The sequence below is a fragment of the Winogradskyella sp. PC-19 genome (genome assembly GCF_002163855.1).
Taxonomy (GTDB): Bacteria; Bacteroidota; Bacteroidia; order Flavobacteriales; family Flavobacteriaceae; genus Winogradskyella.
Window position 1 is genome coordinate 1,357,532 of record NZ_CP019332.1, and the last position, 57,671, is coordinate 1,415,202.

Here is a 57,671-nt window from a genome sequence, read left to right on the forward strand (position 1 = left end):
GTCCTTGACCAAAGTTACCTTGTCTTGTCTTAATTACAATTACACCGTTCGCACCTCTGTTACCATAAATAGCAGTTGCACCAGCATCCTTAAGAACATCAATAGACTGAATGTCTTGAGGGTTTAATGAACGAAAGTTATCTTCATCCACTGGAGCACCATCAATAATAAATAATGGCTCTGTATTACCACCAATAGAAGAAACACCACGCAACTGAACTAAAGAGTTACCACCTGGTTGACCACTACTTGTTGTAATATTCAAACCTGGAACCTGTCCAGATAATGTTTGAACAAAACTCGCGTTTGGTCTGTTTTCGATTGTTTCGCTAGAAACTCTTACAGAAGACACACTTGACTTTGCCTTAGTTGTAGTTGAGTAACCAGTAATAACAACCTCATCTAGTGATGCAACATCATCTGCCATACTTACATTAATGACATTACCTGCACCTACAGTTTTTTCGGTAGTTTTCATACTAACGAAAGAGAAGATAAGAACATCTCCTGTATTAGCCTTAACAGAATAATTTCCGTCAAAGTCTGTTTGAGCACCTCTTGCGGTACCCTTTACAATTACATTTACTCCTGGTAATGGTATACCATTAGAATCTGTAACTGTTCCCGTAATGGCTTTCTCTTGTCCAAAAGAAAGCTGCATTACAAACGCCATAAAGAGCGTTAATAACCATGTTAACTTTAATTTCATAAAACAATTATTTGAGTTAGTCTTCCGCAAACATCATAATAAAATATTAAAAATCCAAGGGAATAGCATAAAAAAATGTTAAAGGAAGACGCATAAAACTTAATAATACAGCAATATCCTTTTTATTATTTTGTGTATTCAAAATATACTGGCGGTTTATATTGATATTTTAATAATTGAATGTATTTTTCAATCGCTATAATTATGAATTTAATAAATACGTTTTCAAATCAAGATTTAGAGTGCGGAACTGACGAAGCTGGAAGAGGTTGTTTAGCTGGTCCGGTCACTGCGGCTGCTGTTATTTTAGATTCAAAATTCAAAAACACAATTCTAAATGACTCTAAGCAGTTGTCCGAAAAAAAACGCTTATTACTCAGACCTATTATAGAAACAGAAGCAATATCGTTTGGAGTATCGCATATTTTTCAAGAAGAAATTGACACTATTAATATATTGAATGCTTCAATAAAAGCTATGCAAGTCTCAATTGAAAAATTAAATCCGCAACCCAAATTTATAATTGTTGATGGCAATCGTTTTAAACCATATAAAAGTATTCCGTACAAAACCATCGTTAAAGGAGACAGCAAATACCTAAGTATTGCTGCAGCATCTGTTTTGGCAAAAACCTACAGAGATTTATATATGGAAGAAATACACAAACAATTTCCAATGTATAATTGGAAACAAAACAAAGGTTATCCAACTAAAGAGCATCGTGCAGCTATCAAAAAGTATGGCATTACAAAATACCATCGCAAATCTTTTCGTTTACTTCCCGAACAATATCAATTAGATTTTTGAGTCTTAATATATTTGTAGAAAATTAATCTCTTGATGAAAAAACATCTTCTTTATATATTAATCCTTTTTTTATGTGCTTGTTCTGAGCGCTACAAAATTAAAACCGATGTTTCAGATTTAATTCCTAGTTCACACCATACTATTATAAAGGTCAATGCATTTAATGAGTTAAAAGCCTTATCTCAAAAAAATATTCCTTTTGACGAGCTTAAAATTGATGCCTTATTATCAAAGGCTGAATTTTTAAATACATCCAAACCCATATATTTATCTATATCTGACAATAGTAGCTTTACACTTATTACCGAATATTCAGAATCCCTTTTTCAAGTGGATCCAACTTCAGACATCTTATCTGAAAAAATACTAGATAGCGATATTATAAAAACTATCAATAATAGGGACACACTTTATCATCGAAATATTAATGGCTTTTTCTTTGGTAGTGATGATTTTAAACTTGTTGACTCAACTAAAACAAATTCGAATCCTGAATTAAAAAAACTAATCGCTACGACAGACTCAAAAGCTGAAGCCTCATTAGTTTTTAAAAATAAAAGTGATAATGACATCATTCTAAAAAGAAATGCCTTAAAAAATAATTCAGAATACGAAGTTTTAGACCTAAATATAGAAGGAGACAATATCAACTATAGTGGCTTCACAAAGAATGATGATTCTTTATCTCTGCAGAATATTTTTAAAAACACTATTCCTCAAGAGTTTCGCTTAGCAAATATTATTCCTAAAGATATAGAAAGTTTTACAAGAATTTCATTTGATGATTATTCAATTTTTTCTGAGAACATTTCAAAACTAAATACTATCGGGAAAGACTCTACTTCTGATATATTAAATTTATCCAATGAAATCGCTTTAATAAATACCAAATTCGGTGAAGCCATAACGCTAAACACTTTAGACGATAATTTACTTGAGGAAGCTTTTTTTGAAGAATTAAACTCAGATTCAGAAACCTTTAAAGATGTTTCAATTTTTAAATTTGAAAATGATTCTGTTTTTAGTAATAGATTTTCGCCTTTCTTTTCGTTTAAAAAAGCTTCATTAGTTTTTGTTTATGAAAACTTCGCAGTGTTTTCGAACAATATTAAAACACTTCAGCATATCATATCTCAAAAAGTAAATAATCAAACACTAGCGGCTTCTGAAAAATTTGAAGATATAAGTCTACAACTCGCAGACGAATCCTCATACTTAATATACAAAAATGGCGAAGGTTTGTATGATTTTTTAAACCGTCCAGTAAGAGGCTATAATGCAAATGCTGTACAATATGTATATGAAACAAATTTTGCTCATATTAATGGAGTTCTTTCAAAATACCGTAAAAGAGCAAGTAGCAACTCTGTAACTGATGATTTCTCCGTAACACTTTCATCAGAAATTTTAATGCAGCCGCAAACTGTAAAAAACCATCGAAATAATACTCATGAAATTATAGTTCAAGATGTGATGAACAATCTATATTTAATTTCTAACAGTGGACAAATCCTATGGAAAAAACAACTTGACGGAAATATACTAGGAAAGGTTGAGCAAATAGATATATATAAAAACGGTAGGCTTCAGTTAGCTTTTGCGACACCAAATCGTATTTATGTTATAGACCGAAACGGAAAAGATGTTGGTGCTTTCCCTAAAAAATTCAATGACAAAATCACACAACCTCTATCCGTTTTTGATTATGAAAATCGCAAAAATTATCGCCTTTTGGTAACACAAGACAAGTCATTAATTATGTATGATACAAACGCAAAGCGTGTTAATGGGTTTAAGTACCAAAAATCTGCAAATACGATTAGTAGTCAGCCAAAACATTTTAGAGTTGGCCGTAAAGACTACATTGTATTTTCTCAAGGGAAAAAGTTAGAAATCTTAAACCGTCAAGGACAAGAGCGTGTTAATGTCAAAGACAATATAGAGTTTTCGGATAATCCAATTTTTTTGTACAAAAACAGATTCACCACACTATCTAAAACCGGGCAACTAGCGCAGGTTAATACAAATGGAAATATCGACTATAAATCGTTTGAGTTACCAGTAAATTCTGAGATTGTTACCACAAGTAAAACTCTTGTTGGTATGAGCGATAATAAACTAAAAATAAAAAGCAACATTTTAGATTTAGACTTTGGGAATTATACAACTCCAAAAATCTTTTATTTAAATGACAAAATCTATGTTAGCGCAACAGATTTGGACGCAAAAAAAGTCTATTTATTTGATAGCCAAGCAAAACTCTTACCAAACTTTCCTGTTTTTGGAACTGCCTCTGCAGAGCTTCAAAATCTGGATAAGGAAAGAGGTCTAGAACTCATTACGCAAAGTGATAACAAAACTATTATTGTTTATAAAATCAACTAACATTCTTCCTAGTATTGAAAGCTATTTTTGTACTATTGTAATTCTCAAAATTTTAGCCCATTAGCACTCATGATTAAACGCCAAAAAGCTTCAATAAAAGACTTAATTATACATAAAGTTGGCAACAAATTTAACGGTACAAAAAATGCATTTTCAGATGCTACTGTTCATTTCGATGAAGCCACTTATCAACTGATATTACCTTACCTTTTAAAACCCTTTGTGAGCGTTGCTGAGACCTACCGTTTTAATCACCATTCAGACGTTAGCCTTAATGAAATTAATACTTACAGCGAACAAATATTTTCTGATGATGGTGGTTTTGTGGAGGTTTCTAAACATATTGTCACACATTTATTTGAACAAAGTAATTCTGCTCAAATAAAAACAGGAGATGTCTTTATTTGTCATTTCGAAAACATACAATACCAAGACTATTTTACAGATGCTGTTGGTGTTTTTAAAATTGAAAATAAATCAGAATTTTTTCAAACCTATTTAGAGCAAAACAACTACGACATTTTAGTACAAAAAGGTATACAAGCCAAAAAGGTGGATAAAGGCTGTTTGATACTCAACACATCAGACATGGAAGGAAAAATTGTACTTAGTGTTGACAACAATAATTACGATGCCCAATATTGGATTAAAAGCTTTTTGAACATCAAATATCCAGACGATAGTAACCAACACACCAAGAATTGTATTGAGATGTGTCGTGAGTTTTCAAAAGAAGTTTTACAACCTAATTTTGGTGGACAAGAACAAAGCAATTTCTTGGCAAAAACTGTTGATTTTTTTAAAGAAAATGAAATCATAAATATTGAGAATTTTAAAGAAGAAGTCTTTGATTCTGAAGACCAAATTCGTCAGTTTGAAGATTATAAAAAAATCTACGAAACTGATAATAGTGTTTTAATCAGAAATCAATTTGACGTCTCTGAAATTGCACTTAAAAAGCAAAAACAAAAGATTAAAACCGAAATAAAACTAGACACAAATATTCAAATAAAGTTAGATGTAGACGCTCCTGACGCCTCTGCAGAATATCTAGAAAGAGGTTATGATAACGAAAAGAAAATGCATTTTTATAAAGTGTTTTTTAATGAGGAGAATAATTAAACAAACTCAGCCTCAAAAAGAGTAGTAAAATGCTTCAATATTTTAGTCTTTACTTCAGCTTCATCGACTTTATCAACTCCTAATTCTACATTAAGCGAAGTCACTGCTTTGCCGCGAATTCCGCATGGAATTATATTATCAAAATACCCCAAATCCGCATTAACGTTTAGCGCAAAACCATGCATTGTCACCCATCGACTAGCACGAACGCCTAAGGCACAAATTTTTCGAGCAAATGGTGTACCTACATCTAACCAAACACCAGTTTCACCCGGACTTCTTTCAGTTTTTAAACCGTATTCAGCTAGTGTTAAAATAATACATTCTTCAAGAAAGCGAAGGTATTTGTGAATGTCAGTAAAAAAATTGTCTAAGTCCAAAATAGGGTAACCTACAATTTGTCCTGGTCCATGATAGGTGATATCTCCTCCGCGATTTATTTTATAGAATGTTGCCCCTTTTTGTTTAAGCTGTGCCTCAGAAAGTAAAAGATTAGATAAGTCACCGCTCTTACCCAAAGTATACACATGCGGGTGTTCTACAAACAGAAAATGATTGTCAGTTTGCAATCCAGCATCCTCACGCCTATTCTTAATTTTGGTATCTAATATGGCTTTAAAAAGTTGTTCTTGATAATCCCAAGTATCTTTAAAATTTTTAGAGCCTAAATCTTCGAATTTTACCTTTTTATTCATAAAATGTAACGTTGACATCTAACGATTTAGGGTTTTTAATATAATCTATCCAACTGGCTTTATAAGTCACCGTTTTACCATCTTCAGAAATTACAGCTCCTTCAATATCAACAGATTTTACGCGTTTAGGAAAAACTAATTCCACATTATAATACGAGGCTTCAAAATATTGCATAAACTCTTTATCAGTTTCATCATTGTCATCAAACATAGACTCCATCTCTTCATATTCTGCTTCGCTTAGTTCTGGTATAGTAGTTAACCTCGAAAAACCAGAATTACTATAATTATAAGCAACTTTAGCATCGTCATTACCAGCAAATTTACCTAATGGCGAACCATTTTTCATAGCATCTGCTTGACCGCTTTGAGCATTAAGGCTTTGCGCTTTTTTTATTTTGTCTTGTATATCTTTTAAATCATTGATGGAATTAAATTTCATACCAATGCCCATATTCATTTTGCCAGCATCTTCATCCATATTCATAGTCATATACATATCTTTTACATATTCCATAGCTAATCGTTGCTCTTCTGGCAAAGCTGCTACACTATCTTTATAAACTTCCATAATATCTGCAAAAATCATCGTTGTGTCAAAAACCTCACCGGCTTCTTTCTTTTCAGCACTATCTGTACTTCCACCCATTGTCTCTTTCATCTGAGTCATCATCTCACCCATATCGTAACTAACTAAGAACTCGCCAGAGCCATCTTCAGTAAAAACAATAGTTTCGGTGACATTACAACTTGTTAATAGACTTAAAAAAGCTAGGCATGCAATAAGTTTTTTCATTTTTAGGTAGATTAAATTAGTAAGACAAAGGTACAATATTATCGCTCAGGATTATTTAAAATAACCAATGCTGCAATGACACCTGGCACCCAACCACATAGCCATAAAAGAAAGACAATTAAAATAGACCCACAACCCTTACCTATTACAGATAATGGCGGACAAATAATAGCGAGAAGAACTCTCCAGAAACTCATAATTTTATTTTTTGATTTGATGTAATTATATGACGCAGCATTGCAATAAATGTTACAACAAGATTAGTAGCGTCTTTATTTTCAAAAAAATCCTTAGATTCGTTACATGAGATTAAAACTCGTCATCTTATTTCTATTTGTTTTCACGCTTTGCAAAGCGCAATATTCATTTTCCGGATACATAGAACCTAACGAATGGCAGAATACCGTTTACTTATCCGTTGTCGAAGATTACAGAAAAATCTCTGGTGTATATACAGAACAAATCATTGCTAAAACTACTGCAGACGCTACTGGATATTTTGAGTTTAAAGGAAATATGCTAGAGACAGAAAACCGCATTTACCGCATTCACATAGACAAATGCTCTGAAGCCACACAAGATGCAAATCACTTTAACGGACATTGTAGCGACAGTAAAGAAATCATTTTTATTGCTAATAATACAGACACATTAAAACTTCCTTTTTCATTTGAAAATCAAGTGTTTTGTGACATAGACTCAACAAACGATAAAGCAACTGCTTTTGTAAAAATAGATTCTCTAAAAGCAGATATGCGTTTTGCATATGGCGAATTTAGAAGTGAAGCCAATCGCAAATTAAACAACAAAAAATGGTTTAAAACACTACAAGATTTTGGAAAATCCCTAAACGAACCCTTAGCTGAACTTTATATATATTCTTATTTATCAGACAGAACAAGTGATTTGCATAGCTATTATGTCGAAGATTTAAAGACTAATAATTATTACGAGAATTTAAGCCTTAGACTGGCATCTAATTATCCTGAAGCTACATATACCAAACAATACAAAAATGAATTGAATTCAGATTTGTACATGCTAAACACGCAATCTGAAACAAAAACAGAATTTAATTGGTTATATATCGCATTGTGCCTACTAATTGTATCTGTTATACTGAATATATATCTCATTTCTAAGAAGAAGAAAAGCAAAAAGCAATCGTTCGAAAACTTAAAGCAAAGATTATCTAAACAAGAACGTGTGGTTTTGGACCTAATTCTTCAGAATAAAACAAACAAAGACATTGCCGAAACTCTTTTTATTAGTGTTAGCACCATCAAAACACATACAAATAGTATTTATAAAAAGTTAGAAGTACAATCTCGAGACGAAGCAAAATCATTGTTTTTCAATTAGTTACAAAATTCAACCTAGGTACTAGTACCAATTTCAAACCTTTGTATTTAAAAAATTCTATTCCGTTTTTTGATTTTTGAGACCTAATCATTTCAAACAATCAAATTATGAAACAGTTATTTTATATATTCCTTTTTGCATTAGTTTTTACTACATGTAAAGCACAAGAACTAAATACAGAGTTTAAACCCGAGGGAAAACAAGCCTATCTCATTGGCAAAATTGACAAAAGTGGTTTTGAAGACGAAAAATATAGCTCATGGTTTAACAACAACTACGAAAAATACAAACCAGATGCTGAAGTTATCAAAACATTGAAACTAAATCTTAAAGACTACGACATAAAATTATTTATGGGAACATGGTGCGGAGATAGCAAACGCGAAGTACCTAAATTTTATAAAATCTTAGAAGGTGCAGATTATCCAATGAATCAGTTAATGGCAGTTGCTGTAAGCAGAGAAAAGGGCATGTACAAAGAAAGTCCACAACATGAGGAAGAAGGTTTAAATATTGTCCGTGTACCGACATTTATAATCTATAAAGACGGAAAAGAAGTTAATAGAGTGATTGAACGTCCTGTTGAAACTTTAGAAAAGGACATCCTAAACATCATTACTCAAAACAACTATAAACCCAACTATTTTGGAGTAAAAAAGAAAGAGAAAAAAGTAAAATAAACACACGCGTTAAATTGATACTAAAACTAGTTCTCTAATTTTTTGAAATAGCTTAATTTTGCAGCTTTAAAACACAGAGAATGCAGCTTTCAGAACAAGAATTAGTCCGCCGTGACAAACTTAGCAAATTACGCGCTATGGATATCAATCCATATCCTGCAGATTTATATCCAGTAAATAATACTTCGGGCAAGATTAAACAGGATTTTAAAGAAGGCAAACAGGTCATTATTGCTGGTCGTTTGATGTCCCGACGCATTCAAGGTAAAGCTTCTTTCGCAGAACTACAAGATAGCGAAGGTCGCATACAAGTATATTTTAACCGCGACGAAATTTGTACTGGCGAAGACAAAAAATTATACAACGATGTTTACAAAAAACTTCTAGACATAGGAGATTTTATTGGTATTGAAGGCGAATTATTTACCACGCAAGTTGGTGAAAAAACGGTTATGGTAAAGAATTTTACATTATTAAGTAAAGCATTAAAACCATTACCATTACCAAAACAAGATGCAGAAGGTAACAGTTATGACGAATTTAACGACCCAGAAATGCGTTATCGTCAGCGTTATGCAGACCTTGCAGTAAACCCGCACGTGAAAGAGGTTTTTGTAAAACGCACAAAGTTATTCAATGCGATGCGTGAATTCTTTAACGACGCTGGTTATTTTGAAGTAGAAACACCAATTCTACAACCAATTCCTGGTGGTGCTGCAGCACGTCCATTTATAACACATCATAACAGTTTAGATATACCATTGTACATGCGTATTGCCAACGAGCTGTACTTAAAACGATTAATCGTTGGTGGTTTTGATGGTGTGTATGAGTTTTCAAAAAACTTCCGTAACGAAGGTATGGATAGAACACACAATCCAGAATTTACAGCTATGGAAATCTATGTAGCTTACAAAGATTACAACTGGATGATGGATTTTTGTGAAAAGCTTCTAGAACATTGTGCTATCGCTGTAAACGGAACTACAGAAACTACTTTTGGAGAGCATAAGGTAAACTTTAAAGCACCATATAAACGCATCACAATGCGTGATTCTATATTAGAATTCACAGGCTTTGATATTAACAATAAATCTGAAGATGAAATTCGCCAAGCGTGTAAAGACATGCACATTGAAGTTGACGAGACTATGGGTAAAGGAAAACTCATAGATGAAATTTTTGGTGAAAAATGTGAAGGCAATTATATACAACCAACCTTTATTACCGATTACCCAAAAGAAATGAGCCCGCTTTGTAAAGAACATCGCGAAAACCCAGAACTAACTGAGCGTTTTGAACTTATGGTTTGTGGTAAAGAAATCGCAAATGCCTACTCTGAATTAAATGACCCAATTGATCAACGTGAACGTTTTGAACATCAATTAAAACTAGCTCAAAAAGGAGACGATGAAGCTACAGAGTTTATAGACCATGATTTTTTACGTGCTTTAGAATACGGAATGCCACCAACATCTGGTATGGGAATTGGTATGGATAGATTAATCATGTTTTTAACCAATAATCAGTCTATACAAGAAGTGTTATTTTTTCCTCAAATGAAACCTGAGAAAAAAGCCGTTGAGATGAATGACAATGAGAAAGCAATATTTGAAATTTTAAAATCTGAAAGCAGAATGGATTTAAATCAATTAAAATCAAAAGCAGGCTTAAGTAATAAGGCTTGGGACAAAGGATTAAAAGGTTTAAGCAAGTTAGGTGTAACCAAAGTCGAAAAAACAGACGAAGGTTTGTTTGTTGAGTTAAAATAGTTATCCCCAATAGATAATTAAAGCACGTCTAGTAAGACGTGCTTTTTTGTTTTAATTCGCGTTAAATAAATACTAAATAACAGTTTCAACCTAACTAAAAACGTTCTGTTTATGTATTTTCATGCGAAATTTTAAAATCCAACTAACTGTGAAACATTTACGCATTAAACTACTATTTGTAGCATGCGCATTTTTAGTTTTCTCATGTGATACTGCAAAAAAAGCAAGTAAATCAAAGAAAGCTGGTGCAACTGCTATGAAAAAACCACCTGCAAAAAAACCAGGAAAAAACGCTATCAAACCTTATGCTAAGGTAATTACCAAGGATGCAAAAACTGACAAAGGCCTATTTGACGTTCATAAAATTGATGACAAATTCTTTTACGAAATTCCAGATTCTCTTTTTGAAAGAGAAATGTTAATGGTGACTCGTATCGCTAAAACTGCCAATGGTATTGGTTTTGGTGGTGGTAAACAAAACACACAAGTTTTACGCTGGCAAAAGAAAGACAAAAAAGTATTAGTTAGAGTAGTATCTCATTCAGTTGTTGCTGCAGACTCTTTACCTGTACACGAAGCTGTTGTGAATTCTAATTTTGAGCCAATTCTATATGCTTTTCCTATAAAAGCATTTAGTAAAGATTCTACAAAAACAGTTATTGATGTAACACCAATGTTTAGCAAAGATGTAAAAGCATTAGGTTTCCCTCAAGGAAGACGTCAAGGTTATAGAATATCTAGATTAGACTCTGAAAAATCTTTTATCGAGTCTCTTAAAAGTTATCCTGAAAATATTGAAGCAAGACACGTGAAGACATATATTGCTGGTCGTCCACCTTCTAACTCAAGCACAGGAACAATTTCTTTAGAGATTAACAACTCAATGATACTTTTACCTAAAGTACCAATGCAGCGTCGTAATTTTGACCAACGTGTTGGATGGTTTGGAAGAGGTCAAACCGATTATGGTTTAGATGCTCAAGAAAGTAAAACAGTTCGTTATTTAGATCGTTGGAGACTAGAAGTTAAAGATGAAGATATCGAAAAATTTAAGCGTGGCGAATTAGTTGAGCCTAAGAAACAAATTGTTTATTATATAGACAGAGCAACTCCAGACCAATGGAAAAAATACATCAAACAAGGTATTGAAGATTGGCAAGTTGCTTTCGAAGCAGCAGGTTTCAAAAACGCTATCATAGCAAAAGACCCACCAACAGTTGAGGAAGACCCAGAATGGTCACCAGAAGATGTAAGATATTCTGTAGTACGCTATTTAGCTTCTCCAATTCCTAACGCAAATGGACCACACGTAAGTGACCCACGTTCTGGAGAGATTTTAGAAAGTGATATTAACTGGTACCACAACGTAATGACATTATTACGTAACTGGTTCTTTGTACAAACTGCAGCTATAAACCCTGACGCTCGTGGCGTTGCTTTTAAAGATGAAGTTATGGGACGTTTAATACGTTTTGTATCTGCTCACGAAGTAGGACACACTTTAGGACTTCCTCATAATATGGGAAGTAGTGTTGCTTATAAAGTTGAGGATTTAAGAGATCCTGAGTTCACTAAAAAATATGGTACTGCACCATCGATTATGGATTACGCACGTTTTAATTACGTAGCTCAACCAGGTGACGAAGGTGTTGCGTTAATGCCAAATATCGGACCTTACGACAAGTATGCTATTAACTGGGGTTATAGACCTATTTTAGAGGCAAAAACCGCTGAAGACGAAAAGAAAACTTTAGACAGTTGGATTCTTGAAAAAGCAGGTGACCCAATGTACCGCTTTGGAAGACAACAATTTGGTGTTATTGACCCAAGTTCTCAAACTGAAGATTTAGGTGATGATGCTGTTTTAGCAAGTGAGTACGGAATTAAAAACTTAAAGCGCATTGTACCTAACTTAATCGAATGGACTGCTGAAGATGGTAAGAACTATGATGATTTAGGAACAATGTATGGACAAGTTTTAGGACAGTTTAACCGTTATATGGGGCATGTTGCTTCAAATATTGGCGGTGTTTACGAATATTATAAAACATACGACCAAGAAGGTGCTGTATATACTCACGTAGCTGATGGTCACCAGAAAAAAGCAATGCAGTTTTTACAAGACCAATTATTTACAACTCCAGATTGGATGTTAGATAACAATATCTTTAATAAAATTGAAAGTGCTGGTCACATAGAACGAGTTAGAGGAATCCAAACTCGTACATTGAACAATATGATGGATTTTGGAAGAATGCAACGTCTTCTTGAAAACGAATCTATAAATGGTGACAAAGCATATGGGCTTTACGATATGATGAAAGATTTACGTCGTGGTTTATTTAGTGAATTACGTAACGGAAGAAAAATTGATATCTACAGACGTAATCTTCAACGCGCTTACATTGAGCGTATGGAGTTCATCATGAAGAATGAACAACCTGCAATTCCTGCACAGTTTAGACGTTTCTTTGGTGGCACTTCTGTAAATGTTAGTCAATCAGATATTAGAGCTGTTGTTAGAGCAGAATTAAAATCACTACGTTCTCAATTGAGAAATGCACGCGGCGGAGATTCTATGAGTAGAATTCATATCGCGGATGCTTTAGAGCGCGTAAATAATATTTTAGACCCTAATAAGTAGTCTAAAAGATTTATAAATTTTTAAAAAAGGCTTCAAATTAATTTTGAAGCCTTTTTGATTTATAGAACATTCTTAATTGCTTTGTGATACGCTTCAAATTCGATAAGGTCATTATGACTTCCGCCTTCGATAGTAATAAAATTAATATTTTTCAACCCTAATCCGTCTAACTTCTTACCGGATGAATATGGCACCAAATTATCTTCAGTTCCATGAAGTATCGTAATAGAACAATTAGTTTTTGGTAAATATTGAAAAGATGGAAACTTATACTTTAGTAAATGCTTTACAGGAAAAATAGGAAATCTACTTTTTGCAACATCTAAAATACTGTAGTACGGTGTTTCTAATACAAGCTGTCTAGGATTATTCTTTGAGGTTATATAAGATGCTATTCCTGTACCAAGAGAGCGTCCATAAATTGTAATTTCATCTTCAGCATATTGCTTCAGTAAAAAATCATAGCAAAACTGTGCATCCTTATAAAACCCTTGCTCACTTAAATTTCCTTTACTCTTCCCATAAGTTCTATAATCCATAATTAGGACATCATAATTCATAGCCACGAAGTATTCAGCTATTTTTCCCCAACGACTTAAATCTCCTGCATTACCATGAAAATACAAAATAACACCTTTGGGTTTTTCAACTTTAAAATGAATCGCATTGATAACAGCGTTTTTATCGGTTTTTAGAAATAATTCTTCAAAAGGATAATTAAATTGAAAGGTATAATCTTGTTCAAGTTTAGTTGGTAGAAACAATATCTTTTCTTGAAAAAAATGTAATGAAGCTCCAATCATAAGGTATACAGCTACAAGAACGAATAACGTTCTTTTAAGCCTTCTTTTTAGTCTTTTTTGCACTATGAATAACGTTAATACTTGTGGTTTTTAAATCTATAGTTTTAGGTTCGGAATTAAGAATATCATCTAACATTTTATGATACGATTCAAAATTATTTAAATCCTTATGACCTCCTCCAATTACGGTATGTAACTTAGTTAACTTAGGGTTAATCTTAGATAATTTCACACTAGATTTATAAGGAATCAATTTATCATTTGTCCCATGTATGATATGAATTGGGCACTGTACATATTTTAACCACTTGTATGTCGGCAAAGGATATTTTAATAAAATAGATAAAGGCATAAAAGGCATATATCGCCCAGTAACTTTTGTCAAACTGTAATATGGTGCATCTAAGATGAGTTTTTTTGGATTGTTCATCGATGCTAACTTGGTAGCAAAACCAGAACCTAAGGAGCGTCCGTAGAGTATAATTCTGTCTTCTGTTGTGAGCTCTTTGACTTTATTATAAACCAATTGCAAATCTCGTTTAATGGCTTTTTGAGAACGTTTTCCTGTGCTTTTACCAAAGCCTCGATAATCTACCATAAGCACATTATAACCATGCCTTGTAAAATCTACAGCGAATTTCCCCCAACCTTTTATACTCTTTGAATTACCCTTTAGATAAATAACTACGCCTTTACTTTCTCCTTTAGGAAAAAAACGTAGGCCATTGATTGTGGCTCCATCTCTTGTCTCTAAGTTATACTCTTTAGTTTCTTGATTTTCATAATCAAATTGAAAATCCTTAGATAGTTTTTCGGGTTTGAATAGCACATAATCTTGTATGTAATACAATGCAATACTTATAGCTACATAAATAATTAAAACTGTAATTAATGTTGAAACCCAATATTGCATATATACTTTAACCGATTATTTAACAATATAGTAAATATCAAATCAAACACTAATCCGTTTTTGAAAATATCGCAAAAGTAAATAAACGCCTAGAGCAGAAATAATGTGCTTTAAAGCATGACCACTAAAGCCGATATATTCAAAAAGAATATAGTCATAATGCTCTGAAATTTTAGCAAATATGTATGCTACTAAAAGTAACCAATAACCAGATATAGAATTATACTTAGTTTTAAATGATAGAATCACAATCAGCATTACTATTACTGGATAAAACTGAACAAATACGTATAGTCGTAAATCATCAAAAAACAACCACCAGATGATAGAAAAAACACCAGAAATTAATAATGGTAATAAAAGGGTTTTTCCAATCTTTTCATTAAAGAAATCAGTAATCAATATTGACAATAAAGCCATAAATACCATTGTCATAGGTAACCTATCCAAAACTAGTGTTTGGTCACTTGGAAACATATGATAGTAACCCGAACCAAAAGACACTAGTAAAATACCAATAAAAAAAAGAAGATATTGAAAATGTCTTTTGAAAAATTTTTTGAAATATACTATACCTATTAAACCCACTATTAAAAAAGGTAAATTAGATATAACATTCCAAAAGTTTGGAACACCTAAAATCATACTTTTATCTACAAATTCATGATAGCCTTGCTCCTGATTAATAGCACCAATTTTTAATAAAGCCACACAAAAAACAGCTCCACTTAAAAAGATTAGAAAATAACCTATTTTACTTTTTAAACTCATATCAGCACAAAACTTAAAACAATCAAAGTAAGGCTTGTGATTAATAGAAATGACGTAAAAAAAGAATAGCTTATTATCTTAAAGCCACCTTTGACAAATCGAAATGTCGCAAATAACAAAAGAGCAAATTGCAACAATATTGTAGGTAAAGTTGTCAGCTGTTGTATTACACCTAGAACTATATTTTCAATTTTTAAATATGTCCCATTCAAAAATATTAAACCAATATATATCACTGTAAAAAGGGCTACAAAAAATATTAGCTTATCAGGGTTTTTAATTTTCATAGGATTAAGTTTTTAAACCTCGCAATACTCAATCAAAATATTGCGAGGTTTCAGGTTGCTAACTACCAATCATTAAAACTAACTATAGTTCGTTATTAGTTTCAATTTCTTTATCTATATAAACTACATCTCTAGTATTCTTCTGTACTGCAATTGCCGAAAAGAGACTCAAAGTAAAAGACATACCGTAAAAACCCTTTTCACTCAATTCTAAATCTGCATTCCATAAGCCAATTACAAGAAGAACAATTGATGCAACTGATGTAAACCAACTTATACCATAATACATATCTGTAACTTGTATGTCTTCTAACTTATCTCGAACAGCTTTCTGGACAGATATAACTGAGAACAATCCAAAGAGTAAAATTGTAAAATAATAACCTTTTTCATTGAGCATCATATCTGCATTCCATAAACCGATACAATATGATACCACTCCAATAACAAGTACTGTCCAAGATGCTCCAATAAAAGACGGTGTTGGCTTTTGGTTGTACACCTTTTTTTCTTTCTTTTTTGAAGTTGATTTATCGTCTTCTTTTAAAGAAACTGTAGTCTGATAATTCATAATTTTTTGTTTTAATGATTACAGGGCAAATATTGAATCTTAAAAACAAAAATTAAAATCTTATTTTAATTAAAACTTATGATATATTGCCATATTTATTATAAATAATAATTATATTTATTGGTAATTTTAATTTTTTACTTACGATTAAATGATAGATATAGAATCTATAATAAGAACTTTAGACACAAAAGAACATAAAGCTTTTATCGATTATCTATCGAAAAAAAATAAACGAAACGACACCAAAAATATTCAGTTATTTAAGCTTTTAGCTGATGATGATTATGATAAAAAAAATATAGTCACTAAACTTTACGGTTCAGACAATAAAAACGCTTATCATGGATTACGCAATCGCCTTTTTGATAGTTTAATAGACTTCACAGCAAACAAAAATCTTGAAGATGAAAATTCAATTGATATCCAAATCATTAAATACATTTTAGCTTCTCGTACTTTTTTGCTTCAAAAAAACTTCCCAACTGCTTATAAGTTATTGGACAAAGCTGAAAAGTTAGCGGATGAAAACTCACTATTCCCTATCCTAAATGAAATTTACCATACCAAAATTCAGTATGCGGCAGATTACCCAAAAGCAGACTTAAAAACATTAATAAAAAAACAAGAAGACAATCATAAAAAACATAAGCTTGAGGATCAATTAAATATTATTTATTCAAAATTAAAATCGGCAATAAAAGCCGTCGGTTACGAAAAGACTACTGTAAATTTTGAAGCTTTATTAAAAGAAACTTTAGAAGGTTCTGATATAAAAATAGACGAATCGCTTTCTTTTAAATCATTATATCAAATTTTAGCTGTTGCAAATATATCTGCCATTGCTACTTCAAAATATTATGAAATTGAGGATTTTGTTTTAAAAAGCTATAAGATTCTAAAAAACAAAAAAGAGACAGACAAACAATTGTATTATCAAATACAGATTGTCTACATCATTGCAAATACGCTATTTAGAAATAAAAAATTTGAATACTCTATAAAATACATTGAGGAAATGGAGCAACTAATGCTTCAAAAAAAACGTAAATACTACAAAGATTTTATTCTAAAATCTACTCTAATAAAGGCACTAAACCTTAATTACAATAATGGCTTCAAGGAGGCTATTTCTATTACAAATCAGGCTTTACAAAAAAAACATAATGATATTGAAGCACTTCTGGACCTTCGTTTAAGTCTAGTCATGTTTTACTTTCAGCATAATGATTTAAAACTAGCTAAAACAGTACTTTCAAAATTTTATCACACCGATAATTGGTATATTAAAAAAGCAGGGATTGATTGGGTTATAAAAAAGAATATTGCCGAAATTCTATTATTTATAGAATTGCAGGAAGACGACTTATTCGAATCGCGATTAAATAGCTTTAGACGGCAATACAGTAAATACCTAAAAAGTATTGACCAATCCCGCATTCTTATTTTTTTAGACTTTGCTGAATCTTATTATAAAAATCCAACTATATCCACCTCAAAAAAATTTATTGATAAGGTCGAAGCTTCATTTGAATGGAAAACTAAAAGGGAAGAAGACATTTTCGTAATGAGTTTTTATGCCTGGTTAAAAAGCAAAACTAAAAATAAACCCTTATACGAAAGCACTCTAGAACTTATCAAAAAATAATCTATTTTCGTTTCATGAAAAAAGTGATATTTAAAGCTTTAGTATTTCTATTTACACTACAAGTCTTTGCACAACAAAATGATAGCCTTTCCATAAAAAACGGAATTGACAATCCCAATATGCAAACCACTCATCATTTTGGAATATTTAGCTCAAGGATTCAACAAAATTTCAAAAAAAGGCCTATAGACAAAACAACACTCTCATTTAATTATGCCAGCGGAAATAACTTTCAGCCTTTTGTGGAAACACATTTACCATCTGACCCACAAGTAAGAGAAGCTTTGAGTCAGGTAATATGGTTTCAAAGACGCTTTGATTTTATAGATCAAGAAACAACTCCAGCAGAATACTACAATATTGTAATTGATGCAGTAATTAAAGAGTTTAGAGCCAGCATAACATTGCCAATTGCGAAAAAACACGAACTAAACGTAAATTTAAGATCATACTTAATTACAGACGGTAGTTATCCATTTTCATTTTTTACAAGCGACGAAACTATCGAATGGTTTCATAGTAATATCGCTGGTGGCGAAGACCCATTTGGCAGACGTTTTTATGGCCTTAACCAGGTAAATTTTAGCTATACTGACAGAAACGGAAATACGCTGCAATTAGATAATAATGATTTTATTATTGGTGGATTAGAAATAAACCACCACTACTACTACCCGACTTTTGAATTCAATAAAACAAAAAACTTACACTTTAACTTTGGAAGTCATTTAGGTATCAATACATCAAAATTTAATCCTTCACTAGATATTGGAATCTCAGCAAACGCACTGAAACAATTTAAATTTGCAAATAAAAATGAATTAGATATTGCTACAGGAGCAAGCTTGCTAAGAAAAAATCTTATTGATTTTGATGAAGTTATTGATTTAGGTAATAATAAGTTTTTGGCAACTCTGGAAGCCGATGTGGAATTTACTAAGTACACTCAAAAAGGTAACTACCACGCATTTGGATTGAATTATCAAATTCAATCTAGATACAACAAACAAGAAGAAACAGAGTATTACAGATTATTAGGAGATTTTGCTGCTATAAATGCTGGCTGGCACAATGGTGTTAGTCGCTTATATGTTCCTTTATCTAATTGGTCAATTATTTATACCTATGGACGCAGAAACTATAAATTAGCACTTTATATAAAACAAGATTTTTCCGTAAACAATTCGCCAGACATACAAGCAGGCATGAATTTTAGCGTCCCTATTCATAAATAACCTAGGAGTTAAAATTGTTAAGTGTTAAATCTTGTGTTAAAAAAAATAGTAATTTTAAACGCTTTAGATTTTTTAAAGTCTTAATAGTGAACTTAAATATTTAAAAAGAGATTTCTCGAGAAGTTTCGATACAAAATCGATTAAAAAACAATAAAATTTAAAACATGAAAAAATTAGTAGTTATTGCATTATCCCTTTTCACTTTTACTGGGTTTGCGCAGAAAATCAACAAAGAAAAGATGAGCAACGCTGTCGAGAAGCGTATGTATAAAAAAGGCAAAGCATCACCTAAAGCACAAGCAGAAATCGAAAGCAAACAAATGACATTGCAATTAGATTTGACTAAACAACAACAAACTAAAGTAGAAAATGCTTTATTGGGTCATTACGAAATAATGAAAGAACGTAAAGATGCTGTAAGAAAGTCTGATAAGAAATTGACTCCTGAGCAACGTACAAAAATGAAATCAGAACATTTAGATGCACAAATTACATTAAAAGCTGAAATGAAAACCATTTTAAATGCTGAGCAGTATGCTAAATATTCTCAGATGATGGAGCGCAAAATGAAAAACAGAAGAGGAAAAGGAAAAAGAAGAAAATAAACATTGGATCTCCTAATAAAAAGAGCGCGATTAGGGCTCTTTTTTATTTTATCGCTTTTGCAAAATTTCTGACTGCAGTTATGGTCTCATCTAAATCTTTGTACGACAAAGCATCTGTAATAAACCAAGTCTCAAATGAGCTAGGCGCAATGTATATACCTTGATTTAGCATGCTATGAAAAAAAGATTTAAATCTATCATTATTTCCTTTAGCTGCTGTTACAAAATCATAAACAGAATCTTTATCAAAATGAACAGATATCATTGAGCCTACACGATTGATTGTATGGTCAATATTATTTTCGGTTAAAACTTTAGCCATACCTTTGTGTAAATATTCGGTTTTTTCAGCCAAACGTATAAATAAGTTTTCGTCTTCATTTATTGATTTTAGCATAGCTAAACCCGCAGCCATAGCTAATGGGTTTCCACTTAAAGTTCCGGCTTGATAAACTGGTCCAACTGGAGCTAAAAAGTCCATAATTTCGTTCCTAGCGGCAAATGCACCTACTGGTAAACCGCCACCAATTACTTTTCCATAACAAACAATATCTGCATCAACATTATACAACTCCTGAGCAGCACCTTTTGCAAGCCTAAAACCAGTCATAACTTCATCAAAGACTAGTAGGATATTATTCGCATTACATAAATCTCGCAAACCTTCCAAGAACCCTTCTTTTGGTGGGATACAACCCATATTACCAGCAACAGGTTCTAAGATAATAGCTGCAATCTCGTTTGGATTAGCTTCGATTAACTCTTCTACATTAAGAAGATTATTATAATCTGCAAGTAAAGTGTCTTTTGCTGTTCCTTGAGTAACTCCTGGACTGTTTGGTGTTCCAAAAGTAGCACCGCCGCTTCCTGCTGCAATCAAAAACGCATCACTATGACCATGATAACAACCTGAAAATTTTATAATCTTATCCTTTCCTGTAAATCCTCTCGCCAAACGAATAGCAGACATACATGCTTCAGTACCTGAATTAACAAAACGAATTTTGTCAATATTTGGCACCATAGAAACTGCTAATTCTGCAATTTCAGTCTCAATTGCCGTTGGCATCCCAAATGATGTTCCAGATTCTGCTTTAGATTTTACAGCTTCAACGACAGGTTCAAAAGCGTGGCCCAGTAACATTGGGCCCCAAGAATTAATATAATCGATATATCGATTTCCATCTTCGTCATACACATAAGCACCTTTTGCAGATTTTGCAAAAATTGGTGTTCCACCAACACCTTTAAAAGCACGAACTGGTGAATTTACACCACCTGGAATTACTTCCTGTGCATCTTTAAAAAGAGCACTACTTCTTTGATATAACATAATATTATTGAATTTTCAAAACTTGTCCAATAGACAAATTATTAGATGTTAGTTTATTTTTTTGTTTAATCGTGTCAACAGATATGCCGTAAGTTCGGCTTAAAGAATATAATGTATCGCCTTTGACGACTGTGTGTAATTTTTGAGTTACAACTTCTTTATTTTTTTTCTTTTTTGAACGCTTTTTCCCTAGAACTTGCTCATCATATTTATAAAGCTCATAGCGCTCAATAAGGCTAATTAATTTTTGTGGATATTTTCTATCTGTTGCATAACCTGCAGCTCTTAAGCCTCTTGCCCAACCTTTATAATCATCAGGCTTTAGTTGAAATAATTTTGCATAACGTCCACGACCAGTTAAAAACTCAGAGTGGTCTTTATAAGATGTTTCAGCAGCTTTATATTTTCTGAAACACTCTTGATCTTCGTCATCATCGTGATAAATTTTCGCACCTTTCCAACCGTGACATTTTATACCAAAATGATTATTAGCTTCTTTTGCCAAACGTCCATTTCCTGAACCAGACTCTAATATACCTTGCGCTAAAGTGATGCTCGATGGAATTTTAGATATACGCATTTCTGCCATCGCAATATTTGCATATGTATCTATGTAAGTATCAACAGATGTTCTTTTTCGTGGTATTACCACAACAGGGTTTGAAGGTGTTTTAGTTGACTGTGTTTCAGAAACTTCTTTCTTAACAACTTTTTCAGTTTTTGTTGTAGACTTTTTCTTTTTTGTGACCACTCCTTTTCTTGGGCCACAAGCCATTAAAGATAACACCACTAATATTATGAAAAATCTTAAGTTCATTTATACATTTATTAAGGGCATAGATTTAGCTTTCAACCTTTCGTTAATGCCCAATATACCTTGAAGCCCTCCAGAATGGATAGCTAAAATTTTTGAATCAGGTTCAAACTTTCCTGCCAAAATCATATCAAATAAGCCAAACATCATTTTTCCGGTGTAAATAGGATCTAATGGAATGTTATATCTAGACTTGAAATCATTTATAAACGTTACTAATTCGGAGTTTATTTTGGCATAACCACCAAAATGATAATCCGCAATTAGTTGCCAATTTTTATTATTTGCAAATTTACTAATTTCTTCACTTAAAAAATCACCTTTTAACGCTGGAAAACCCAATATTTTTTGATTTTCTGAAGATGAATTTATCAGTCCAGAAATTGTACCACCAGTTCCAACGCACGAACATATATAATCATACTCTGAATCATCGGTCGTTAGTATTTCTTCACATCCTTTTACTGCAAGTTTATTGGTTCCGCCTTCTGGAATTAAATAAAAATCACCAAAACGTTTTCTTAAATTATTTTGAAATGATTCAGAATTCTTTTCTCGATAAACCTCTCTAGAAACAAAATAGAATTGCATTCCATTGTCTTTAGCAAAACTCAATGTTGGGTTCAAATCTATCTTTGACTCTAACTCATCTCCCCTGATAACCCCTATAGTTTTTAAATCTTTTATTTTGCCAGCATAAGCTGTAGCCGCTATATGGTTAGAAAAAGCACCTCCAAATGTTAGAATTGTAGTTTTATTAAGCTGATTAGACTCAAGGAGATTATATTTTAATTTTCGGTATTTATTGCCAGAAATAAATGGATGTAGTAAATCTTCACGCTTTATGAAAAGCTGAATATTCTTGTGATTTTCGATATGAATTTGTTGTGTATCTGACTGCATTACAACTTCAAAAATAATGTATAAAATTCCAAAATGGGCGCTTTTTTAGAAACTTCAAATCAGATTCATTTAAGTAAGCTTCCCTTTCAAAAGAAATTGACCTATAAGCCATTTTCCAATCTTTCAATCTCATATATCTTATTAAAAATTCAGCAACATACAATACATAAAATGGAAGAACCAATAATTCTAACTGTTGTCTTAAGTGAATTTTCTCATGATTTATTAAAGCCTCATTTAATCTCATATCTTTTTCTTTTAAAAAAACAAAAGGAAATATTGTCAAGCCTAAATAATCTTTCGGTACTAAATATTTTGAAACTATTATCACGGTTATTAATATTCAAAAATCAATCCAAAATAAGTTATCTTTGTTATCTATGAAAAAATATGTTCCAATCGAAGATGGCGACTACTATTTAACTTCTGAGGGTTATCGCTGTTTCACTGAACAATATCATTTAAAACGGGGTTATTGTTGTGAAAGCGGATGTAGACACTGCCCATATGGATTCAATAAAGAAACGCTAAAAAAAAAGTAATGCAAACAACGCTTACAGCATTCAAAGAACAAATATTAGAAGGTATACCAAAGCAGTTACCAGCTGCTAAACTTTATGACGCATCTATAAATCATGCACCTTTTAGAAAAGATATTTTATCTATTGAAGAAAAGAAACTTGCTCTACAAAATGCATTACGATATTTTGACAAAAAGCATCACAATATTTTAATAAAAGAGTTTAAAACCGAGCTTGAAATTTATGGTCGTATATATATGTATCGCTACAGACCAGATTACAAAATGTATGCACGACCTATTGATGAATACCCTGCAAAATCCAAACAGGCTGCTGCTATTATGTTGATGATTCAAAACAACCTAGATTATGCTGTAGCTCAACATCCTCATGAATTGATTACCTATGGCGGAAATGGTGGTGTTTTTAGTAACTGGGCGCAATACCGTTTAACAATGAAATATTTGGCCGAAATGAATGATGAGCAAACACTTGTTATATATTCTGGCCATCCAATGGGATTATTTCCTAGTCATAAAGAAGCACCAAGAGTTGTAGTAACTAACGGTATGATGATTCCTAATTACTCAAAACCTGACGATTGGGAAAAATTTAATGCGCTTGGCGTTACTCAATACGGACAAATGACTGCTGGAAGCTATATGTACATTGGTCCACAAGGTATCGTACATGGAACAACAATTACAGTGTTAAATGGTTTTAGAAAAATAGGAAAATCACCAAAAGGTAATCTATTTGTAACTTCAGGATTAGGAGGTATGTCTGGCGCACAACCCAAAGCAGGAAACATAGCTGGCTGTATTACAGTTTGCGCAGAAGTAAATCCAAAAATCACGCAAGTAAGACTCGACCAAGGTTGGATTGATGAAAAAATAACAGATTTAGACAAATTAGTTTCTCGCGTTGAAAAAGCAAAGGCTGATAAAGAAACTATATCAATAGCCTATCTAGGTAACATAGTCGATGTTTGGGAAAAATTTGATGAAGCTAATATTCATATAGATTTAGGTAGTGACCAGACTTCACTTCATAATCCTTGGGCTGGTGGTTATTATCCAGCAGATTTATCTTTTGATGAGTCTAATGAGATGATGGCAAACAATCCTGAATTATTCAAAACAAAAGTTCAAGAAACTTTGTGTCGTCATGCTGATGCTATAAATAAGCACACCAAAAAAGGCACCTATTTCTTTGATTACGGAAATGCATTTCTACTTGAAGCTTCTCGTGCGGGAGCAGATATTATGAATGATAACCCTACTTTAGGACGAGAATTTAAATACCCTAGTTATGTACAAGACATTATGGGTCCAATGTGTTTTGATTATGGTTTTGGACCTTTCCGCTGGGTTTGCGCATCTGGAAAACCAGAAGATTTAAAAAAGACAGACGAGATTGCTTGTCAGGTTCTTGAAAATATGATGAAGGATGCTCCTGAGGAAATTCAACAGCAAATGGCTGATAATATTCAATGGATTAAAGGCGCTCAAGAAAACAAATTAGTGGTTGGTTCTCAAGCAAGAATTCTTTATGCTGACGCTGAAGGCCGAATGAAAATTGCCGAAGCTTTCAACAAAGCTATTGAGAATGGCGACATTGGTTATGTAATTTTAGGTCGCGACCATCATGATGTTTCTGGTACAGATTCTCCTTATCGAGAGACAAGTAATATCTACGATGGCTCAAGGTTTACTGCTGACATGGCTATACATAATGTAATTGGCGATAGTTTTAGAGGCGCGACTTGGGTTAGTATACACAATGGTGGTGGTGTTGGCTGGGGAGAAGTTATTAATGGAGGTTTTGGTATGGTTCTTGATGGTAGTATAGAAGCATCTAAACGTCTGAAACAGATGTTGTTTTGGGATGTAAACAACGGTATATCAAGAAGGAGTTGGGCGAGAAATGAAGGCGCAATATTTACAATAAAGCGAGCTATGGAAATTGAACCAAACTTGAAAGTAACTATACCTAACAAAGTTGACAACGAACTTTTAAACAGACTCGAACTTAAATAAACTACTCAGATTATGAAAAAGACAATTAAATTTTTACCGGTATTACTTTTAGCTATTATTATGAGCTCATGTAGCTCTGTCCGTGTTGCCTCAGACTACGACAAAGAAACCGAATTTAAAGAATATAAAACTTTTGCATTTTTTAAACCAGGTATAGATAAAGCTGAGATTAGTGACCTAGACAAACGTAGAATTTTAAAAGCTATTGAAGCCGAACTTATGGCTAAAGGAATGACAAAATCCAGTAATCCAGATATGCTTGTAAGTATTTTTACAAAATCGAACCAACGTGTGGACATTTACAATAACGCATGGGGACTTAACGGATGGGGCTGGGGTGGCTTTAACAGATGGGGCTGGGGTCCTGGTTGGGGAGCTGGTTTTAACAACCAACAAGTTTCAACAAGAACAGAGGGTATACTATTTGTAGACTTCATAGACGCAAGCAAAAAACAATTAATTTGGCAAGGCTCTGGAACAGGTTATTTAGTTACTAAAAATGCTGAGAAAAAAGAAGCCCGAATAAAAGAATTTGTCACAGAAATGATGACTGCTTATCCACCAGCAGTTGAAACAAAATAACAAGTCCTGTTTTTACATAAAAAGAGCATTCAATAATTGAATGCTCTTTTTTTGCGCTAAAAATTTCCATCTCTTATAAAAGTTTATCTTTGCGCACTTTTAAGATAGAGTATTATGATATTAGGCCAAGTAACACGAAAAAACTTTACACAAAACCCTAAAAATGACATCCTTTCAGGATTAACTGTTGCATTAGCATTAGTTCCTGAAGCTGTTGCTTTTGCATTTGTTGCTGGTGTTGACCCATTAGTTGGTCTATATGGAGCATTTATGATGGGTTTAGTTACAGCGCTTTTTGGTGGACGGCCAGGTATGATATCTGGGGCAACTGGAGCTATGGCGGTAGTTATGGTCCATTTGATTAAAAAAGGAAATGATGTTGGGTTAGCGCTAGATACACCAATAGATAACTTAGGACTACAATGGCTTTTTATTACACTTTTGTTCGTTGGAGGTATTCAAATTTTAGCAGGCGTTTTTAAACTCGGAAAGTTTGTGAGATTGATTCCACACCCGGTAATGATGGGATTTGTAAACGGTTTGGCAATTGTAATTTTCTTATCGCAATTAGGTCTTTTTAAAGAAACTGTTGATGGTGAAAAAGTATTTATGACCGGTACAGCATTATATACAATGCTAGGGTTAATAGCCTTAACCATGGGTATTATGTACGGTTTGCCTAAACTCACAAAAAAAGTACCAGCTGCATTATTGGCAATCATAGTTGTTGCTGCTATAACAATTTTTGGACAGCTAGATGTGAGTACTGTTGGTTCATTTATTAGAGATGGTGGCGGTGATGGTTTACAAGGTGGCTTACCAACATTCCAAGACCAAATATTTGGATTCTTTGGAACGCTTGAAGGTAATTTTCTAACCACAATATTACCAACAGCATTTATTTTAGCTGCCATCGGACTTATAGAATCATTAATGACATTAAATCTTATTGATGAAATGACCGAAACTCGTGGAAATGGAAATCGTGAATGTATCGCTCAAGGTGGGGCAAATATATTAAATGGACTCTTTGGTGGAATGGGCGGATGTGCTATGATTGGTCAATCTATTATCAACGTGGATTCTGGTGGACGCGGTCGTTTATCAGGAGCAGTTGCAGCAATCGCGTTGTTATGCTTTGTATTATTTGGTGCACCATTGATTGAACAAATTCCTATCGCAGCATTAGTCGGAGTGATGTTTATGGTCGTTATCGGAACATTTGCTTGGTCAAGCTTCCGAATTATAAGAAAAATACCATTATCTGATGCTATTGTTTTAGTAGCTGTATCAGGAATAACAGTGTGGAAAGATTTAGCAGTTGCTGTAATAGCTGGTGTTATTATTTCGGCATTAGTATTTGCCTGGAAAAATGCTACAATGATTAGAGCTCGCAAGCGCATGCAAGCTGATGGCACAAAAACTTACGAAATTTGGGGACCATTATTCTTTGGTTCTATTCAGAATTTTAACTCGAAGTTTGATGTAAAGAATGACCCTCTGAACGTTGAAATCGACTTTGTAGAATCTCGAGTAAGTGACCATTCTGCTTTGGAAGCGATTTTCAATTTAGTTGAAAAATATGAAGCTGAAGGAAAAACTATTAAACTAAAGCATTTAAGTGAAGATTGTAAAATTCTTCTAAGAAAAGGTAGTCCTAAATTTGAGGAAGTCATTGTTGACGATATTGATGATCCACGTTATCATTTAGCCGCAAATCCTGAAAAGTTTACAAAAGCACTATCTGAATATAAATTAGATTAATCAGCTTACATTTGAACATTTTTTTCCTCTGGAAATTGACTAGGTATGTTATCTGGATTTTCATCTAGCATTTGTCGTAAATCTATTTCAATTCCGCGAGAAATTGTTGAAATAGGCACATCATTTGGTCCACCTTCAAATGGATTTTCTCCTGTTCTAGCTAGTCTTTCCATGGTATGAAATGCCCAAGATACTATTGCACAAAACGGTATAGCTATCCAAATAAAATATTTACCGACTAGAAAAAAATCACCAACCATAGTCTCGCCTATCTCTGCAAACTCTGGTATTAGACCAAATGGTATTAGAATTGTAAATACTCTTGTCAAGTATAATCCTAAACTTGCATATTGTCTTGGATAAGGAAAATTTTTAATCCTTTCAGATTTCCCTTGATGTGTAAAGAGAGATTCTAAAACATTTTCAAGTTCTAAAAATGAAAACTCCCATATTAAACCTTTCTCTTTTAATTCTCTAATATGCTTAGACTGGAGGTATAACAATGCTGTTTGTTTATTGTTTTTAGACAAGACATAATCTCTTTCTTCATCCGATAAATACATCATGAGGTTATCATCTAAAGTAGACACTTCTTCAGGAATATGAATCATATTACTCCATTCTCTATTAGTTTTTGCTTTGTGCTGTGTCTCCCATGATTTACGAGTTCGCATAGCGTACCTTAAAGCTGTCATCCATGCAATATGACGATATATAAGAACCTTTTTATGTCTTTGTAATTCTTCATTAGTAGCAGGATCATCAGAATACTCATTGCTTACCATATCCTGAATCTTCATCCCCCAAGTTCGAGATGTATTAACTATAGCACCCCAAATTTTTCGTGCTTCCCAAATACGACCATATGCAGAATTATTTTGAAAACCTACCAGAAATGCAACAGCAGTACCAATTAACGCCACTGGTGTCCAGGGCACATTCAAAAAAGTAAAGCCAAATACTTTATAGAGAACAGTAATAATACCTGTATAAAGAAGGTAAATAAGTGTTTCACCTCTAGTCCAAAGCACCATGTCTTTGACTGAGTATCGTTTTTTGGTAAGCATTCAATTGAGTTTAGTTGAAACTAAGATACAGAAATTCTTAATTCAACCTAATCCAATTAATAATCCAAAAGTGCTTCAATTTTAGCCTTCACTTTTTCAGTTGATGGAATCATTGTTTGCTCTAAAGTAGAATTCAGTGGAATTGCCGGCATATTCTCACTACCAATCGTCATTACAGGTGCGTCCAAATATTTGAAACATTCTTCTTGAATCTTACCAGCTAATGCTCTTGCAAAACTATTATTAGAAGGCTCTTCCGTAACCACTAAACATTTTCCTGTTTTCTTAACAGACTTCATTATGGTTTCTTCATCTAATGGATACAATGTTCTTAAATCAATGATTTCAATTTGGTCGCGCATATCTAATTCACCAGAAGCATTATATGCCCAATGTACACCCATTCCGTATGTCACAATGGTTAGGGTTTCGACATTTTCTTGTCTCCATATTTCTTGTAAAACCCAAGCTTTTCCAAAAGGCAATACGTAGTCTTCTGCAGGCTCTTTTGAAGTTGCCGTCAGAGTTCCAGGAACTTTAGACCAATACAATCCTTTATGTTCTAAAATGACTACAGGATTTGGGTCATGATAAGCCGCTTTCATTAAGCCTTTTAAATCAGCACCATTGCTCGGATAAGCAATTTTAATTCCTCTTATGTTAGTAATAATACTTTCGACAGAGGACGAATGGTAAGGTCCACCACTTCCGTATGCCCCAATTGGCACTCTAAGAATCATACTCACTGGCCATTTTCCATTTGACAAATAACAACTTCGACTCACTTCAGTAAATAACTGATTTAATCCTGGCCAAATATAATCTGCAAACTGAACCTCAACAATTGGTTTTAAACCAACAGCAGACATCCCAACTGTACTTCCGACAATAAAAGCTTCTTGTATTGGCGTATTAAACACACGGTCATCTCCAAATTTTTGTGCTAATGTTGCCGCTTCTCTAAACACACCGCCCAAACGACCTCCGACATCTTGTCCGTAAACCAAACATTCTTTATACTCTCGCATTAATTCCTCTACAGCAAATAATGCACAATCTACCATTACTACTTTATCTGCGCCTTCTGGTTCACGTACACCTTTTTCTTCTGTTATTGGAGTTGGTACAAAATCATGAGTAAATAAATCCTCTGGTTTTGGATCTTCAGCTTTTAATGCTTTTTTAAAATCATTTTCGACTTTCGCTTTTGCTGAATTTTCTATATCGTTAATCTCTTTTTCTGAAAAACCAGCATCTGATAATTGTTGTTTAATTACTGGATATGGGTCACGACTTCTAGCTTCATCTAAATCATCGCGATACCATTCCATACGCACACCAGATGTATGATGATTTAACAACGGAACTTTTGCATGCACTAGAAAAGGACGACGTTCTTCACGAATCGTTTTTATCACTTTTTCTAAAGTCTCATAACTTTCAATAAAGTTAGCTCCGTCAATAGAAATCGCTTCTAAACCATGGAATCCAGCTGCATATTCGGCTGCGTTTTGTGCTCTAGTTTCCTCAGCATTAGCAGAAATATCCCAGCCATTATCTTGTACTAAATATAATATTGGCATTTGCTTTAAAGCTGCCATCTGAAAAGCTTCTGCTATTTCTCCTTCAGTCACAGAAGCATCACCAAGAGAACATACCGAAATAGGATTTTCAATAAATGAATCATTTAAACCTTGCAATTCTTTATACTGCATTCCCATAGCAACACCAGTCGCAGGAATGGCTTGCATGCCAGTAGCAGAGGATTGGTGAGGTATTTTTGGCTTGTCATCATCTTTTATACTTGGATGAGAATAATACGTTCTTCCACCAGAGAAAGGATCTTCCTTTTTTGCCAATAACTGTAACATTAAGTCATAAGGTTCTAACCCAAATGACAGTAACATAGCATCATCTCTGTAGTACGGAAATGCATAATCTTGAGGTAGTAATTGAAGGCCCAATGCAATTTGAATAGCTTCATGACCTCGTGATGTGGCGTGCACATATTTTGAAACTTGTTTAAAATTAGCTTCATATAATTCTGCCATAGCTTTCGCTGTGCACAGCTTTAAAAATCCTTTTTCTAAGATAGCTTTCTTCATCTATGCAAGTTCCTTATTTGTTTTCAACATCCATCCAAATTTATCCTCTAGTTGTCCTGTTTTGATTGCATTTAATGTATCATTAACTTCTAATCCAACAGGACTTTCATCTGAAACATGAATAGTTTCACCTTCTAATCCAATCTCTTGAATATATGCTATACCTACAGCTGTACCAGTACCAAAAGCTTCTTCTAAAGTGCCGTCTGTTGATGCTTCTTTAATTTCGTCAATAGCAATTTTTCGCTCAGTAACCTTATAATTCATAGCTTTAAGCATATCTATGACACTTGCTCTTGTAATACCATGTAAAACAGAACCATCTAATTCTGGTGTAAAAAACTCGCCATTAATCTTGAAGAAGATATTCATAGTACCAACTTCTTGTATATACTTATGCTCATGAGCATCTAACCATAATACTTGATCATAACCTTTAGCTTTGGCTAATTCTGTTGGTCGTATTGCGGCTGCATAATTACCTGCTGCTTTTGCTTCACCTGTTCCGCCTGAGGCAGCTCTAATAAATTGCTTTTCTGCCCATAACTTTATGCGTTTGCTAAAAAATGGTCCTGCCGGTGAAGCCATAATTATAAACTTATAATGTGTTGCTGCTCGCATACCAATAAAAGGTTCATCTGCATACATAAATGGTCTTAAATACAAGGCACTTCCTTGTTGTGGAGGAATCCAATTGTGCTCTAAACTCACCAACTCTGTAAGTCCTTGAACAAACAATTCTTCAGGAACATTTGGCATACCCATTCGGTCTGCACTTAAATTTAAACGCTTAGCATTTTGCTCTGGCCTAAATAACATTGGATTACCATCTGTGTCTTTATAAGCTTTCATCCCTTCAAAAATAGCTTGCCCATAATGTAAAGCCATGGCCGCAGGATGTGTGGGAATTAATCCTATTGGGACAATTCTCGGATTTGTCCATTCTCCATTTTCGTAATCACAGATAAACATATGATCAGTAAAAGTGGTTCCTAATGGAATATTATTAAAATCTAGTTCACTAAGATTAGATTTTTCTGCTTGGGTAATATTTATAGTGTAAGACATGACTTAGATTTTTCTGTTTGTATCAAATTGTTCAAAATAATCAGCGACTCGGCGCACGAAACTTCCTCCTAAAAAACCATCAACCACACGATGATCAAATGATAATGATAAGTACATCATACTTCGGATAGCTATTTCGTCTCCGCTTTCAGTTTCAATAACTTCTGGGCGTTTCTTTATGATTCCTAGAGCTAAAATTGCTACTTCAGGTTGATTGATAATAGGTGTTCCCATGACACTTCCAAAAGTTCCCACATTAGAAATCGTAAAGGTGCTGCCCTTAATATCATCTCCAACTAGTTTATTTTCTCTTGCTTTATTTGCCAATTCATTGACATTTTCCGCAAGTTGCTTTAGATTTTTAGTATCTGCATTTTTTACAACAGGGACAATTAGATTTCCACTTGGCAATGCCGTAGCCATACCTATATTTATATCTTCTTTAATAATGATATTATCTCCGTCAACCGAAGCATTAATATTTGGAAAATCTTTGACCGCTTTAGTAACTGCTTCAACAAATAATGGTGTAAATGTTAAACGCTCTCCATACTTTTCTTGAAAAGCAACTTTATTAGCATTTCTCCAATTAACCATGTTTGTTAAATCGGCTTCAACGTAAGCTGTAACATGTGGTGATGTATGTTTAGAATACACCATATGGTCCGCAATCATTTTACGCATGCGGTCCATCTCTACAATTTTGCCTTTACCTTTATCGAAACTTAATTGTGGAATACGATATGCTGTTGGGTCTTGTTGAGCGACAGGCTGTACAAATTTGTATGGTCTTCCGTCTTCTATATATTGAAATAAATCACTCTTTCTTAATCGACCTTCATTGCCTGTAGCTGGAATACGGGCTAGTTCTTCAAAACTAATATGTTGCTCTTTAGCAATTGAAATGATAAGTGGTGAAAAAAACGTGTTGTCGTTAGAAACAGAAAATGAATTTGAAGTTGGGCTTGAAACCTGTTGAATTGGCTTTAATTTTTTTATCGACTTTTTCTTTTCAACTTTTTTATTAGGACTATTAGATTCTTTTGCCTTAGGTTTTGAAGAAGAAGTCCCATCAACTTTAATTATAGCAATAGTCTCTCCAATTTTTATAACCTTATTGGCTTCGTATAAAATCTCTTCGATTACTCCAGAAACATTAGATGGCACCTCCGAATCTACTTTATCGGTTGCTACCTCGAGTAGCATTTCATCCTCTTCAATTCTATCACCAACATTTTTAAACCAAGTAATAATCGCAGCTTCAGTAATACTCTCGCCTAGCTTAGGCATTTTAAATTCAAAATTCTCCAATTCTGTCTTATTAAAATTATTAAGAAACAAAGATAGGCAATATCCTATTTTACAATTGTTAATAACTTCTAAATTAGAATTAAAAAGAATATTTATCTTTATTTTACAAATTAATAAGTTTTTTATTCTTTTATATTTGTTTTACATAGACTTTAAACAGATAATTTTCTTATGGGCTATACACTTGATGAAATAGACACACAAATACTAGAGATACTCCAAAAGGATAGTAATCAAACAACTAAGCGTATTTCAGAGCAATTAGGCATGACAACGTCACCAGTCTTTGAACGTATTAAAAAGCTAGAAAAAGAAGGTTATATTAAAAAATATGTAGCCGTTCTGGATAATAAAAAAATAGGCTTAAAGCTTACAGTTTTCATAGGAATTACTTTGCAAGGTCATACCAGAAGTTACCTTGAAAAATTTGTAAAAGAAATCAATGATTTTCCTGAGATAGTAGAGTGTCATCGTGTAAGTGGGAATTTTGACTATCTACTAAAACTAGTTGTTGAAGATATTGAAGCCTATGAAACGTTTATCATCTCTAAATTGACGTTACTTCCTTACTTGGGAAATGTACAGAGTTTGATTACCTTATCTACAGGAAAAGAAACTAACGAGTTGGATTTGAGTAGGATTTAATTATTACTTCTTAAAAGTTTCACGAAGTGTTTTGTAGATGTCATCCTGAACTTTCGTATTCTCCGGAACCTTTCTAAGTGGCTCCGCTTCTTTTAATGACTGGTGACAGTCTTCTGGTAATTGTTGATAGAGTTCCGTTCCTTTGGTTTTCCAAGCAATCATTTCATCACTGACTTGTTTAATTATTTTAGCGGGGTTTCCAACTACTAAGCTACGCTCTGGAATTTTAGTTTCTGCTTTAACAAATGCCATTGCACCCACAATACTTTCATCTCCAATTTCGGCATCATCCATAATTACAGAGTTCATACCTATCAGACAATTTCTACCCAAATTAGCACCATGAATAATGGCTCCATGTCCAACATGAGCACTTTCTTTTAAAACGATTGACTTTCCAGGAAACATGTGTACCGTGCAATTCTCTTGCACGTTCACACCGTCTTCTAAAATGATTTGTCCCCAATCTCCACGAATAGCTGCACCAGGACCTATATAACAATTTTTACCAATAATCACATTGCCCGTGACTGCTGCTAAAGGATGCACAAAACTACTTTCGTGAACAACCGGAATAAAACCTTGGAATTCGTATATCATTTTATAATTCTTCTATTATCGACTTACCTTTGCTTTTATCACCAGAAGTCCATTGCCATTCTTCATGCAATCTAATTTTACCATTCTCTAATATTTCCGGAATAGATTTACACGTGCCTGTCATTAGGACTCCTTCGATATTAATCTGATGGTATCGCATATCTATTTCTCCACTTGATGAAACTAGTCCAATAAGATGCCCTTCAACAATTTTACCACCAGAGTATTTAGATGTTAGTATATTTCCTTTTTGTTTATAGAGAAATATGGTATCTTCTGAAGTTTCACCATTAACAGTATTCTTTATGGCTTTAAACTTCTTATTGTTATAGAAAAACATTATCTAAATCCCTTTAATTTTTCCTTTGTAAAATCAGACAAAACTAATCTACCACTTGTTTGAGCACGTTCTGCTAAAAGTTCGTCCCAATCTTCAGTCCCTTTCCAGAATACTTTTTTCATTTCTAGCATAGCCTCCGTATTGTAAGTACATAAATGCTCGGCGGTTACTTTTACAGCTTCGTCCAATTCCTCAGTACTGTCATAAACATGCGTAAATAAGCCTTTTTGCTTTGCCCATTCTGCAGGATAAAACGAATTTGCATCAATAGCAATTTGTGACATAGCGCTTAATCCCATCTTACGCTCAATTGCAGGTCCTACAACAAATGGCCCAATCCCTATATTAAGCTCGCTTAACTTAATTGCTGCAAACTTTGTTCCCATACAATAGTCGGTCGAAGCGGCAAGACCTACTCCACCTCCAACAGTTTTACCTTGAATACGACCAATGATAAACTTTGGACATTTTCGCATTGCATTTATGACATTGGCAAATCCTGAAAAGAAAACTTTACCTGTCGCCGCATCATTAATATTAATTAGTTCTTTAAAACTAGCTCCTGCACAAAATGTGCGATCACCACCACTTTTTAAGACAATGACTTTAATAGCATCATTTTGTCCGGCTTCAGTAATGGTATTAGCCAATTTAGCCAAGATATCTCCTGGTAACGAATTATGAGCAGGATGAAAGAATTCAATATAGCCTACTTCGTTTTCTATAATTTGTTTTACGTATGGTTCTGTCATGATTTCTGTGAAATTATATCTTCAATTTTTTTGATGTAGTCTTTTGAAGTTTTCATATCTGGATTTAACTCCAGTGCTTTTTTAAAATTAATAAGCGCATTATTATAATCTTCGGACACAAAATAAGCTTCACCCAAGCTATCGAATAAATTAGCATTTTCATGAAATTCTTCCGTTAAAAACTTGAATACTTCTAGCGCTTTTTGGTTTTGCTTCTCGTTCAATAAATCGTAACCAAAATTATTTAAATCGTTCAATGCAAAATCATAGGTTACAGTATCTCTTTTACTGGCTCTGAAGTTCTGATAGGCTTTCGTAGGGTTTTCGTTAAAATCTATTCTGAATATTGATGTTAAATTAAGCTTAGGATATGTGATCACCATTGGTTCAATGTCTCTGAAGAATAATTTTACCCAATCATTTAATCCGGCATCTGATGTGTTATTAACCATTACAATAATTCCATAATCAGAATCTGGACAAATTAAAACACCGCTTTGTACTCTATTAGATGTTCCTGTTTTAGAATAATAATAGCCTTCTTTTTCAGCAAAACCCATATTTTGCCAAAGGTAACCAACCTGCTCATCTTCTTCTTTATCTTCAAAAAGCAAACGTGATGATTCCTTAATCCAAGGTTCATTTTTATTATCTACGAGATATTGCATGTATATAGCTAAATCTGGCAGTGTTGAAATCGCACCACCTGCTGCGCCATAAACCGGGTCAAAATCTATAGGCGACAATATATTCCCTTTATACCCATTTATTATTCGGTCCTTGTATTTTTGAGATTCGTCAAGATAAGTGTCATTCATTCCAAGTTCCTTGAAAAATACATTCATCTGCTCTTTAAAAGGTTTCTTATTTACTTTTTCTAAAATGTATGCTAGCAACTCTGGCCCAAGCGAATTATATGCATATACTGTTCCTGGTTTTTTATTAACCTCAACCTCTTTGAGTTCCAATAATAAATCATCTATGGTGTAAAAATCTGTTTTAAAATCGTATGTCCCATGTGTTACCTTATATCTGATAGCTTCAAAACCTTTTGTAAGTTTATTTTTTAAACCCATGCTATGGGTTAATAGATGCTGAATCGTAATTGGATGTCCTTCAAATTCTAGGTTTGAATAATCACCATCTAAATACTTTCGGATATCATCGTCCAAACCAATTTCACCAGTCAAAACAGCTTTTGCCACTAAAGAGCCTGTGAAGGTTTTAGTGATAGATGCTATTTCGTAAAGTGAACTATCATTAGGTTTATTATTGCCATCTTTATCAATTGTACCATAATAATTTTGATACATCTCGCCATCCTTATAAATAGCTACTGCAAATGAATTAGAATTCCCTTTTTTAAGAATATCCTCTGAATAAGAATCAACTAATTCTGTTAGTTTTTCAAAAGTCAAATTAGTCGGAGTAGTTTCCGTTTTCTGATTCTTTTTTTGATTACAACTTAAAACCAGTAGAATTAAGAATAGAAAATATAATGTGTTTTTCATGATAGTGTATAAAAAGATAGTCTTTTGGATTACTATAATATTGGTCTAAGATATCCCTAAAATTTCAAAAATTAAAGCCTATTAACTTTGAAATTATTGCACCTATTAGTATTGCAGCAAAAGAAATAATAAAATAAAGTATGTAGAATAAAATCTGAATTAAGATGTATCTCAAAAAAATATTTACAAATCTCTTTCCTTTAAAAAATTGCCAATATGTCAATAAGCTGTATCCAATGCTACTTACCAAAATAGCTATCGTTAATATTTCCTGATTAAAAAAGAAAGTACAAGTGAACAGCATTATCATTGTAAACTGTTGCCCTGTAATATATAACTGCAGAACTATATGCTCATAGAAATTGTATTTTGTTTTAAAGAATGCTATGTAAGATGCCAATGAATAGATTGGCACAAATAGAAACACCAAATAGGTTTGATTGGTTTTTAACCAGTCAAAAATTCCACTATCTGTTAGCTTAAATTTAGCTTTTTCTTGATTAGCATTATCAAAACCCTCCTTAACATTGTTTAAAATTTCAGCAAGAAACGAATCAACATTCAATAAGTAAGAAACAAATATGTAAATAGTTGTAGTAACAAGTAGGAATGATAAAGGCTTATAAAAGGGTTTTCTTTTTCCGTCTATAAAATCTCTAATTGCATGTCCAGGCCTAACAAAAAGCTCTTTTATTGTAAATAAAAAACCTCTATTAATTTGAAAGATGTTATTTTGAAATTCATCCTTTAGCGTTCTAAAACTAATAGCACTAACCGATTTTCTCTGACCACACTTTGAGCAAAAATTCTCAGTTACTGAATTTCCACAATTTTTACAATTCATCATTCAAATTTAGTTCACTTAGAAGTATTCATTTTGCTTCAAATCAAACCAAATTGTTCAAAATGATGGTTCAGATGCTTTCGCTCCAATAAATACCATTCATATCTATTCAGCTCTCCAAATACCATATTAGCTAGTTTAGCATCTGGGTTTTCTTTAAAGTATTCTAAATATGCGTTTCGCTGTTCCTTAAATTTTTCAATAGCAACAGCTAAATTTTCATGCTTCAAATCATCCAGCGTGTCTTTTTCTAGCAACGGAAACTGACTGTTCTTCGGGAATTTTTGATAATTCCAAAGGCTATTTTTTACTTTTTCCAAAATCTTTTCTGGTGTAGAAATTTCAAAATCTTGAATTTCGCCAGCAGCTATTTTATAGGTGTATTCCAAATGTTCAACCATGTGTTGTGGTGTCATTATTCCCCATTTTGGTTTTAGGTCATCAGACAGTTTTGATAGACATTCGTCAATCTTACTATCTGTCATTTCCGCAAACGTTTCTTGCTTTTTTTGAACCATTGTCAAAATGGTAGCAACCGCCACTAACGGACTATCTTTATCTGTTTTTTGACTTTCTGGTCTGTTTTCAAAATTCCCATCAAACACTTCTACATGCCATTTTACGATTCCGCTTGGATGTTCGGCTGAAGCCACATCACGGTCTACTTTTTCTTTACATGTTAAACGTACGTAAATCGTATCGTTATGATATAACGGTCTTAAAAACCGAATACTATCTAATCCGTAATTGGCGGCTACAGGTCCTTTATTAGGATAAACGAATAATCCTGCTGCTGCAGAAATAATAAAATAACCATGTGCTGTTCTTTTTTCGAAAATACTGCCGTCTAAGGATGTAATATCTGTATGCGCATAGAAATGGTCCCAAGTTAAATTGGCAAAATTCTGAATGTCGTTATCAGTTAAAGTACGCTTATGCGTTTTCATTGACATACCAGCTTCGATATCTTCCCAATGGTATTTAAATGGATGCTCTTCTGCTTCAGTATACTTTGCATTCTGCTGATAAACTCCAGTAATCTCCGTAATTGTTGTTGGTGAACCCTGAATAGCTGTACGTTGTAAATAATGTTTTATACCACGCATTCCTCCCATTTCTTCACCACCACCTGCACGACCTGGACCACCATGAACTAAATAAGGTAATGGTGAACCATGTCCTGTACTTTCTTTAGCACTTTCTCTATTCAATACTAAAATTCGACCGTGATGCGATGCAGCATTAACCACATAATCTTTGGCAATGCCATCATCATTAGTTGCAATTGAAGACACTAACGACCCTTTACCCATTTGCGCTAAAGTTATCGCTTCATCTAAATTTTTATATGGCATAATGGTACTTACTGGACCAAATGCTTCACGTTCATGAATAATGGTATTCTGAAACGGATGGTCTGCTCTTAATACAATTGGGCTTATAAATGCACCTTTTTTGGCATCTGCTCCTATGGTTTCAATCTTATCTAAATCACCATAAACAATCTGAGCTTCTTTTGCCAAGTCATTGACCGAATCTCTTACAGCTTGCACCTGCTGTTGACTTACTAAAGAACCCATTCGGACTTCTTTTAATCTTGGGTCACCAATCGTTACTTTATCTAAGGCTTTACCTAATGAAATTTGAACGTCTTCAACTAGATTTTCTGGAACAATGATACGTCTAATTGCTGTACATTTTTGGCCAGCTTTTACGGTCATTTCTTTTCTAACTTCTTTGATGAATAAATCAAATTCTGGTGTTCCAGGAACTGCATCTTCTCCTAAAATGGATGCATTTAATGAATCTGCTTCCATCGTGAATGGCACAGATTCTTGTATTATTCTTGGGTGCGCTTTTAGTAAACGACCTGTTTGTGCAGAACCTGTAAAGGTTACGACATCTTGAGATTCAACGGTATCTAGTATTGTTTTAACTGTTCCGTTGATGATTTGAAGTGCACCTTCTGGTAAAATTTTAGAATCTATAATTACTCTTGCCACAGCTTCCGCTAAATACGATGATGACGGTGCAGGTAGTACCACTGCAGGAACTCCAGCCATCCAGTTTACAGCGCATTTTTCTAACATTCCCCAAACTGGGAAATTAAAGGCATTAATATGCACTGCAACGCCTCGTTTTGGCACCATAATATGGTGTGCCATAAAACGTCCACCACGAGATAAATCGACAGCATCACCTTCTATATGATAGGGTTGGTTTGGGAATAATTTTCTTAAAGACGCATTAGCGAATAAGTTACCAAAACCACCTTCAATATCTATCCAACTGTCTACTTTTGTAGCTCCTGTTCTATAACTTAAATCATAAAATGCATCTTTTCGTTTTGTGAGATATAATGCTAATTTCTTAAGCATATTTCCACGTTCTTGAAACGTCATCTTACGAAGCTGCTCGCCTCCTTTGGTGCGTCCGTAGTTTAGAATTTCAGGGATATCTAATCCTTCAATGGCTACGCTTGTGAACGCCTCGCCTGTTACGGCGTCAAGGATTGGTGTTCCTTCTTCTTTTCCTGTAGTCCAATTGCCTTGAACGTAATGCTGTATTTTTTCCATAATTAAACGCGTTCTATAATTGCTGCATAACCTTGCCCAACACCAATACACATCGTTACTAATGCATATCTTTTATTTTGCTCATGTAATTCCAATGCTGCTGAATACGCAATACGTGCTCCAGTGACTCCAAGTGGATGACCAATAGCAATCGAACCACCATTTGGGTTTAATCTTGAATCATCATCTGCTAATCCCCATGCTCTTGTGCATGCTAATGCTTGTGCTGCGAATGCTTCGTTAAGCTCAATCACATCGATATCAACCATACTTAATCCAGCTTTTTCTAGTGCTTTATTAGAAGCCTGAACTGGACCGATTCCCATAATTCGTGGCTCTACGCCAACGACTGCAGAACTTACTATTCTTGCTAATGGTTTTAAATTATACTTTTTGACAGCATCTCCTGATGCTATTATTGTAGCTGCTGCACCATCATTTAATCCTGATGAATTACCTGCAGTAACGCTTCCGCCTTCTTTTTTAAAGGCTGCTCTTAATTTTCCTAAAACTTCAAGGGATGAATTTGGTTTTACAAATTCATCTTTTGAAAATTGAATTGGGTCTTTTTTACGTTGCGGAATTTCTACAGTAACTATCTCTTTTGCCAAACGTCCATTTTCTTGTGCTTTGGATGCTTTCATTTGACTCCAATATGCAAACTTGTCTTGGTCTTCTCGAGAGATATTATATTTCTCAACAAGATTTTCAGCAGTATTTCCCATACCATCAGTACCATATAGCTTATGCATTTTAGGATTTACAAAACGCCACCCAAACGTAGAGTCATACATTTTAGAATCACCTCCAAATGCTGTTGATGGTTTTGCCATGACGTATGGTCCGCGAGTCATATTCTCAACACCACCAGAAATAAATAGGTCGCCATCTCCTGCTTTTATAGCACGATTGGCATGAATGATTGCTGACAATCCTGAGCTACATAATCGATTTACGGTTTCGCCTGGAACTGTAAATGGTAATCCCGCTAATAAAGATGACATACGCGCTACATTACGATTGTCTTCTCCTGCTTGATTAGCACAGCCTATAATTACATCGTCATAAGCTTCCTTTGGGATGTTTGGATTACGTTTTACAACTTCTGCAATTACCAATGCTCCTAAATCGTCTGTACGAACAGCAGATAAGGTACCTTTATAATTTCCTATTGGTGTGCGGATTCCGTCTATTATATATGCTTCTTTCATTATTCTTTTAATTTAGCAGATAATACAGCTTTTTCAATTAATGGTTTCATGATTTTTTCTTCTTCAGTCTTATAAAAACTATTAAGAACTAATGTAGAATTAGTATTTATTTCCTTACAATATATCGCTATCGTATACTCTACATCATCATTTACTTGTGTTGTTCTCATCAACAACATCTTTACGTCATTAATTTCAATTTCTTCCTTATAACTTTCTTTTTGACTTTCCAACATTCTTTTCTTTAGTTCGCCATAGGATTTAGGCAGCAAATTAAACTGCATTGCCGAAGATTGAGTTTCGGTGAAATAAGAATTTTCCTTTTTATGAATATAAATAGATTCATCTACTTCAATATCAAATTTTACATCTTCAAAATTCAATTTATTTACTTGGCTAAAAGCAATAAAGCTAAATGTTAATACAAATAAGAATATCAATTTCTTCATTCTTCCCAATCTTTTTGAGTTCTATAAACCACACCTTTAAAAAGTGCTACTAATTCATCTCCGCGTTTTACTTCGATGATATTAAATCCTAATTTATTATTTACTTTTTCAATAACTGATTCAGCCACCAAATAATCTCCTTCTTCTAGAGCTTCAATATGATTAATACTAGTTTCAATAGAAACTGCATATTTTCCATGTGTGTTTGCAGCAAATCCGAATGCTGTATCTGCTAACGAATAGCTAATACCTCCATGTGCTTTGTTCATGCTATTTAGCATGTCTTTTCTGATGGTCATTGCCACTTTACAACGTCCTATTTCGCATTCAAGGATTTCAATCCCTAACCAAGTACTGTAAGCATCTTGACTCAACATTTTATATGGAATGGCTTCGCCTTTCATTAAAAAAATGTTTTATGTTCTCTACTCATTTTTCGTAATAATGGACTGCATCGATATCTATCTTCATGATATTCTTCGTACAATCTATCTAACGCTGTAACACATTTATCGATTCCTATTTCATCTGCCCACGACAATAATCCCTTTGGATAATTAACTCCTTTGGTCATGGCATTATCTATATCTTCAGCTGAAGCAATATTTAAAAATAATGCATCTGCTGCTTCATTAATTAACATCACCAAAACACGATTAAAAATTTGCTCTGCTAAAGCTTTATCTTCTACTGGATTTGGTTTAGTTGCACCTTCTGAGTAATCATAATAGCCTTTACCAGATTTGCGTCCTAAATAACCTGCCTCAGCAAAACGCTTTTGAGTAAATGCTGGCTTATATCTTGGGTCGAAATAAAATGCTGTAAACACAGTTTCTGTTACTGTATAATTAACATCGTTGCCAATGAAATCCATCAATTCGAATGGTCCCATTCTAAATCCGCCAATAGTTTTTAAACTCCAATCGATGGTAGCAAAATCTGCAATGCCTTCTTCATAAATTCTTAAGGCTTCACCATAAAATGGTCGTGCCACGCGATTTACGATAAAACCAGGTGTATCTTTAGCAACTGCTACCACTTTTTTCCAATTAGAAATAGTATCAATTGATTTTTGAAGTACGTCATCAGATGTTTGAATTGCAGGAATGACCTCAACCAGTTTCATTAAAGGTGCTGGGTTGAAAAAGTGAATTCCAACACAACGTTCTGGTTTCTCTAAAGATGCGGCAATAGATGCTATCGATAAACTTGAGGTATTAGATGCGATGATACAATCATCTGCAACGTAACTTTCAAGTTCTGAAAACACTTTCTTTTTGATTTCAAGGTTTTCAATAATAGCCTCAATTGTGAGATTTGAATCAGACAAATCTTTCAAGTTATTTACATAGCTGATGTTTGATTGAATTCTGATTTTTTCATCAACATCAATTCGTCCTTTTTCAATTAATCTATTTAAGATTTTTTCGAGAGACGCTTGAGCTTTATCTAAAGCAGTTTGATTAGTATCGTATAATTTTACCTGACAACCAGCAGTAGCAGCAACTTGTGCGATACCACTTCCCATTGTTCCAGAACCTATAATTCCTACGTTCATAGTTTTATATTAAAAAGGTAAATTCTTAACATCGACGTTTCCGCCCGATAAGATAATCCCTATTTTTTTATTTTGAAATTCTTCTTTATTCTTTAATACTGCTGCAAACGGTACAGCACATGAAGGCTCAATAATAATCTTCATTCGCTCCCAAATCAGTTGCATCGCATTTACAATTTCATCTTCCTCAACACGGATAATCTTATCGACATACTTTTGAATAATCGGAAAATTCCTATCTCCCAAATGTGTTCTTAATCCGTCAGCGACCGTATGAAAACTATCATTAGTTTCTATTTTACCAGAAATTAAAGAGCGATATGCATCATCTGCTTCCATAGGTTCTCCTCCTATAACTTTGCAGTTATTTGAAAAATAATGTGCTGCTAAAGCTGTTCCTGCAATTAATCCTCCACCACCAACTGGTGTTAAAATTACGTCTAATTCTGGACATTCCTCTAACAATTCCATTGCAGCAGAACTATTGCCATAAATGACCTCATCTTGATTTGAAGGATGTAAAAAAGAGGCACCTTTTGCCTCCTTAATTTTATTTGCTGTTGCCTCTCGAGCTTGAGGTGTAGATTCGCATTCTATTATCTCACCTTCATAAGTTTTTACACCATCTTTTTTGACTTGAGGTGCATTTTCTGGCATTACGATATACGCCTTTACACCTAATTTCTGAGCAGCTTTCGATACGGCTTGCGCAAAGTTCCCTGAAGAATGTGTTACCACACCACGTTGTCGTTCTTCTTCAGATAAGGATAAAATCGCATTAGCTGCACCACGCATTTTAAAGGCACCCATTTTTTGAAAGTTCTCACATTTAAATACAATGTCTGCTCCAACCATTTCATTTATCAGGCTTGAGCTTAGAACTGGTGTTTTATGAATAAATGGTTTTATTCTATTGTGAACTTCTATGAGGCTATCTTTATTCAATTAGTTGCCTTTGAAATTTGGTTTACGTTTTTCAATAAATGCTGCAACTCCTTCTGCATAGTCATTACTACTCGCTGCCTCTATTTGTAATTTAGACTCTAAAGCCAATTGCTCATCTAAGGTATTTGTCATAGAGCTATTAAATAATTCCTTTATTAAACCTAAAGCTTTTGTCGGCATATTAGCTAGCTTAATTGCTAGTTTAGAAACCATTTCCTCAAATTCCTCTACTGTGACAGATTTATAAATCATTCCCATTTTTTCAGCCTCTTCTGCAGAAATCTTATCACCCAACATGGCTAAAGCTTGTGCTTTCTGAAAACCAATAAGTCTAGGCAAAAAGAATGTACCAGCACTATCTGGAACCAAACCAATTAAACTAAAGGCTTGAATAAAACTCACTTTCTCATGAGCCACAACAATATCACAAGCTAATGCGATGTTAGCTCCTGCTCCAGCAGCAACTCCGTTTACTGCTCCAATAATAGGTTTCTTGATTGAACGTATTCTTGTAATGATGGGATTATAGTGCTCTTCTAAAATCTTTTTAAATCCTGGATTTAATTCAGGATCTGTCACTTCTTTTAGATCTTGACCAGCGCAAAATGCTTTGCCATTTCCGGTTAAAACGATTGCTCTTACGTTTGAATTGGTTTCGCAATCATCTAAAATAGATTGAAGACTTAATGCCATTTCGCGATTGAAACTATTGAATACTTCTGGTCGGTTTAGCGTAATGTGCGCTACTTTATTTTCAATCTTTAATACAATTGAACTGTTACTCATAATTAAGTTTTTGTTATCTATTTAAGACATTTAAAATAATCAAAAGGCTCTTGACAATCGTCACATTGAAATTGAGCTTTACATGCCGTAGAACCAAACTGACTAACTAGTCTCGTATTTTGAGAACCACAATTAGTACATTTTACAATGCGTTTACCATTAAGCAATACATCTTTATCAGCTTCAGCATCTAAAGGTGCGGCGATTCCGTAATCTTCTAATGCTTTTCGACCTCTTGGTGTAATCCAATCTGTTGTCCAAGCTGGATGTAGAATTAAATCAATTTCTGATTTGTATCCTGCTTCGCTAAGTGCTTTTTTGATATCATCACCAATGACATCCATTGCCGGGCAGCCACTATATGTTGGTGTAATTTCAACTTTTACAATATTATTATCAATTATAGCAGAACGAACAACACCCATATCCATTATAGACAAAACTGGAATTTCAGGGTCTGAAACCTGTTCCAGAATTGCAATTAGTCTTTCGTCAATATTTTGTTCTGTAGATATCATTCTACCATTCCATATTCGGGTATGTCCGTTGCATGTATTGTAAATCGCTTAATAAAAATCCTAAATGTTCAGTATGGATTCCTTGCTTTCCACCTTTTTGAAAGTATTTAGATTCCGGCACTTGCAATGTTGCTTCCTCTAATACTTGAGAAACTGCTCTGTAATACGCTTCTTTAAGCTTTGTTACATCAACACCAATTCCTTGAGAAACCATAGCTTTATCTGCATCTGTTTGATGAAATAACTCATCTGTGTAAGCCCATAAATCATTTATAGCTTCTTGCATCTTTTCTTTACTCTCATCGGTACCATCACCTAAGCGCTTAATCCAGTCTGAAGAAAAACGCTCATGATAACTTACTTCTTTAACACACTTATTAGCAATTGCTGACAGTGTTAAATCTGTACTTTTCTGAAGTTCTTTTAAAAATGCCAAATGATAAACATCAAATAAAAATTGTCGTCCAAGTGTATATGCAAAGTTTGTGTTTGGCTGTTCTACCAATAATACGTTCTTGTATTCGCGTTCCTTACGAAGCATTGCGATATCATCTTCTGTTCTTCCGTCGCCAGCAATCTTACTCGCATATTGAAAATAACTCCGCACTTGCCCAAATAAATCTAATGAGATATTAGTACATGCGATATCTGTCTCCAAACTTGGCCCATGTCCGCAAAGCTCGCCCATTCTTTGTCCAAGAATTAAACTATTGTCTGCAATACCTAATATGTAATTGTATAAGTTTTCGTTTTTCATTACATGTGTTTTACTTCGTCTGGTAAATCATAAAATGTTGGGTGACGATACACCTTGTCTTGAGCTGGCTCAAATAACTCACCATTGTTCTCAGGATTGGATGCCGTAATATGCTTAGATTCTACAACCCAAATACTCACACCTTCATTTCTTCTCGTATATACATCGCGTGCGTTTTCAAGCGCCATATCAGAATCCGCAGCATGTAAACTACCACAATGTCTGTGTTCTAATCCGTTTTTACTTCTCACGAAGATTTCCCATAAGGGCCAGTTTTTTGTTCCCATAATATTTTGAATATACCTACAAGGTTTTGAAAACCTTGCAAGAATTTAAACTGCTTGTTTTTCTTTTCTCTCTCGCTTTTTATCTGCATGCGCCATTGCTGCATTTCGAACCCATTCACCACGATCCCATGCACCAACTCTTGCTTTCATACGCTCTTTGTTCATCGGACCATGACCTTTTACAACTTGCCAAAACTCATCCCAGTCTATTTCTCCAAAATCATAACTTCCACGCTCTTCATTCCATTTTAAATCTGGGTCTGGAATTGTTAATCCAATTAATTCTGCTTGTGGAACTGTTTGGTCAATGAATTGCTGACGTAAATCGTCGTTAGATTTACGCTTTAATTTCCATTTCATAGATTGCTCGGTGTGAACCGAAACATCATCAGTAGGACCTAACATCATTAAGCTTGGCCACCACCATCTGTTCAATGCATCTTGAGCCATATCTTTTTGCTCTGGTGTTCCGTTGGCTAATTTCATCATGATTTCGAAACCTTGACGTTGGTGAAAACTTTCTTCTTTACACACACGAATCATTGCTCTTGCATATGGTCCATAAGATGTATTACATAACGGTACTTGGTTAATAATTGCTGCGCCATCTACTAACCAACCAATTGCTCCCATGTCTGCCCAAGTGATAGTAGGATAATTAAATATTGAAGAATATTTTGCTTTACCTGTATGTAATTGCTCATACATTTCGTCCCTAGAAATTCCTAAAGTTTCTGTTGCAGAATACAAGTACAGTCCATGACCAGCTTCGTCTTGTACTTTTGCTAATAAAGCAACTTTACGTCTTAACGAAGGTGCTCTCGTAATCCAATTACCTTCTGGTAACATGCCTACAATTTCAGAATGTGCGTGTTGTGACATTTGACGAATGTGTGTTTTGCGATACTTCTCTGGCATCCAATCTTTAGGTTCGATTTTTTCGTCTCGAGCGATACGCTCATCAAATTGTCTTTCTAAACTTCTAATTTGTTCTTCACTCATTGTTTTTAGCTTTTAGCTGTTGGCTTTTGACCACAAGCGAGTTAATTTTTCTTTTTCAATATATTTTAAACATCAAAATCTACAACAACCTTATCAGTTGTTGGTACTGCCTGGCAACTTAGTACCAGATTTTGACTTACTTCTTTTTCATCTAAAGCGTAGTTGATTTTCATTTCAACTTCACCTTGTTTTACTTCACATTTACATGTACTACATACGCCTCCTTTACATGCAAATGGCAAATCTGCTCCTGCATCTAGTGCTGCATCAAGAATGTTGTCGAACTCTTTGGTCATGGTAAACAAAAATTCTTTACCACCATCTACAATGGTTACTTCCGTTCCTTCAACATTCTGCTGTGCTAAGCGCTCTGCGCGTTTCATATCTTCTTCAGATAATCCTTTGACGAATAATTCGAAATGGACTAAATCTGTTGATAATCCTGCATTAACCAAATAGTCACTTACAAAGTTTATCATCTTCTCTGGCCCACATAAAAACACCTCATTGGTATCCGGAATATCAATAAAAGTTTTAGTTAAAACCTTCATTTTCTCTTCATCAAAACGACCATTAAATAATTCGATATCTCGTTTCTCTTTAGTTAAGAAATAATAGATTTCGAATCTTCCAAAATATGTATTTCTGAGTTGTTCTAGCTCTTCCTTAAAGATAATAGATTTTGCTGTCTTATTAACATAGAAGAGTTTACAAGTAGAATTTGGCTCGGCTTCTAAATGTGTTTTTACCATTGACAGTACTGGTGTAATACCACTACCAGCTGCAAAAAATAAATAATTTTTAGCTTTTTCAGGCTGACATTCTACCCCAAAAACACCACTTGGTGCCATGACTTCTAAAGTATCTCCTGTTTTTAGGTCTTCGTTTACAAAGGTTGAAAATTTACCTCCAGGGATTTGCTTTACGGCAACTTTCCATTGCTTATCGATTGGACTTGAGCATAACGAATATGAACGACGAACATCCTCATCATTAATATCTGCCTTTAATGTTAAATGCTGCCCTTGATGAAATGCAAATTCCTTTTGTAATTCCTCAGGAACATCAAAGGTAATTACAGAAGTATCTTCTGTTTCTTTGTAGATATCTGCTATTCTTAAGTTATGAAAATCAGCCATAAATTTTACAATAATCATAAACTAACACTTGTTAGTTTATTGAGCAAAGTTATAAAATAAAATGCAAACTATTTGTTAATTCCTTTAATGAGGATTTGAGATAAACTTTCTGTTAACTCTTGCTGATTTATAATTTCTTTTTTTGGCAACCACAAATAGAGCGAACGCAATGTAGAAAGCATCGAAAACATAAGCACATCTGGCTTTACAGATTTTAGTTCGTTATTAGCAATGCCATCTTCAATAATTCTGAGATAGTTAGCTTCATAATCATTCCTCAGTTTTAGATAATACTCTAGTTTATTCTCTAAATGCATCCAATCAGAATTTAATGCTGCTAGTCCATCTGTATTCTCCGTTGCTATTTTTACGTGTAAACCAATAATTTGTTCTAATCTACCAATAGAATTTGTATCGCTATCCATGATTTTTTGCATTCCAATTGTAAAATCTTCAGCAATTGCAATGACAATGTCTTGCAAAATGGCTTGTTTGGAACTGATATGATTATAAAGACTTGCAGCTTTTATATCCATAGCTTTTGCCAAATCTCTCATGGTCACAGCACTATAGCCTTTGCTTTTAAAAAGCTTGGCAGCAACTCTAATAATTTCTTGTTTTCTTGTTTCTTTTGGCATTAACAGTATGCTATAAAAGTGTTAATTGGTATGTTATTACTTTAAAACTAGCTTCTAAATCAATAATTTTACGTTTTACAAATATAAGGATGACCAACGAGATAGTTTCTAACCCATTAATTGACAGATTACCTCTGCATTTAAAGCAGTTTATAAAACCTCAAGATTACAAGGATTATTCAGCCATAAATCAAGCTGTTTGGCGCTTTGTTATGCGAAAAAATGTCTCTTATTTAAGCAAAGTTGCACATAAATCATACACAAGAGGATTAGACATGACTGGTATTTCTATAGATGACATTCCGAGCATGTATGGTATGAATCGGATTCTTAAGGAAATTGGGTGGGCAGCAGTCGCTGTAGATGGATTTATTCCACCTAATGCGTTTATGGAGTTTCAGGCTTATAAAGTTTTAGTAATTGCAAGCGATATACGTCAATTAGAAAATATTGAATACACACCAGCTCCAGACATTATTCATGAAGCGGCTGGTCACGCGCCAATAATAGCTAATCCAGATTACGCTGAATATTTAAGACGTTTTGGTGAAGTTGGCGCGAAAGCCATTTTATCATCTCATGACAATGATATGTATGAAGCAGTAAGAAAGCTTTCTATATTAAAAGAGGCAAAAAACTCAACGCAAGAAGAGATTGAGAACGCTGAAAATGAAGTTAACAGCCTTCAAAATAAAAAAGTGCCGCTATCTGAAATGGCGCAAATCCGAAATTTGCATTGGTGGACTGTTGAATATGGATTAATAGGAACAGTAGACAATCCTAAACTATATGGCGCTGGATTATTGTCATCTATTGGAGAAAGCAAATGGTGCGTCTCTGATAAAGTCGAAAAAATAACATATTCTATAAAAGCAGCTGAAACAGAATTTGATATAACTAAACCACAACCTCAGTTATTTGTAACACCAGATTTCTCTTATCTCATGCAGGTTCTTGACGAGTTTGCAAGCACTATGGCATTAAGAAAAGGTGGCTGGCGAGGTTTAAATAAACTCATCGATTCCAAAAAAATTGGAACCATTGAATTGAATACAGGTTTGCAAATCTCTGGTGTTTTTACAAAGATGATTAGAGACGAAGACAACAATGTCGTTTTCTTTAAAACAGAAGGTCCAACAGCATTAGCAAATCGTGAAAAGGAATTGATAGGCCATGGCACTGAAACACACAGTAACGGATTTAGCTCTCCAATCGGGAAGCTAAAAGGTATCAATCTTGCGATTGAAAATATGGGGCCACGTGACTTAAAAGCTTATAACTTTTATGACAATAAACGTATTTCTTTTGAGTATGAAAGTGGAATAACCGTAGAAGGTCTAAACATCACAGGAATTAGAAATCTTCAGGGTAAGTTAATTTTAATTCAGTTTGAAGATTGCACAGTTAAGTATAAAGACGAAGTTTTGTTTTCTCCTGAGGATGGTACTTTTGATTTAGCGGTTGGCTCTTCAATTGTATCCGCATATGCCGGAAGTGCTGACTACCTGTCTTTTGAGAACCTATACCATATCTCGGAGAACAAAACAGTCCAACCTGAAACCGATGAAACTAAAATAAAGCTAGAAAAACTATACCAAAGCATCAGAGATTTACGAGTAAACGATTCAGCTTCAGAAAAAGATTTAGAATCAATTTTTAAAGAACTAAAAACGAATCATAAAGGTGATTGGTTGTCCCCTCTGGAAATCTTAGAATTGAGTGAAAAATTAAGTTATTCAGAATTAAGACTGAAAGTTTTAACATACTTAAACGAACAAAAATCTAAGCAACCTAAAATCGCTCACCTTATAGATGATGGCTTAGAAATTATAAACGACAACAATTAGATTATGGGATTATTTGATTTTTTATTCGGAAAAAAAATAAACCAAACAAAAGCGTATTTAGACAAAGGCGCAGTTATATTAGATGTACGTACGCAAAAGGAATACGATGCCAATCATAAAGAAGGTGCAATTCTTATTCCTGTTTCAGAATTAAAAAATAGATTAAAAGAAGTCAAAGACTTAAACAAGCCTATTGTAGCTCATTGCAAAAGTGGAATACGCTCAGCACAAGCGACTCAATTATTAAAGGCAAATGGTATTGATGCCATAAATGGTGGCGGCATTACCACTTTAAAAAAAGCGCTACAGTAACAAGCGCTCAAAATCATCTTCAGTTTTCACTTTATTGCCTTTAAATACTAGCTTCCACCCAAGAGATTCTGTGAGTATATAAAACTTTGCCAACTCACTTATTAATCTATTCTGAGCATTAGATACCAATGTAGATTTCTCGATTTTTGCTTTTAGTGATATATTAACCGTTTCTTTAATACTGTTATAATCCTCAGCTTCAAATTGATTTAAGAAATCATCTTGGATGTCATAATACTCTAAATCTGGGTTGATAGAAATTTCATGCTCAGGAATTGATAAAATCTGTAATGTCTTTGTCTCTTCATCTAGTTTGTAGGTCAATTTTTCTAAGTCATAGGCAATAGACACTTTTGCGTTAACTACTACGATTGCTTTTTTTTCTGCGGTTAAATATTCTCCAAAAATTTCTTTAGAATTTTCATAATTAAAAACCTCAGAAAAGTGACCCTCAGAAACAACTAGCTTAGACACATTTTTTAATTGTTCTTGTATTAAATCTGAAGAGTTATTAATAACCACTGTAGACTCATATGTACATTGTCTGTAAACCAACACTATTGTAATGGTTAGTAATACGCCGAATAGAAATTTTTTCATATTTGAAATTTACAATAATTTATAATTTTACTCAAAAACCCGTTGATTATAAGTAATTCAATCACTTCACCGACAAAAACCATCTGGTTAGCTAAAAGTGAAAATTAATAATTTTTCTGATGTAAGTAACACATATACCTTTGACCAATAACATTAAAAATCAATTATTTTGTTTTTCAAAAATAAGGCTATAAAAATTTTATGCCTGTCATTTTTTTTTATTCTATTCTCTGATTTCTAATTGTCAAAAATCTGAAATATTTAAAAATGTAAATGTACTTGCAAAAGAATTAGACCATAAGCTTAACGAAACGTCAGATAGCTTAGTTTTAAAAGGAGAAAGAACTATCTATAAAGTAGAGATTCTTAATTCTGAATTCAGTAGAGAATTTAAATACAATTCTAATTTTGTAAAAGTTCCTATTAGCGACTTACCAATCGGTCGATATACTGTTTCTGTAAGATTACAGAATAAGCTCATTTTAATTCACCTTTTTAGGAAAGAATCTTTTAAAGGTGTTAAGCTGTATGACCCAGAGTTAAATCTTACTGCAAAAGTTGATATTTCAAACAATTTTAAAAACCAAAAAAATATATCTAAGCTTGACGATAACAATAAATTTATAGGTAAAAAAAGAGGTAATATTACTAAAAGTGGCACAAAAAGAATCGTTAAAGGATACTGGGTTTTAAAAACGTCTCAAGGACGTATTGGCAAGAAAATAGTTAGACATTTTGCTGCAAAAGAAGACTTGGATAAGTTAATATCAAGGATAAATCTCGAACACCGAACACTGTCAGGAAAATACAATACTCTTAAAATATGGGAAGTATATAATTTAGATATGTTTAAAAAAGAGCACGCTAAAAACAGTGATTACTTAAAAGTTACTGATTCTCCTTATTTCAATTTTGACCCTTATTATTCGAGTGAAGTTAAGGTTGAAACAATACAGGTTAACTAAAAATAAATTAATACAACATAAAAATTTAGTATTTAAATTAAAAGAATTTACATTTAGCTCTCAGACCTGCAAACTAATAGAGTTTACATATTAATAAAACCTTTGTTTAATTTAAAAACTATAATACCCTTACTATTGTTATCGACCATGGCTTATGGTCAAAAATCTACATTGATACAGAATGTTAATTTTAGAGCTAAAGAGCTCAAACATTACTTAAACAAAGCTGAAGACAGTCTTATTCTTGAAGGTGAAAGAACTATTTACAAGGTGAATCTTTTTAATAAAGACTATGACGAAACCATCCAAGTAAATAATAAAAAAATCAGCATTCCTTTATATGACTTAGATATTGGCAGATACGTAATTGAGACTATTCTTCTTAATAAGCGAATAATCATAGTTCTTTTTAGAAATGAACCTTTTACTGACCTATCCGAAACTGAAATATCACCGAATATAGAAGATATTAGCGAGGTTATAGAAGAAGAAGAAGAAGAAGAAGTTGTTGTTACTATTATAGAAGAGAATCCTGTAGAAGACATCGAAAAAGAGAACAAAAAGAATAAAAGACCTATCAACTCTAAAAGCATAAGTGACTTACTCAATTACAAACGACCAATCGTAAAAAAAACATTTAAAAAGATAAAAGAAAAGGAACGTAAACATAATTACTGGGTATATTATGAAATTAATAGTGGTCACTACTCAAAAACAATAAGAAAAATGGCTACTAAAGAGGAAATTGACCGCTTAATTGCTAGAAATCAATTAGATGTAAAAACCCCAAAGGGCCAATCAAATGTCTTGAAAATATGGCAGATATATAATGCCAGTATGTTTTTAAAGCACAAAGAGTTAGACAAAAACTTTATTAATAAAGAATCGCCTTACTTTAATGAAAAACCCTATTACACAACAGAAAGCTATGGTTTTAGTTTTAAACTTCATCCAGCAGATTAGTCTTTTTTTAATTCTAATTTTTCAGCAAAATAATCACAAAAATCTTTCATAGTAGCTGTCATTTTTTCATCTTGTGTGGCTCTCTGAAATGTATCACTCATTGTTACCAAAGTTTGATGAAAAAATTGTTTCATCTCATCAACAGGCATGTCTTTTGTCCATAAGTCGATGCGTAAGGTTTCTTGAGTACTACTATCCCAAACAGATAACATCATAGCTTTTGCTTCTTCATTTTCTATGCCTCCATCTTGTGCTGACCATGTTAATTTTTCTGGCACACGGTTTTCGTCTAGCTCAACGTTTAACTCAATTTTAGACTTCATAATATTATATTATCGTTTAGGTTTGTATTTTGATTCTTTAAAGATTTGATCACTATCCGTTCTCATTAGTGTCATTATATCAACATCTGTTCTTTGGGTATAGGCTCTTACTATCTGCCAACCAATATATTGTCCTAATCGTCCAGGAGACTCATTATCGATATCTAAATAAAACTTCGAAAATGGCGCTGGCACTGTAAATCGTGTAAACAACTTTGTATCTGTACTAAATAACATTTCATTTTCTACAAAGTGACTCCATATTTGTGATTCATTCTTTTCTGCCCACAAAACATCTTCTTTTGTGTAACCTATTTTATCAGCATCAGAAAACTCAGGAATCATTATGTCTTTAAAATAAAGCAACTTTCCGTGATATATCATTTCATCTAAAAAAGTTTTTCTTTGAGATTGATATGCATATCTATTAGCATATTTTTCCGTAATCTCGGGAACAATTTGAGAAGGCTTCATCCTTTCTGCAAAATATACTGGTGTATTTTGGTAGAACTCGTGATTTTCACCTAAATAGTTCATTAGATTTATAATAAGTAAATCAGCTTGTAGCACTAATTTATTTTTATAATCAACGCCATCGGCAACGGTAATAACCCTAGGGACTTCAAACATTTTATCATAATACTTAAGACGTTTAAAAAGATTTTCGATGCTTTTCTTTTCAATCTTAAAATCTTTAAAAAGATTTTTCCCTTCAGCAAACATCTGTCTTTGCAAATCACTATTTATAGTATTAATCCATACCGAATCTGGTATTCTTTCAGGAAATAAAAACGGGAACACTTCTTTTACTTTTATTAAGTCTTGTTCATTAGTTTTAGATAACACCTCATCAAACCGCTCTACAGTAAAATTTACTTCTATTTTACTTATTTCTTTTTCAAGTGTGTTTTCATTTTCACAAGCTAAAAAAACACAAATTAACAGAAGACTTAAGATTTGAATAGGTTTGACTTTCATTTCAGAAATATTTTTAAAGCTTAATCCTTTACTTTATTTTTGTTTGCAAAGGTACACTTCTTACCCAAAAAACCCGAAGATTATGCAAACAGAAAAAGTTATAGATTATATTGTTAATTGGCTAAAAGATTATGCTGTAAACGCAAAAGTAAATGGTTTTGTTGTTGGAATTTCTGGCGGAATAGATTCTGCTGTGACTTCAATTCTTTGTGCAAAAACGGGTCTTAATGTTTTATGTATTGAAATGCCTATACATCAAGCTGCTAGTCATGTGTCTAGAGCCAACGAGCATATAGCTCAACTAAAAGAACGTTTTTCTAACGTTAAAGAAACTCGCGTAGACCTAACTCCTGTTTTTGAAGAATTTAAAACTGAAGTATCTTTAGATGGAAAACAAGCAACAGTAGATATGGCGCTTGCTAATACTAGAGCTAGATTAAGAATGACAACCTTATACTATCACGCAGGATTACTTGGATTATTAGTTGCAGGCACAGGTAATAAAGTAGAAGATTTTGGTGTAGGTTTTTATACAAAATATGGTGATGGTGGTGTAGACCTTAGTCCTATTGCAGATTTACTCAAATCTGAGGTATACGCCATTGGTGAAGCACTTAAAGTACCTAACTCCATAATGAAAGCTGCACCTAGCGATGGGCTGTTTGGAGACGCACGAAGTGACGAAGATCAAATTGGTGCATCCTATCCTGAATTAGAATGGGCTATGAAAATGAAAGATGAAGGTAAAACATCTGACGATTTTGAAGGTCGTCAAAAAGAAGTGTTTGATATTTTTATGAGTTACAATACATCAAACAAACACAAAATGATTCCTATACCAATTTGCGAAATTCCTAAAAAATTGATTTAAAAAACACAATATATTCAATTTTTTTAAAATATTATTACATTTTTGTTGTTTATTGCTAATCGATTCTTACTTTTGTTTAAGTAAATAACTAATCCCCTTAAACTTAACTATAATTAGTAATTACTAAACTAAGCATTATGCTAAAGATATTATTGGTAGACAGCCATCCTGTGATTCGCAGTGGATTAAAACACGCTTTTTCTAATCACTCTAATTACCAGATTGTTGGAGACTTAGGTAGTGGAATAGAAATTTTTGATTTTATTAGAAAAAATGAAGTAGACCTTATCATATCCGAAATAGACTTACCAGAACTTAATGGAATTACTGCGTTACGCGCCATTAAAAAAGAACATAAGTCTATAAAAATACTAATGTTTAGTCATCAGCCTGAAGAAATATATGCTATTAGCACACTAAAAGCTGGTGCATCAGGTTACCTTTCCAAAAGCTCTCCAATAGAAGAAATTGTAAAAGCTATAGACACTATAGCTACAGGTAATATTTACCTAAGCGAAAAAATGGACAAGCATTACAAGTATACAGATACATCAAAAAGTAGAACTCGTCTTTTTAAGCGACTGTCTACTCGAGAAGTAGAAGTACTAAAACTCCTTTCTATTGGTAAGAAAAATAAACATATCGCAGACGAGTTAGAAATCAACGAAAAAACCGTTAGCACCTATAAAGCTAGACTATTCAAAAAGTTGAATGTAGATAATGTTATAGATTTGGTTCATCAAGCAAAGCATCACGATCTAGCATAAACTTAGCCGCCTACTACCTTACCAAGTTTCCTTGATAGCAACATTTTTAGGCCCAAATAATCTTTGACATCTTCCATTAAGGACTTTGAATCTACATCTGTATTTAATGTTTCTTCTTTAAATGCCATTACTTTTTGATCTATCAAAAAACAACGCAAGCTTAATATTGTTTGGC

59 protein-coding genes (2 of these 59 running past the window's edge) are annotated in these 57,671 nt (G+C 33.5%); 21 read left to right on the plus strand and 38 right to left on the minus strand.

Features of this window, described 5'->3' with window-relative positions; genetic code table 11:
- A protein-coding gene (locus BTO05_RS06325; RefSeq protein WP_087491846.1) for a SusC/RagA family TonB-linked outer membrane protein crosses the window boundary here: on the minus strand, positions 1-709 show its 5' end (the start). Its footprint begins 2,333 nt before the window's first position; only the first 709 of its 3,042 coding nucleotides appear in the window; it begins with the start codon at positions 707-709; its stop codon lies beyond the left edge, outside the window.
- 204 nt (positions 710-913) lie between these two features.
- Between BTO05_RS06325 and BTO05_RS06330 the strand changes: the two genes are divergently transcribed.
- The 3 genes from BTO05_RS06330 (at position 914) to BTO05_RS06340 (ending at position 5,023) form a co-directional block, all read left to right on the plus strand.
- Positions 914-1,516 carry a ribonuclease HII gene (locus BTO05_RS06330; RefSeq protein WP_087491847.1) on the plus strand — a complete coding sequence of 201 codons (603 nt, stop codon included), beginning with the start codon at positions 914-916 and terminating at the stop codon, positions 1,514-1,516.
- Between the two features lie 33 nt (positions 1,517-1,549).
- The gene (locus BTO05_RS06335; protein ID WP_087491848.1) at positions 1,550-3,901 is read left to right on the plus strand and encodes a hypothetical protein; all 2,352 of its coding nucleotides are present in this window, start codon (positions 1,550-1,552) and stop codon (positions 3,899-3,901) included.
- A gap of 69 nt (positions 3,902-3,970) precedes the next feature.
- Entirely contained in the window at positions 3,971-5,023 is a 1,053-nt protein-coding gene (locus BTO05_RS06340; RefSeq protein WP_087491849.1) for a nucleoid-associated protein, read from the plus strand.
- Here the strand turns inward: BTO05_RS06340 and lipB are convergent.
- The 3 genes from lipB to BTO05_RS06355 are packed head-to-tail and all read right to left on the minus strand — an operon-like array spanning position 5,020 to position 6,711.
- On the minus strand, positions 5,020-5,718 hold the full coding sequence (lipB, locus tag BTO05_RS06345) for a lipoyl(octanoyl) transferase LipB (RefSeq protein ID WP_087491850.1): 699 nt from the start codon (positions 5,716-5,718) through the stop codon (positions 5,020-5,022). The two genes, BTO05_RS06340 and lipB, sit on opposite strands and share 4 nt — an antisense overlap.
- Positions 5,711-6,514: a hypothetical protein gene (locus BTO05_RS06350; protein WP_087491851.1), complete on the minus strand. Its 804-nt coding sequence runs from the start codon at positions 6,512-6,514 to the stop codon at positions 5,711-5,713. Before BTO05_RS06350 ends, lipB begins: the two co-directional genes overlap by 8 nt.
- Before the next feature lie 38 nt (positions 6,515-6,552).
- Positions 6,553-6,711, minus strand: coding sequence for a YqaE/Pmp3 family membrane protein (locus BTO05_RS06355; RefSeq protein WP_087491852.1), 159 nt, complete (start codon positions 6,709-6,711; stop codon positions 6,553-6,555).
- Positions 6,712-6,817: 106 nt separating this feature from the next.
- Between BTO05_RS06355 and BTO05_RS06360 the strand changes: the two genes are divergently transcribed.
- The 4 genes from BTO05_RS06360 to BTO05_RS06375 all read left to right on the plus strand — a co-directional run bounded on the left by BTO05_RS06360 (position 6,818) and on the right by BTO05_RS06375 (position 12,972).
- Positions 6,818-7,876: a response regulator transcription factor gene (locus BTO05_RS06360; RefSeq protein ID WP_232459790.1), complete on the plus strand. Its 1,059-nt coding sequence runs from the start codon at positions 6,818-6,820 to the stop codon at positions 7,874-7,876.
- Positions 7,877-7,983: 107 nt separating this feature from the next.
- Positions 7,984-8,556 (plus strand): thioredoxin family protein, encoded by a 573-nt coding sequence (locus tag BTO05_RS06365; RefSeq protein ID WP_087491853.1) that lies wholly within the window; start codon positions 7,984-7,986, stop codon positions 8,554-8,556.
- An 80-nt stretch (positions 8,557-8,636) separates the two neighbouring features.
- Positions 8,637-10,328 carry a lysine--tRNA ligase gene (lysS, locus tag BTO05_RS06370; protein ID WP_087491854.1) on the plus strand — a complete coding sequence of 564 codons (1,692 nt, stop codon included), beginning with the start codon at positions 8,637-8,639 and terminating at the stop codon, positions 10,326-10,328.
- A 121-nt stretch (positions 10,329-10,449) separates the two neighbouring features.
- Positions 10,450-12,972, plus strand: a complete 2,523-nt coding sequence (locus BTO05_RS06375; RefSeq protein WP_087491855.1) for a zinc-dependent metalloprotease — start codon at positions 10,450-10,452, stop codon at positions 12,970-12,972.
- Between the two features lie 59 nt (positions 12,973-13,031).
- Here BTO05_RS06375 and BTO05_RS06380 read toward each other — a convergent pair whose 3' ends face one another.
- The 4 genes from BTO05_RS06380 to yiaA all read right to left on the minus strand — a co-directional run bounded on the left by BTO05_RS06380 (position 13,032) and on the right by yiaA (position 16,317).
- Positions 13,032-13,775 (minus strand): alpha/beta hydrolase, encoded by a 744-nt coding sequence (locus BTO05_RS06380; RefSeq protein WP_087491856.1) that lies wholly within the window; start codon positions 13,773-13,775, stop codon positions 13,032-13,034.
- A gap of 34 nt (positions 13,776-13,809) precedes the next feature.
- Entirely contained in the window at positions 13,810-14,688 is an 879-nt protein-coding gene (locus BTO05_RS06385) for an alpha/beta hydrolase (RefSeq protein WP_087491857.1), read from the minus strand.
- A gap of 42 nt (positions 14,689-14,730) precedes the next feature.
- Positions 14,731-15,459, minus strand: coding sequence for a ceramidase domain-containing protein (locus BTO05_RS06390; RefSeq protein ID WP_087491858.1), 729 nt, complete (start codon positions 15,457-15,459; stop codon positions 14,731-14,733).
- A 369-nt stretch (positions 15,460-15,828) separates the two neighbouring features.
- On the minus strand, positions 15,829-16,317 hold the full coding sequence (gene yiaA, locus BTO05_RS06400) for an inner membrane protein YiaA (RefSeq protein ID WP_087491860.1): 489 nt from the start codon (positions 16,315-16,317) through the stop codon (positions 15,829-15,831).
- Positions 16,318-16,468: 151 nt separating this feature from the next.
- Here yiaA and BTO05_RS06405 point away from each other — a divergent pair, with 151 nt between their 5' ends.
- The 3 genes from BTO05_RS06405 to BTO05_RS06415 all read left to right on the plus strand — a co-directional run bounded on the left by BTO05_RS06405 (position 16,469) and on the right by BTO05_RS06415 (position 19,805).
- Positions 16,469-17,965, plus strand: coding sequence for a hypothetical protein (locus tag BTO05_RS06405; RefSeq protein WP_087491861.1), 1,497 nt, complete (start codon positions 16,469-16,471; stop codon positions 17,963-17,965).
- 14 nt (positions 17,966-17,979) lie between these two features.
- Positions 17,980-19,200, plus strand: a complete 1,221-nt coding sequence (locus tag BTO05_RS06410; RefSeq protein ID WP_087491862.1) for a hypothetical protein — start codon at positions 17,980-17,982, stop codon at positions 19,198-19,200.
- A gap of 164 nt (positions 19,201-19,364) precedes the next feature.
- The gene (locus BTO05_RS06415) at positions 19,365-19,805 is read left to right on the plus strand and encodes a hypothetical protein (RefSeq protein ID WP_087491863.1); all 441 of its coding nucleotides are present in this window, start codon (positions 19,365-19,367) and stop codon (positions 19,803-19,805) included.
- Between the two features lie 43 nt (positions 19,806-19,848).
- On the opposite strand, the gene hemL is transcribed toward BTO05_RS06415, so the two are convergent.
- The 4 genes from hemL to BTO05_RS06435 are packed head-to-tail and all read right to left on the minus strand — an operon-like array spanning position 19,849 to position 23,186.
- Entirely contained in the window at positions 19,849-21,138 is a 1,290-nt protein-coding gene (hemL, locus tag BTO05_RS06420; RefSeq protein WP_087491864.1) for a glutamate-1-semialdehyde 2,1-aminomutase, read from the minus strand.
- A 4-nt stretch (positions 21,139-21,142) separates the two neighbouring features.
- Complete coding sequence (locus BTO05_RS06425; protein ID WP_087491865.1) at positions 21,143-21,955, minus strand: glucosaminidase domain-containing protein; 813 nt, start codon at positions 21,953-21,955, stop codon at positions 21,143-21,145.
- Positions 21,956-22,855, minus strand: a complete 900-nt coding sequence (locus tag BTO05_RS06430) for a 1-aminocyclopropane-1-carboxylate deaminase/D-cysteine desulfhydrase (protein ID WP_087491866.1) — start codon at positions 22,853-22,855, stop codon at positions 21,956-21,958.
- Between the two features lie 7 nt (positions 22,856-22,862).
- Complete coding sequence (locus BTO05_RS06435) at positions 22,863-23,186, minus strand: hypothetical protein (RefSeq protein WP_087491867.1); 324 nt, start codon at positions 23,184-23,186, stop codon at positions 22,863-22,865.
- Between the two features lie 49 nt (positions 23,187-23,235).
- Here BTO05_RS06435 and BTO05_RS14110 point away from each other — a divergent pair, with 49 nt between their 5' ends.
- The 4 genes from BTO05_RS14110 to BTO05_RS06450 all read left to right on the plus strand — a co-directional run bounded on the left by BTO05_RS14110 (position 23,236) and on the right by BTO05_RS06450 (position 27,761).
- Positions 23,236-23,397 carry a DUF5522 domain-containing protein gene (locus BTO05_RS14110; RefSeq protein WP_198295263.1) on the plus strand — a complete coding sequence of 54 codons (162 nt, stop codon included), beginning with the start codon at positions 23,236-23,238 and terminating at the stop codon, positions 23,395-23,397.
- A complete protein-coding gene (locus tag BTO05_RS06440; protein WP_087491868.1) occupies positions 23,397-25,415 on the plus strand; it encodes a urocanate hydratase in 2,019 nt (672 codons plus the stop codon). Before BTO05_RS14110 ends, BTO05_RS06440 begins: the two co-directional genes overlap by 1 nt.
- A gap of 12 nt (positions 25,416-25,427) precedes the next feature.
- Positions 25,428-25,997, plus strand: a complete 570-nt coding sequence (locus BTO05_RS06445; RefSeq protein ID WP_087491869.1) for a DUF4136 domain-containing protein — start codon at positions 25,428-25,430, stop codon at positions 25,995-25,997.
- Between the two features lie 114 nt (positions 25,998-26,111).
- Entirely contained in the window at positions 26,112-27,761 is a 1,650-nt protein-coding gene (locus tag BTO05_RS06450) for a SulP family inorganic anion transporter (RefSeq protein ID WP_087491870.1), read from the plus strand.
- 5 nt (positions 27,762-27,766) lie between these two features.
- Here BTO05_RS06450 and BTO05_RS06455 read toward each other — a convergent pair whose 3' ends face one another.
- Genes BTO05_RS06455 through BTO05_RS06470 form a run of 4 tightly spaced genes read right to left on the minus strand, consistent with a single transcriptional unit; the run spans position 27,767 to position 33,291 of the window.
- A complete protein-coding gene (locus BTO05_RS06455) occupies positions 27,767-28,828 on the minus strand; it encodes a bestrophin family protein (protein WP_232459791.1) in 1,062 nt (353 codons plus the stop codon).
- A gap of 56 nt (positions 28,829-28,884) precedes the next feature.
- Positions 28,885-30,933 carry a thiamine pyrophosphate-dependent enzyme gene (locus BTO05_RS06460; protein ID WP_087491871.1) on the minus strand — a complete coding sequence of 683 codons (2,049 nt, stop codon included), beginning with the start codon at positions 30,931-30,933 and terminating at the stop codon, positions 28,885-28,887.
- Positions 30,934-32,001: a branched-chain amino acid aminotransferase gene (locus BTO05_RS06465; RefSeq protein WP_087491872.1), complete on the minus strand. Its 1,068-nt coding sequence runs from the start codon at positions 31,999-32,001 to the stop codon at positions 30,934-30,936.
- Positions 32,002-32,004: 3 nt separating this feature from the next.
- Entirely contained in the window at positions 32,005-33,291 is a 1,287-nt protein-coding gene (locus BTO05_RS06470) for a dihydrolipoamide acetyltransferase family protein (RefSeq protein ID WP_087493302.1), read from the minus strand.
- A 192-nt stretch (positions 33,292-33,483) separates the two neighbouring features.
- Here BTO05_RS06470 and BTO05_RS06475 point away from each other — a divergent pair, with 192 nt between their 5' ends.
- A complete protein-coding gene (locus BTO05_RS06475) occupies positions 33,484-33,957 on the plus strand; it encodes an Lrp/AsnC family transcriptional regulator (RefSeq protein WP_087491873.1) in 474 nt (157 codons plus the stop codon).
- A gap of 3 nt (positions 33,958-33,960) precedes the next feature.
- Here BTO05_RS06475 and BTO05_RS06480 read toward each other — a convergent pair whose 3' ends face one another.
- From BTO05_RS06480 to BTO05_RS06565, 18 genes are all read right to left on the minus strand, one after another.
- Positions 33,961-34,557, minus strand: a complete 597-nt coding sequence (locus tag BTO05_RS06480; RefSeq protein ID WP_087491874.1) for a transferase hexapeptide repeat family protein — start codon at positions 34,555-34,557, stop codon at positions 33,961-33,963.
- A gap of 1 nt (position 34,558) precedes the next feature.
- Positions 34,559-34,897 carry a n-acetylglutamate synthase gene (locus tag BTO05_RS06485; RefSeq protein ID WP_087491875.1) on the minus strand — a complete coding sequence of 113 codons (339 nt, stop codon included), beginning with the start codon at positions 34,895-34,897 and terminating at the stop codon, positions 34,559-34,561.
- Entirely contained in the window at positions 34,897-35,649 is a 753-nt protein-coding gene (locus tag BTO05_RS06490; protein ID WP_087491876.1) for an enoyl-CoA hydratase/isomerase family protein, read from the minus strand. The genes BTO05_RS06485 and BTO05_RS06490 overlap by 1 nt, the downstream gene beginning before the upstream one ends.
- A complete protein-coding gene (locus BTO05_RS06495; protein WP_087491877.1) occupies positions 35,646-37,160 on the minus strand; it encodes a serine hydrolase in 1,515 nt (504 codons plus the stop codon). The genes BTO05_RS06490 and BTO05_RS06495 overlap by 4 nt, the downstream gene beginning before the upstream one ends.
- Positions 37,161-37,224: 64 nt before the next feature.
- A complete protein-coding gene (locus tag BTO05_RS06500; RefSeq protein ID WP_087491878.1) occupies positions 37,225-38,007 on the minus strand; it encodes a DUF3667 domain-containing protein in 783 nt (260 codons plus the stop codon).
- A gap of 35 nt (positions 38,008-38,042) precedes the next feature.
- Positions 38,043-40,580 (minus strand): phenylacetic acid degradation bifunctional protein PaaZ, encoded by a 2,538-nt coding sequence (gene paaZ, locus BTO05_RS06505; protein ID WP_087491879.1) that lies wholly within the window; start codon positions 40,578-40,580, stop codon positions 38,043-38,045.
- A gap of 2 nt (positions 40,581-40,582) precedes the next feature.
- Positions 40,583-41,791 carry a 3-oxoadipyl-CoA thiolase gene (gene pcaF / locus BTO05_RS06510; RefSeq protein ID WP_087491880.1) on the minus strand — a complete coding sequence of 403 codons (1,209 nt, stop codon included), beginning with the start codon at positions 41,789-41,791 and terminating at the stop codon, positions 40,583-40,585.
- Positions 41,791-42,240, minus strand: a complete 450-nt coding sequence (locus BTO05_RS06515) for a hypothetical protein (RefSeq protein WP_087491881.1) — start codon at positions 42,238-42,240, stop codon at positions 41,791-41,793. Before BTO05_RS06515 ends, pcaF begins: the two co-directional genes overlap by 1 nt.
- Positions 42,237-42,644, minus strand: a complete 408-nt coding sequence (locus tag BTO05_RS06520) for a hotdog fold thioesterase (RefSeq protein WP_087491882.1) — start codon at positions 42,642-42,644, stop codon at positions 42,237-42,239. Before BTO05_RS06520 ends, BTO05_RS06515 begins: the two co-directional genes overlap by 4 nt.
- Positions 42,644-43,798: a 3-hydroxyacyl-CoA dehydrogenase NAD-binding domain-containing protein gene (locus BTO05_RS06525; protein WP_087491883.1), complete on the minus strand. Its 1,155-nt coding sequence runs from the start codon at positions 43,796-43,798 to the stop codon at positions 42,644-42,646. Before BTO05_RS06525 ends, BTO05_RS06520 begins: the two co-directional genes overlap by 1 nt.
- A gap of 9 nt (positions 43,799-43,807) precedes the next feature.
- Complete coding sequence (locus BTO05_RS06530; RefSeq protein ID WP_087491884.1) at positions 43,808-44,743, minus strand: threonine/serine dehydratase; 936 nt, start codon at positions 44,741-44,743, stop codon at positions 43,808-43,810.
- On the minus strand, positions 44,744-45,529 hold the full coding sequence (locus BTO05_RS06535) for an enoyl-CoA hydratase-related protein (RefSeq protein ID WP_087491885.1): 786 nt from the start codon (positions 45,527-45,529) through the stop codon (positions 44,744-44,746). It abuts the gene before it with no gap.
- Positions 45,530-45,546: 17 nt separating this feature from the next.
- Positions 45,547-46,047, minus strand: coding sequence for a 1,2-phenylacetyl-CoA epoxidase subunit PaaD (paaD, locus tag BTO05_RS06540; protein WP_087491886.1), 501 nt, complete (start codon positions 46,045-46,047; stop codon positions 45,547-45,549).
- Between the two features lies 1 nt (position 46,048).
- Positions 46,049-46,804 (minus strand): 1,2-phenylacetyl-CoA epoxidase subunit PaaC, encoded by a 756-nt coding sequence (gene paaC, locus BTO05_RS06545; protein ID WP_087491887.1) that lies wholly within the window; start codon positions 46,802-46,804, stop codon positions 46,049-46,051.
- Positions 46,804-47,091 (minus strand): 1,2-phenylacetyl-CoA epoxidase subunit PaaB, encoded by a 288-nt coding sequence (gene paaB / locus BTO05_RS06550; protein WP_008269362.1) that lies wholly within the window; start codon positions 47,089-47,091, stop codon positions 46,804-46,806. The genes paaC and paaB overlap by 1 nt, the downstream gene beginning before the upstream one ends.
- Before the next feature lie 45 nt (positions 47,092-47,136).
- A complete protein-coding gene (paaA, locus tag BTO05_RS06555; RefSeq protein ID WP_087491888.1) occupies positions 47,137-48,093 on the minus strand; it encodes a 1,2-phenylacetyl-CoA epoxidase subunit PaaA in 957 nt (318 codons plus the stop codon).
- Between the two features lie 65 nt (positions 48,094-48,158).
- Entirely contained in the window at positions 48,159-49,232 is a 1,074-nt protein-coding gene (locus tag BTO05_RS06560; RefSeq protein ID WP_087493303.1) for a 2Fe-2S iron-sulfur cluster-binding protein, read from the minus strand.
- Positions 49,233-49,300: 68 nt separating this feature from the next.
- A complete protein-coding gene (locus tag BTO05_RS06565; RefSeq protein ID WP_087491889.1) occupies positions 49,301-49,870 on the minus strand; it encodes a TetR/AcrR family transcriptional regulator in 570 nt (189 codons plus the stop codon).
- Between the two features lie 89 nt (positions 49,871-49,959).
- Here BTO05_RS06565 and BTO05_RS06570 point away from each other — a divergent pair, with 89 nt between their 5' ends.
- Both BTO05_RS06570 and BTO05_RS06575 read left to right on the plus strand, forming a co-directional pair.
- Complete coding sequence (locus BTO05_RS06570; RefSeq protein ID WP_087491890.1) at positions 49,960-51,717, plus strand: aromatic amino acid hydroxylase; 1,758 nt, start codon at positions 49,960-49,962, stop codon at positions 51,715-51,717.
- A 3-nt stretch (positions 51,718-51,720) separates the two neighbouring features.
- Positions 51,721-52,029 carry a rhodanese-like domain-containing protein gene (locus tag BTO05_RS06575; RefSeq protein ID WP_087491891.1) on the plus strand — a complete coding sequence of 103 codons (309 nt, stop codon included), beginning with the start codon at positions 51,721-51,723 and terminating at the stop codon, positions 52,027-52,029.
- Here the strand turns inward: BTO05_RS06575 and BTO05_RS06580 are convergent.
- Positions 52,021-52,629, minus strand: coding sequence for a DUF4230 domain-containing protein (locus tag BTO05_RS06580; protein WP_087491892.1), 609 nt, complete (start codon positions 52,627-52,629; stop codon positions 52,021-52,023). The genes BTO05_RS06575 and BTO05_RS06580 overlap by 9 nt on opposite strands.
- Positions 52,630-53,381: 752 nt before the next feature.
- Here BTO05_RS06580 and BTO05_RS14185 point away from each other — a divergent pair.
- Entirely contained in the window at positions 53,382-53,594 is a 213-nt protein-coding gene (locus tag BTO05_RS14185; protein ID WP_087491893.1) for a hypothetical protein, read from the plus strand.
- A gap of 102 nt (positions 53,595-53,696) precedes the next feature.
- Positions 53,697-54,557 (plus strand): hypothetical protein, encoded by an 861-nt coding sequence (locus tag BTO05_RS06590; protein ID WP_157662551.1) that lies wholly within the window; start codon positions 53,697-53,699, stop codon positions 54,555-54,557.
- Here the strand turns inward: BTO05_RS06590 and gldC are convergent.
- Both gldC and gldB read right to left on the minus strand, forming a co-directional pair.
- A complete protein-coding gene (gldC, locus tag BTO05_RS06595) occupies positions 54,554-54,880 on the minus strand; it encodes a gliding motility protein GldC (protein WP_087491895.1) in 327 nt (108 codons plus the stop codon). The two genes, BTO05_RS06590 and gldC, sit on opposite strands and share 4 nt — an antisense overlap.
- A gap of 9 nt (positions 54,881-54,889) precedes the next feature.
- Positions 54,890-55,858 (minus strand): gliding motility lipoprotein GldB, encoded by a 969-nt coding sequence (gldB, locus tag BTO05_RS06600; protein WP_087491896.1) that lies wholly within the window; start codon positions 55,856-55,858, stop codon positions 54,890-54,892.
- An 82-nt stretch (positions 55,859-55,940) separates the two neighbouring features.
- On the opposite strand from gldB, the gene nadE reads away from it, so the two are divergent.
- Together nadE and BTO05_RS06610 are read left to right on the plus strand one after the other, a co-directional pair.
- Positions 55,941-56,729, plus strand: coding sequence for an NAD(+) synthase (gene nadE, locus BTO05_RS06605; RefSeq protein WP_087491897.1), 789 nt, complete (start codon positions 55,941-55,943; stop codon positions 56,727-56,729).
- A gap of 137 nt (positions 56,730-56,866) precedes the next feature.
- Positions 56,867-57,496, plus strand: a complete 630-nt coding sequence (locus BTO05_RS06610; RefSeq protein ID WP_087491898.1) for a response regulator — start codon at positions 56,867-56,869, stop codon at positions 57,494-57,496.
- Positions 57,497-57,498: 2 nt separating this feature from the next.
- On the opposite strand, the gene dnaG is transcribed toward BTO05_RS06610, so the two are convergent.
- On the minus strand, positions 57,499-57,671 hold the 3' end of the coding sequence (dnaG, locus tag BTO05_RS06615) for a DNA primase (protein ID WP_087491899.1). Its footprint extends 1,795 nt past the window's final position; 173 of the gene's 1,968 nt are visible here — the last part of the coding sequence; its start codon lies off the right edge, out of view — the gene reads right to left on this strand; its stop codon occupies positions 57,499-57,501.

What these genes read in the sequence shown, in the direction of transcription:
- BTO05_RS14110 (WP_198295263.1), top strand. Translation starts at nt 23,236, where the DNA reads ATGAAAAAATATGTTCCAATCGAAGATGGCGACTACTATTTAACTTCT.
- BTO05_RS06385 (WP_087491857.1), bottom strand. Translation starts at nt 14,688, where the DNA reads ATGCAATATTGGGTTTCAACATTAATTACAGTTTTAATTATTTATGTA.
- BTO05_RS06455 (WP_232459791.1), bottom strand. Translation starts at nt 28,828, where the DNA reads ATGCTTACCAAAAAACGATACTCAGTCAAAGACATGGTGCTTTGGACT.
- gldB (WP_087491896.1), bottom strand. Translation starts at nt 55,858, where the DNA reads ATGAAAGTCAAACCTATTCAAATCTTAAGTCTTCTGTTAATTTGTGTT.
- BTO05_RS06350 (WP_087491851.1), bottom strand. Translation starts at nt 6,514, where the DNA reads ATGAAAAAACTTATTGCATGCCTAGCTTTTTTAAGTCTATTAACAAGT.
- BTO05_RS06570 (WP_087491890.1), top strand. Translation starts at nt 49,960, where the DNA reads ATGACCAACGAGATAGTTTCTAACCCATTAATTGACAGATTACCTCTG.
- nadE (WP_087491897.1), top strand. Translation starts at nt 55,941, where the DNA reads ATGCAAACAGAAAAAGTTATAGATTATATTGTTAATTGGCTAAAAGAT.
- BTO05_RS06380 (WP_087491856.1), bottom strand. Translation starts at nt 13,775, where the DNA reads ATGATTGGAGCTTCATTACATTTTTTTCAAGAAAAGATATTGTTTCTA.
- BTO05_RS06355 (WP_087491852.1), bottom strand. Translation starts at nt 6,711, where the DNA reads ATGAGTTTCTGGAGAGTTCTTCTCGCTATTATTTGTCCGCCATTATCT.
- paaZ (WP_087491879.1), bottom strand. Translation starts at nt 40,580, where the DNA reads ATGGAAAAAATACAGCATTACGTTCAAGGCAATTGGACTACAGGAAAA.
- BTO05_RS06535 (WP_087491885.1), bottom strand. Translation starts at nt 45,529, where the DNA reads ATGAGTAACAGTTCAATTGTATTAAAGATTGAAAATAAAGTAGCGCAC.
- BTO05_RS06440 (WP_087491868.1), top strand. Translation starts at nt 23,397, where the DNA reads ATGCAAACAACGCTTACAGCATTCAAAGAACAAATATTAGAAGGTATA.
- BTO05_RS06470 (WP_087493302.1), bottom strand. Translation starts at nt 33,291, where the DNA reads ATGCCTAAGCTAGGCGAGAGTATTACTGAAGCTGCGATTATTACTTGG.
- BTO05_RS06425 (WP_087491865.1), bottom strand. Translation starts at nt 21,955, where the DNA reads ATGAACTTAAGATTTTTCATAATATTAGTGGTGTTATCTTTAATGGCT.
- BTO05_RS06450 (WP_087491870.1), top strand. Translation starts at nt 26,112, where the DNA reads ATGATATTAGGCCAAGTAACACGAAAAAACTTTACACAAAACCCTAAA.
- BTO05_RS06340 (WP_087491849.1), top strand. Translation starts at nt 3,971, where the DNA reads ATGATTAAACGCCAAAAAGCTTCAATAAAAGACTTAATTATACATAAA.
- BTO05_RS06580 (WP_087491892.1), bottom strand. Translation starts at nt 52,629, where the DNA reads ATGAAAAAATTTCTATTCGGCGTATTACTAACCATTACAATAGTGTTG.
- BTO05_RS06335 (WP_087491848.1), top strand. Translation starts at nt 1,550, where the DNA reads ATGAAAAAACATCTTCTTTATATATTAATCCTTTTTTTATGTGCTTGT.
- BTO05_RS06375 (WP_087491855.1), top strand. Translation starts at nt 10,450, where the DNA reads ATGCGAAATTTTAAAATCCAACTAACTGTGAAACATTTACGCATTAAA.
- gldC (WP_087491895.1), bottom strand. Translation starts at nt 54,880, where the DNA reads ATGAAGTCTAAAATTGAGTTAAACGTTGAGCTAGACGAAAACCGTGTG.
- paaA (WP_087491888.1), bottom strand. Translation starts at nt 48,093, where the DNA reads ATGAGTGAAGAACAAATTAGAAGTTTAGAAAGACAATTTGATGAGCGT.
- BTO05_RS06410 (WP_087491862.1), top strand. Translation starts at nt 17,980, where the DNA reads ATGAAAAAAGTGATATTTAAAGCTTTAGTATTTCTATTTACACTACAA.
- BTO05_RS06495 (WP_087491877.1), bottom strand. Translation starts at nt 37,160, where the DNA reads ATGAAAAACACATTATATTTTCTATTCTTAATTCTACTGGTTTTAAGT.
- paaC (WP_087491887.1), bottom strand. Translation starts at nt 46,804, where the DNA reads ATGAAAAACGAAAACTTATACAATTACATATTAGGTATTGCAGACAAT.
- BTO05_RS06360 (WP_232459790.1), top strand. Translation starts at nt 6,818, where the DNA reads ATGAGATTAAAACTCGTCATCTTATTTCTATTTGTTTTCACGCTTTGC.
- BTO05_RS06565 (WP_087491889.1), bottom strand. Translation starts at nt 49,870, where the DNA reads ATGCCAAAAGAAACAAGAAAACAAGAAATTATTAGAGTTGCTGCCAAG.
- BTO05_RS06475 (WP_087491873.1), top strand. Translation starts at nt 33,484, where the DNA reads ATGGGCTATACACTTGATGAAATAGACACACAAATACTAGAGATACTC.
- BTO05_RS06415 (WP_087491863.1), top strand. Translation starts at nt 19,365, where the DNA reads ATGAAAAAATTAGTAGTTATTGCATTATCCCTTTTCACTTTTACTGGG.
- BTO05_RS06390 (WP_087491858.1), bottom strand. Translation starts at nt 15,459, where the DNA reads ATGAGTTTAAAAAGTAAAATAGGTTATTTTCTAATCTTTTTAAGTGGA.
- BTO05_RS06500 (WP_087491878.1), bottom strand. Translation starts at nt 38,007, where the DNA reads ATGATGAATTGTAAAAATTGTGGAAATTCAGTAACTGAGAATTTTTGC.
- hemL (WP_087491864.1), bottom strand. Translation starts at nt 21,138, where the DNA reads ATGTTATATCAAAGAAGTAGTGCTCTTTTTAAAGATGCACAGGAAGTA.
- BTO05_RS06490 (WP_087491876.1), bottom strand. Translation starts at nt 35,649, where the DNA reads ATGACAGAACCATACGTAAAACAAATTATAGAAAACGAAGTAGGCTAT.
- BTO05_RS06445 (WP_087491869.1), top strand. Translation starts at nt 25,428, where the DNA reads ATGAAAAAGACAATTAAATTTTTACCGGTATTACTTTTAGCTATTATT.
- BTO05_RS06610 (WP_087491898.1), top strand. Translation starts at nt 56,867, where the DNA reads ATGCTAAAGATATTATTGGTAGACAGCCATCCTGTGATTCGCAGTGGA.
- BTO05_RS06330 (WP_087491847.1), top strand. Translation starts at nt 914, where the DNA reads ATGAATTTAATAAATACGTTTTCAAATCAAGATTTAGAGTGCGGAACT.
- lysS (WP_087491854.1), top strand. Translation starts at nt 8,637, where the DNA reads ATGCAGCTTTCAGAACAAGAATTAGTCCGCCGTGACAAACTTAGCAAA.
- paaD (WP_087491886.1), bottom strand. Translation starts at nt 46,047, where the DNA reads ATGATATCTACAGAACAAAATATTGACGAAAGACTAATTGCAATTCTG.
- BTO05_RS06460 (WP_087491871.1), bottom strand. Translation starts at nt 30,933, where the DNA reads ATGAAGAAAGCTATCTTAGAAAAAGGATTTTTAAAGCTGTGCACAGCG.
- BTO05_RS06515 (WP_087491881.1), bottom strand. Translation starts at nt 42,240, where the DNA reads ATGAAGAAATTGATATTCTTATTTGTATTAACATTTAGCTTTATTGCT.
- BTO05_RS06480 (WP_087491874.1), bottom strand. Translation starts at nt 34,557, where the DNA reads ATGATATACGAATTCCAAGGTTTTATTCCGGTTGTTCACGAAAGTAGT.
- yiaA (WP_087491860.1), bottom strand. Translation starts at nt 16,317, where the DNA reads ATGAATTATCAGACTACAGTTTCTTTAAAAGAAGACGATAAATCAACT.
- BTO05_RS06525 (WP_087491883.1), bottom strand. Translation starts at nt 43,798, where the DNA reads ATGAACGTAGGAATTATAGGTTCTGGAACAATGGGAAGTGGTATCGCA.
- paaB (WP_008269362.1), bottom strand. Translation starts at nt 47,091, where the DNA reads ATGGGAACAAAAAACTGGCCCTTATGGGAAATCTTCGTGAGAAGTAAA.
- BTO05_RS06560 (WP_087493303.1), bottom strand. Translation starts at nt 49,232, where the DNA reads ATGGCTGATTTTCATAACTTAAGAATAGCAGATATCTACAAAGAAACA.
- BTO05_RS06575 (WP_087491891.1), top strand. Translation starts at nt 51,721, where the DNA reads ATGGGATTATTTGATTTTTTATTCGGAAAAAAAATAAACCAAACAAAA.
- BTO05_RS06520 (WP_087491882.1), bottom strand. Translation starts at nt 42,644, where the DNA reads ATGAAAGGCGAAGCCATTCCATATAAAATGTTGAGTCAAGATGCTTAC.
- BTO05_RS06365 (WP_087491853.1), top strand. Translation starts at nt 7,984, where the DNA reads ATGAAACAGTTATTTTATATATTCCTTTTTGCATTAGTTTTTACTACA.
- lipB (WP_087491850.1), bottom strand. Translation starts at nt 5,718, where the DNA reads ATGAATAAAAAGGTAAAATTCGAAGATTTAGGCTCTAAAAATTTTAAA.
- BTO05_RS06430 (WP_087491866.1), bottom strand. Translation starts at nt 22,855, where the DNA reads ATGCAGTCAGATACACAACAAATTCATATCGAAAATCACAAGAATATT.
- pcaF (WP_087491880.1), bottom strand. Translation starts at nt 41,791, where the DNA reads ATGAAAGAAGCATATATAATAGACGGAATCCGCACACCAATAGGAAAT.
- BTO05_RS06405 (WP_087491861.1), top strand. Translation starts at nt 16,469, where the DNA reads ATGATAGATATAGAATCTATAATAAGAACTTTAGACACAAAAGAACAT.
- BTO05_RS06485 (WP_087491875.1), bottom strand. Translation starts at nt 34,897, where the DNA reads ATGTTTTTCTATAACAATAAGAAGTTTAAAGCCATAAAGAATACTGTT.
- BTO05_RS06465 (WP_087491872.1), bottom strand. Translation starts at nt 32,001, where the DNA reads ATGTCTTACACTATAAATATTACCCAAGCAGAAAAATCTAATCTTAGT.